We start from the raw sequence: 56,643 nt of genomic DNA, 5'->3' as shown, positions 1-56,643 counted from the left end.
GAACCGTTGACCAGATAACCGCCGTCGGTCACGACGCCCGCGCCCATCGGGGCGTACGACGACGAGACCCGGGTCTTGGGGTCCTCGCCCCAGACCTCCTCCTGCGCCCGCTGATCGAACAGCGCCAGGTGCCAGTTGTGCACGCCGATGATCGAGCTCACCCAGCCGGTGGAACCACACGCGCTGGCCAGCCGCCGCACCGCCTCGTAGAACAGCGCCGGATCGCACTGCAGCCCGCCCCACTGCTCGGGCTGCAGCAGGGTGAAGAACCCCACGTCCTGCAGGTCCTGGACGGTCTCGTCGGGCAGCCGCCGCAGGTCCTCCGTCGCCTGAGCGCGTTCGCGTATCTGCGGGAGCAGATCATCGATGCCAGCCAAAACCGACTGCGCATCACGCTGTTGAATGGACGTCACTTACGTTTGCCTCCTGCGCCAGACTTACTCAGCGGACTTACACCAGAGACTAGAACACGTTCCGATTTGTGTCGAGCAGGGTATTCCTGCGGCTGGTAGCGATACGAATCCGCTTTTCTGTAACATGTTCTAGTTGCCCGTGGCGATCGCAAGAGCGGCGGAGCCGGTCGCAGCGGGTCGCCACGTTTTGCAACGAAAGGAAGGGACGGGCCTTGACCGAGGCGGATCTGGACCAAGCACCCGACGAGCCGCTGGGTGACCACGTCCTTGAACTGCAGGTCGCCGAGGTCATCGCCGAGACCGACGATGCGCGGTCGCTGGTGTTCGCGGTGCCCGATGACGCGGGCGATCCCGGCATCCCGCCCGAGCGGCTGCGGTACGCGCCGGGCCAGTTCCTGACGCTGCGCGTTCCCAGCGAGCGCACCGGCTCGGTGGCCCGCTGCTACTCGTTGTGCAGCTCGCCGTTCACCGACGACGCTCTGACGGTCACGATCAAACGCACCGCGGACGGCTACGCGTCCAACTGGTTGTGCGACCACGCCAAGGCGGGCATGCGGATCCACGTGCTGGCCCCGTCGGGCAACTTCGTCCCCAAAACGCTGGGCGACGACTTCCTGCTGATGGCCGCGGGCAGCGGGATCACGCCGATCATGTCGATCTGCAAGTCGGCGCTGGCCGAGGGCAGCGGGCAGGTGACGCTGGTCTACGCCAACCGCGACGACCGGTCGGTGATCTTCTCCGACGCGCTGCGCGAGCTGTCGGCCAAATATCCCGACCGGCTCACGGTGCTGCACTGGTTGGAATCGCTGCAGGGCCTGCCCAGCGTGGCCGCGCTGGCCAAGCTTGCCGCGCCCTACACGGATCGGCCCGTGTACATCTGCGGCCCGGGCGCCTTCATGGACTCAGTGCGACAGGCCCTGGAAACGCTGAAAGTGCCTGCGCCGCAGATACATATCGAAGTCTTCAAGTCGCTGGACTCGGATCCGTTCGCGGCGGTGAAGATCGAGGACACCGCCGAAGGTGACGAGCCGCCGGCGACCGCGGTGGTCGAGCTGGACGGCGAAACCCACACCGTGTCGTGGCCGCGCAACGCCAAGCTGCTCGACGTGCTGCTGGCCAAGGGCCTCGACGCGCCCTTCTCCTGCCGCGAGGGCCATTGCGGCGCGTGTGCGTGCACGTTGCGCAGCGGCAACGTGAGCATGGAGGTCAACGACGTGCTCGAGCAGCAAGATCTGGACGAGGGCCTGATCCTGGCCTGTCAATCTCACCCTGAATCTGATTCGGTAGAAGTCACCTACGACGAGTAGTCGCGGGGTTAAGTTCACCCTTGGATCACAGGGAAGGGAAGCATCGATGATGCGGCTGGTATCGGGACTCGCGGCGGTCGCGGCGCTGCCGATGTTTCTGCCCGCCGGGGTGTGCGCGGCGGCGAGCAACACCGCAACCACGCTGTTCCCGCTGGACGGGCCCAATCAGCTGGAGACGCGCGTCATCCTGAATTGCTTCAAGGCCGATGGCCACTGCGACTTCACGGCAGGGGCTGACATGCTGACGCCCGACGGGGTGACCGGCTTCCCGCCCGGCCTGTGGGCCCGGCAGACCACCGAGATCCGGTCCTCCAACCGGCTGGCCTACCTCGACGCGCACGCCGACGGCCAGTACGAGCGGGTGCACAAGGCGATGGGTTCGGACGAGATCACCACCATCTACATGGGCGAGGGCCCGCCGGACAAGTATCAGACGCACGGGCGCATCGACTCGACCGACTGGCAGACGGGCCAGCCCAAGACCGACAACAACGTCATCGCCTGCACCCACATCCAGGTGGTCTACTCCGGGGTCAACATCACGTCCCCGAGCACCTGCGCGGTCACCACGTTCTCCTGAAACGCCGAGGCGGATCAGGTCAAGGTCTTTCCTTCCAGGCTTGAAGTGCCCGGTAGAGCTCGGCGCGGGATCGGATGCTCAGTTTGCGGTAGATGCGGCTGAGGTTGACTTCCACGGTCTTCGGGCTCACGAACAGGGCGGCCGCGATGTCGCGATTGGTCAATCCGGACACGGCCAGGTCGGCAACGCGTTCTTCGGTGGCGGTCAACCCGGGGTCGCGGCCTCGGCTCGACACGGCGCGCGCCAGTTCGGTTTCGGCGCGCTCGGCCCACACCGTCGTGCCGAGTTGCACAAAGATGTCCCGCGCCTCGCGCAGCGCTGCACCGGCCGCGTCGCGCCGGCGCTGGCGGCGCTGCAACTGGCCAGCCAACAGCAAAGTGCGGGCGCGTTCGAACGGCATCGAAAGGCGTTGGTGCTCGGCCAAAGCCAGCTCGACGCTCGTCCGCGCGCCTGTGACATCGCCACGCGCAGCCTGCAGCATGGCGCGACAACGCATACCGACCGCCAAGGTCCATGCCCGGTCAAGCCGGCGGCCATTGCGCTCCAAGGCTTCCACCAGCGGCTCGGCATCATCCAATCGACCGAGACCGACCATGGCTTCGACGGCCTCGGGAACGAACGACGACGAGATGATCTCACTTGCTTCCGGGAAGAGACCCACCATGGGCAACAGCGGTTCGAGCGCCGTCATGGCAGCTTGGTAGTCACCCGATGACACCTCGACGAATCCGGCTATCGTCGCCGGCCACTCGGCCAAACGTCTTGAGCCACAACGCCGGGCAGCCGCTATCGCCCGGCCCAGATCGCTTCGAGCGTCGCCGAGGCGGCCGACGTGGGCGGCCACCGCGGCCCGAAGGGTGAGCCCGATGAACATCGGAAAGTCACCGCCCAGCAGAGTCGCCCGCTCCAGCGTGGCGTCCGCGATGACCGCCGCACTGGCGAGGTCGCCGAGCCAGATATCGATGAGCGTGAGGTGAAACCCGATGAAGATCAGCTCCGCTTCCTCGCCGAGGGCAAGACATTCCCGTTCAATTTCCGCCAGCTCGCCGCGGGCCGTCCCCAACTCACCCGTCCAGGCGCGCAGCAGGCTCATCTGTGCGCGAGGCCGCAACGGCAACGGGACTGGCGCGCCCGGCCCTTCCAGTTCGACTGCGCGTTGCATCGCGGGCTCGTCAAAGCCCTTGCCGCCCATGAAGTCGATCATCACCCGCATGCCCAGCGCCGGCCCGAGCAGTGCGGCGGTGCCGAGCCGCTCGGATTCGGTCACCGCCCGCTCGACTCGCGCATAGGCGTGCTCGTGCCGGCCCGCATTGAGCAGAGCGAATGCCAAGCTGATCAGGATGCGGACGCGTAAGGCGGCGTCGGTACCGCTTTCGTCGACAGCCTGCTCGAGGACGCCCGCCGCTTCCAGGAAGCTGTCGTCGGAGAGGACGATCAGCCCCAGCTGATGCAATGCTTCGGCGCGGGTGGGGCAGGCCGGCAGCGCTGCGATGACCGCATCCAGGATCCGCCGGGCGCGGGCGGGATCTCCCGCAACGAAATGGTGTGTCGCACAGCGTATCTTGCGTTCTGGATCGTTGTCACCGGCCAGACCGACGGCCAGTTCGACCAGCTCGGCGGCGGCGGCCGGCGCGCCCCTGCCGCGGGCGATCTCGGCGGCCCTGTCCAGCGCGGCCACCGTCTCCGGCTTCCCGGATGTGTCGGCGAGCGCGAGGTGGCGGGCGTGCAACTCGGGATGGGCGATGAGTTCGGCGAGGCGGCGGTGCATTTCGCGGCGGCGACCGGGCGCCGCTGCGCTGTAGACGCCGTGCGCCAGGAGGGGATGGGTGAACCGGACCCGGCTCCCGTCGATAGCCACCACCGCTTGGTCTTCGGCTTGCCTGAGCGATTGCACCACCTGATCCGGCGGGCAATTGGTGGCCTGTGCCACCATCGCCACCGTCGGATCGGGCAGGCTGGCGATGGCGAGCAGAACGTCTTCGGCGCCGACCCGGCTGATCCGCGCGCGGACCAACTCAGTGAGGCTGCCCGGCAGACTCGCCTGGAAAGCGTGTCCCTCCGCGTGCAGTTCTCGGGTCAGCTCAAGCGCGAAAAACGGGTTGCCCGCGGCGATCTCGTGAATGCGTAGCAGCGTAGGACGCGCCACCGAATGTCCCAGCCGCAGCAGCAGAACCTGATGCAACTCGCCTACGGTCAACGGCTGCATTCGGATGCGACGCACGTCGTCGGGGCTTGGCAGCTGCAACCGCGCGGCGGCCTCTTCGGTACGCGTCGTGCACAACAGGGCCGCGCCGGCGCGAAGGCGGCGCGCGGCGTAGGCCACCGCACTGGCGCTCGACGGGTCCGACCACTGCAGATCGTCGATGGCAATCACGAGGGGCCGAACGGCGGCGAGTCGGCCGATGATTGCCACGAACGCCGCCGCGACGGCCCGGGGATCAATCCCGGAAGCCTCGACGAGGTCTCTCAACAGCGCTCCGCCCAAAGCCTGCTGCTGCGGAGCCGGCAGGTCGGCCCACACCGAGTCATCGACGTCATCGAGCAGGTCGGCCAGCACCGTGTACGCCAGCACCGACTCGGCCGCCGCGGCGCGGCAGCTCAACACGCGATATCCGCATTCATCAGCCCGACGGACCGCGTCGGCCCACACGGCCGTCTTGCCTATTCCCGCCTCGCCCTCGATCACCAGTGCGCACGATCGATGTGGCAAAGAATCGAGGAAGTCGCTCACGGCGCGCTCTCGGCCTGTCTGCCGACCAATCGCTCCGTCACATCAACCCTTCGCACCATCAGACGGCTGGGCTGCCACCTCGGCACTGGGGTCGCGATGACGGCCTATCCTTCACGGCCCGACACCCACACCCTTGGCTCCTTGGTTTGCCAGCCCTGGAGCCCGACCCGGTCGGTGGCTACTGCAGGGATTCTCGCAGAACTTCGCTGAAACGGCTCGATTTCCCAGACAAAAATGATCGGCAACTATGCGTGCACAGCCGGAAAACTTTGCTCGACGGCACCGGCCGGCCCACCCGAAGACAGGGCTGCCGCCATCGAACCGGCCCGTCAGCGGTCCAGGGGCCGCGTCCAACCGACGCCGCAGCTGATCCGTTCGGCGGGCGTGCCGACGTCGGCGCAGATCTGCGCGACCAGCTCGGCCGACTCGGCAGCAAAGACACCGAACATGTAGTCGTCGGCCGGCACCGTCATCGCCGTCAGAAGCTGGACCGGCGTGCCACGGGTCGTCATCAGTTCGGCACGGCTATTCAGCCGATCGACGATATCGCCTATCGAGGGGGCGGACGTTCGTGGTCCGTACCACTCGACGAGGAACCGTCGTGGTTGAGGCCCGGTGATCACCATTTGTTCCTCGCGGCCGGGGCAACCGAATCGAGGCCCCCGGCTCAGCCGTCGTCGCCGTCAGTACAGCGGTATCCAGGTACCGAAGAACCAGTAACCAAAGCCCCCATAGTCCGCGTTGAAGACCGGAAGGACGGTGAAGTTGTTGTAGGTGAACGGCGCGTAATAGTTCTGTCCGTAGGACGCGTCAACCGGCGTCCCCTGCCAGGGCTGGTTCCAGCCGCCGGCGGGCGGCGGGCCGTTCCAGCCACCGGCCGGTGGCGGGCCTTCCCAGTTCGGCGGTGGGGCGCCGGGGGCGGGGCCGTTGTTCCAGCCGTAGCCGCTCGGCGGTGGCGGAGGTGGCGCTCCCTGGCCCGGGACCCAGTAGCCATTCGGCAGGTTGGTGGGGCCGCCTATCTCCCCGGTGGGACGAAGGATGGGCGGGGGCGGCGGGTAATACGGCGGGTGCGGAGGCTGACTCCACGGCGCGTTGAGGATCGGGCGAGGAGGCCTGGGCGGGTATGAGTTGCCCGGCTGGTTGGTCGTACCGCCCCAGGGCGCCCCGGTGGTCGGCGTCACGCCGCCCCACGGCGAGCCGTTCGGTGGCGTCGAGCCCGAGCCCCCATAGCCGGGGTTGGGATTGGGGTTGGGGTTGGGCGCGGGGGTGCAGTTCTTGTACCAGGCGGGACACACCGTCGGCAGCGCCGACGTCGAGCCGTTCTGCGCCGGCTGCTGCCACGGGCTCGGCGGCGTGTTGTTCGGCGGTGTCGAGCCCGAGCCCCCGTAACCGGAATTCGGGCTGGGGGCGGGGGCTGGGGTGCAGTTCTTGTCCCAGTTGGGGCATTCGGTGGGCATCGGGGCCGTCGTGCTGTTCGGCGGCGCCTGTTGCCAGGTGCTCGACGCGGGCGGCGGCGAGCTACGCGGCGGCGTGCTGGGCGGCGGTGGCGTGGTGTGCGGCGCGGCAGTGGACTGCCACGTGCTGGGCGGGGGCGTGCTGGGCGGTTGCGTGGTGTGCGGCGCCGGCGTCGACTGCCACGTGCTCTGTGGCGGCGGCGTGCCGTGCGGCGTCGTGGCTACCGGCGGCGTGCCGGTGCCCCCGTAACCGGGGTTGGGGCTGGGGTTACCGGAACAGCCTTTCTGCCAGCTGGGGCATGGGTCCAGCGGGGCGGAGTTCGCGAAGCTCCCGTTGACAGCCGTTACCGACATTCCCAGGCCCGTCGCGACTGCCGCGGCTGCGGCGAGGCGTTTGATCGACATTGTTACGTCCCCTCTCGGGCTTCGGTCCGAACGATTCGGCTGGCGCTACGGACAGGTCACGTCGATCTCGAACGGCTTGGTCACCGGCTTCGGCTGGTGGGGATCGCTCACATCGGCGCCGGTGGCCGTGCCCTTGATCTGAATTGCGTTGTCGCCCACCGCGGCTCCGGCGTTGCCGCCCTGCCCCTTTGCGGCGTCGGAGAAACCGAGCGTGATGCCGTCGACGTTGCCCAGTCCGACCGCGTGAACGATTGGCGGGTTGTCCTTGCTGACCACCGCACCAACGCCTTTGGCCGGGTCGCCGATGCCGATGTTGATGTTGTCGCCGACCGGTTTGCAGGTGACCGGACCGGTGACGTTCTGGGTCTTGCCGTCGACGATCACCTGCGGCCCGGCGGGCGGACCGGCCGAGTTCGACGCTTGCGGGCTCGACTTATTGCCGGAACAGCCAGTGCCACTGGCGATTACGATGGCCAGGCCGGCTACGCCGACGATGATCTGACGCTTCACCGCTGTTCTCCTTCATGTGGGGTGTCCACTGTTCGCGACCCCGACGGTTACTGCGCGGGGCCCGGGATTTGGTAAGCGCACCTGCCGGCCGTGTGTTCGGTGAGGCTGACGGACTGCCCGTCCACCTGGATCGCGCAGTCGTGTGGACCGCCGGTTTTGTCGGTGTAGTTCAACGCCAGGTACGGGCTTCCGGTCACCTGCACGGTCTGCGACCAGGGGACTGAAACCCAGGTCGTGGTGCTCGCCGGATACACCGGGGTTCCGGGGTCCGGGATGACGGAGAAGACGTCACCGCCCCCGAGGATCCGGTACACGACCGTATGCTGCGTCGGATCCGCTTTGGCGGCGGGCAACATGGCCGGCGGCGCTGCGCTCATCGCGATGGCGAGCGCCGCGAACACACCGGCCAGCGCGCTCGGCCGTGGCGCCTTGCCGGCGCGGCACCTCCGGCAAGAGTCAGCATTCAAGTGGTGGCGAGCCGAATCCGTTGGCATGGCGTCCCTTTCGATACGCGATCGCGGCGACACGCAGGCGCGCCCGCAGTCTCACGGTGAGCAACTATCGCCGGAGCGGTCGCTACACGCTAAGGCCGCGCGTGCAGCCGTCTCAATTAGGGATTTCCCTACACTTTTCGCCTAACGGCTTCGCCGCAACCCGCTATCGGCAGGTCACGCGAGCAACGGGCGGCCGCAAGCCTGTATCAGCGGGGCAAGCCGAGCAGCCGCTCGGCGGCGACCGTCAGCAGGATCTGCTCGGTGCCGCCCGCGATCGTCAGGCAGCGGGTGTTGAGGAAATCGAACACCGCCTGGTTGTGCACCAAGCCGCCGCCCTCGGACACGTCCATCGTGTATTCGGCCAGCGCTTGGCGGTAGCGGACGCCGATGAGCTTGCGCACGCTGGACTGCGCCCCGGGATCCTGCCCGCCGACGGCCAGCTGAGCGATCCGCTGGTCCAGCAGCGCGCCGGTCTGCGCGGCGACGATCAAGCGCCCCAACCGATCTCGCCCCGCCGCGTCGAGGTCGAGCTCGGCCAGCGCCTCGAGCAGCTCCTCCATCGGGTTGCCCAGCGCGGTTCCGTTGGCCATCGCGACCCGCTCGTTGGCCAGCGTGGTGCGGGCCAGCCGCCAACCGTCGTTCACCTCGCCGACCACCAGTTCGTCGGGAACGAACACGTTGTCCAAAAACACCTCGTTGAACAACGAGTCGCCGGTGATCTCGCGCAGCGGACGGATCTCGATTCCCGGTGAGCTCATCTCCACCAGGAAGTACGTAATGCCTTTGTGTTTCGGCGCGTCCGGATCCGTGCGCGCCAGGCACACTCCCCACTTCGCCTTGTGCGCCGCCGACGTCCAGACCTTCTGCCCGGTCAGGTGCCATCCCCCGTCGGTCCGGACCGCCTTGGTGCGCAGCGAGGCCAGGTCCGAACCGGCTCCGGGCTCGGAAAACAGCTGACACCACAGGAATTCGCCGCGCGCGGTGCCCGGCACGAAACGCTCGATCTGTTCCGGCGTGCCGTGCTCGAGGATGGTCGGCGCCGCCCACCAACCGATCACCAGGTCGGGCCGGGCCACACCGGCAGCCGCCAGCTCCTGGTCGATCAACAGCTGCTCGGCCGGTCCCGCGCCGCGCCCGTAGGGTGCCGGCCAGTGCGGCGCCTGCAGGCCCGCCTCGGCCAGCGCGGCCTGCCGCTTCTCCTCGGGCAGGCCGGCGATCTGGGCGACGGCGGCGGCGATCTCCTGACGCTGGTCTTCGACCTCGCTGAGGTCGATCCCCAGCCGGCGTCGCACGCCCGCCTGGGTCAGCGCGGTGACGCGGCGCAGCCACGCCTCCGCCCCGCCCAGGAAGCGGCCGATGGCATGCGCCCGGCGCAGGTACAGGTGCGCGTCGTGCTCCCAGGTGCAGCCGATGCCGCCGAGCACCTGGATGCAGTCCTTGACGTTGGCCTTCACGGCGGCGATGCCGGTGCTCGCGGCCAGGGCCGCGGCGATGGAGAACTGGGATTCGTCGCCCTCCGCCGCGGCGCGCGCGGCATCGGCGGCGGCCACCTCGGCCTGCTCGGCGCGGCACAGCATCTCGGCGCAGAGGTGTTTGACGGCCTGGAAGCTGCCGATCGGCTTGCCGAACTGCTCGCGGACCTTCGCGTAGTCGACGGCGGTCTCCAGCGACCACCGGGTGATGCCGGCCGCCTCGGCCGCAAGCACCGTCGCGGCCAGCTCCTCGACGCGTTCGCGGGTGCCCGACACCACCGTGGCCGGGGCCGAGTTCAGCGCCACCCGGGCCAACGGCCTGGAGAAGTCGCTGGCGACTAGCGGCTCGATCTGCACACCCTCGCCGTCGGTGTCGATCAGCAGCCACCTCTCGCCGGCCCGCGCCAACAACACGGCACCGTCGGCCACCCCCAGCGCGAACGCCACGGCGCCCGAAGCCGTGGACGTCGCGTCGTCGAACTCGATGTCGCCCTCCAGAGCCAGCCCGGCGAAGCGCTCCCCGGACGCCAGCGCGCCCAACAACTCTGGATCCGAGACAACCAACGTGGCCAGCGCGGTGGTGGCGACCGGCCCGGGGATCAGCGCTTTCGCCGCTTCCTCGACCATCGCGCACAGATCTTCGATGCTGCCGTCCGCGCCGCCGAATTGCTCCGGGATCGCGACGCCGAAGATCCCCAGTTCCGCCAGCCGGGAGAACACCGGCCGCCAAGCGTCGGACTTACCCTGCTCCACATCGCGGATCGCCGCGGTTCCGCCGGGCCCGGACGCCGCATTGCGGGCCCAGTCGCGCACCAGGGCTCGCGCGGCAAACTGCTCGTCGGTGACGGTCGCTACCACCTTGAGGACCTCCGCGTCCATGACTTCGACGTGACAAGGGTTGGGCCCTTGCCCTGATTGTGCGATCTGCCCGCCGAGCGGGTATCTCTCCAGTCGCGTGTTGGCACGCAACCCGCTCTCCAGAGACTAGAACGTGTTCTAATAGTGCCAGTGATCGACCGTCAAGTCGAACGCCATCACAGCAGCACAACGCTTGTCCGCGGCGGTATGGAGGTGGGAGATTCACACGCAGAATGCGTATCGTTTGCGAACGAACCGCCGGGAACAGGAGCAAACCGTCACATGCCAGCCAACGCAAATCCGAGCCGCGTTTCCGACTCGCAGCCGCGCGAGGTCATGAACGTGGCGGTACTGGCGGAATCCGAACTGGGGTCTGAGGCGCAGCGGGAACGCCGCAAGCGCATCCTCGATGCCACCATGGCCATCGCCTCCAAGGGCGGCTACGAGGCGGTGCAAATGCGCGCGGTGGCCGATCGCGCCGACGTCGCGGTGGGGACGCTGTACCGCTATTTCCCCTCGAAGGTGCACCTGCTCGTGTCGGCGCTGGGCCGCGAGTTCAGCCGCATCGACGCCAAGACGGACCGCTCGGCCATGACCGGCGGCACGCCGTTTCAGCGACTCAACTTCATGGTGCAAAAGCTCAACCGGGCGATGCAACGCAATCCCCTGCTGACCGAGGCGATGACGCGCGCGTACGTGTTCGCCGACGCGTCGGCGGCCAGCGAGGTCGACCAGGTCGAGAAGCTCATCGATTCGATGTTCGCGCGGGCGATGTCCGACGGCGAGCCGACCGAGGACCAGTACCACATCGCCCGGGTGATCTCGGACGTGTGGCTGTCGAACCTGCTGGCGTGGCTCACCCGCCGGGCCTCGGCCACCGACGTCAGCAAGCGGCTGGACCTGGCCGTGCGGCTGCTGATCGGCGACCAAGACTCCAAGTAGTCCGGCTCACGCCGGCGGACCGGCGGTGCGGCCCCGGATCAGCTCCGTGTCCAGGAGTTCGACGGCGGGCAGACCCGATCGCGGCGGCTTCAACAACAACTCCGCGGCCCGGCAGCCCTTCTGCAGGCTGGACTGCGACACCGTGGTCAGGCCGCGGTTCATGGCGTCGGGCACGCCGTCGAAACCGGTGACGGTCATCTGCCCGGGCACGTAGATGCCGTGTGCCCGTAAGTAATCCATGGCGGACAGGGCCAGGATGTCGGCGGTGCACATCAGCGCGGTGATCCGCGGATTGGCTTCCAGGGCCGCCTTGGCGGCCGCGCCGCCGGACTCGGGTAGGTGCTCGTAGCTTTCCACCACCGTCAGGGAGTCCGGGTCGATACCGACGGCCGCCATCGCCTCCCACACGCCGACGATGCGCTCGCGTTGCACGTCAAACGCGGGCGAGCGCAACCGGTCGGGGTCCACCAGGCCCTGGCGTCGATCCCGCCCCAGCCGCATGGTCAGCAGCCCGATCTCGCGGTGCCCCAGGCCCAGCACGTAGTCGGCAAGCTCACGCATCGCGGCGCGGTCGTCGATACCTACCCGCGAGACGCCGGCCAGCCCCTTGGGTTGATCGACCACCACAACCGGCAGCCGGCGCTGCAGTACCACCTGCAGGTAGGGATCTTCGTCGCACACCGAATACACCACGAAGCCGTCCACGCCGGCCGAAAGCACGGCGGCTGTGCCGTCTTTGAGGCTGCGGCTGGGCCCGACGGCCACCAGCAACAGCCCCTGACCCACCTCCTCGCATGCCTGCGCCACCCCGGTGACGAAGTCACGCGCCGCGGGGTCGCTGAAGAAGTAGGTCAGCGGTTCGGCCATCACCAGAGCGACCGCGCCGGCCTTGCGGGTCCGCAACGAACGCGCCACCGGGTCGGGGCCGGCATAGCCCAGCCGCTTGGCCGTCGCGAGCACGCGCTCGCGCAGATCCGGGGAGAGCTGATCGGGCCGGTTGAAGGCATTCGAAATCGTCGTGCGGGAAACGTTGAGCTCGTCCGCCAACGACGCCAGAGTCGCACGCCGGCGCGGTGGGGGGCTCACGTTCGGTGACGCTACAGCGGTCCGGGGCCCGCGCGTATGGGCTTCAGCTTGCGGCTTTGTAATGGAAACGGTTTTCATTAGTATTGTGGATCGGCTGAGGGGCCGGCGGGAGGAATCGGGCGTGCGGATGGCACTGACGCGGCAACGAACGGCGCAGGCCGGGCCCGCCGATGCGACGCGATGGCTGGCGGCCGCACTCGTGCTGACCGGCGGCGTGCTGCTCAGCGGCTGCAGCGGCACGGCGCATTCTCGCGCCCTCTCCGTCGTCGCCTCCACCGACGTGTGGGGCAGCGTGGCGCGTGCCGTCACCGGCCGCCACGTCGCCGTCAAATCCATTCTCAGCGGGGCGGATATCGACCCGCACTCCTACGAAGTCAGCCCGGCGGACGCCGCCGCGATCGCCGACGCCCCGCTGGTCGTCTCCAACGGCGGCGGTTATGACGGCTGGGTCGACGAGGTGCTGGCCCACCACCGTGACGCCAAGCCGGTCACCGCCTACTCCTTCCTTCAGCCCGACGGACTACCCCGCAACGAGCACGTCTTCTACGACCTGACCGTCGCCAAATCCGTTGCCGCCACCATCGCCGAGCGCCTCGCGACCATCGACCCGGGCAACGCCGCCGACTATCGCGCCAATGCCGCCGCCTTCGGCCGCGGCGCCGACTCCATCGCCGGCGCCGAACACTCGATCGCCACCAGCTACCCCAACACCTCGGTGATCGCGACCGAACCCGTCGCGTTCTATTTGCTGAGGGCTACGGGGCTGATCAACCGGACCCCGCCCGCGTTCGAGGCGGCCATCGAGAACGAGACCGACCCCGCGCCGGCCGACATGGCGGCGGTTCTCGACCTGGTCAACCGGCGCCAGGTGTCGGCGGTGCTGATCAACCCGCAAACCTCCACGACCGCGATCACCGGCCTGCGTGACGCCGCTCGCCGCGCGGGTGTCCCGGTCACCGATGTGGCCGAAACGCTGACCGAAGGCACGGATTACCTTGCCTGGCAACGTAATACGGTCAGCCAGCTGCAGTCCGCGCTGCAGTCGAGCCGGCCCGTGCGGTCATGAGCCTCGAGCCGGTCGCGGCCGTCGACGACCCCGCCGACACCGTGACGCTGCGCGGCGCGCGGCTGTCATTCGGCGACCGCGTGCTGTGGGACCACCTGGACCTGTCGGTGGCGCGCGGCGAGTTCATCGCGGTGCTCGGCCCGAACGGCAGCGGCAAGACGTCGCTACTCAAGGTGCTGCTCGGGCAGCTGCCACTGAGCGCCGGCGCCGGGCTGGTGGACGGAAAGCCGATCACCTCGGGCAGCGGGCGCATAGGCTATGTGCCCCAACATCATCCGATGGACGCCGACGTGATGCTACGCGGGCGCGACCTGGTTCGGCTGGGCATCGACGGGCCACGCTGGGGTGCCTTTCCGCTGCGATCCGCCGATCGGGCCCGCCGGCGCGCGGCCGTGCGGCAGGCGCTGCGCCAGGTCAACGGCGAGCACCTGGCGGACGTCCGGGTCGGAATGATGTCGGGTGGGGAGTTGCAGCGGGTGCGCATCGCCCAGGCGTTGGTCAGCGATCCGCTGCTGTTGCTGTGCGACGAGCCGCTGCTGACGCTGGATCCGGCCAACGCCAAGCTGGTGTCGGCGCTGATCGAGCGGCGCCGACAGGACGCCGCCACCACGGTCATCGTCGTCACCCACGAGATCAACCCGATCCTGCCGTACGTGGACCGGCTGCTGTATCTGGTCGACGGCCGTTTCGAGATCGGCAGCGTCGAGCAGGTGATGACCAGCCAGACACTCTCGGCGCTGTACCAATCGGACATCCAAGTGGTCAAGGTCAAGGACGGCTACGTGGTGGCCGGCGCGCGCGACGACGGGCATTGCTGATGGAGCATCGGCTCGTCGGCCTGCTGGACCACCTGCTGTCGTTCGACATCACCGCGCACCTGCTCGGCCATGACTTCGTGCAGCAGGCGCTGGTGGCGGCCGCCCTGCTGGGGCTGGTGGCCGGGCTGATCGGGCCGTTCATCGTCATGCGGCAGATGTCGTTCGCCGTGCACGGTTCCAGTGAATTGTCGCTGACCGGAGCCGCTTTCGCGCTGCTGGCCGGATTCGGCGTCGGGGTGGGCGCGCTGGTCGGCAGCGCCCTTGCGGCGGCGTTGTTCGGCGTGCTGGGGCGGCGCGATCGCGAGCGCGATTCGGTGATCGGCGTCGTGCTGGCCTTCGGGCTGGGCCTGGCTGTGTTGTTCATCCACCTCTACCCGGGGCGCACCTCGACCAGCTTCGCCCTGCTGACCGGCCAGATCGTCGGGGTCGGCTACACGGGCCTGACCATGCTGGCCCTGGTCTGCCTGCTCGTCATCGTGGTGCTGGCGACGTGTTACCGCCCGCTGCTGTTCGCCACCGTCGATCCCGATGTCGCCGCGGCGCGCGGTGTGCCGGTCTACGCGCTCGGAATCGTGTTCGCCGCCCTGGTCGGCGTGGTGGCGGCCCAGGCGGTGCAGATCGTCGGGGCGCTGCTGGTGATGTCGTTGTTGATCACCCCGGCCGCCGCGGCGGCCCGGGTGGTCTCCTCACCCGCGGCGGCGATGGTGGTTTCGGTGGTGTTCGCCGAGGTGTCCGCCGTGGGCGGCCTGCTGCTGTCGCTGGCGCCCGGCGTGCCGGTGTCGGTCTTCGTCGCCGGCATCTCGTTTCTGATCTATCTGGTCTGCTGGTCGATCGGGCGTCGACGATCCGCTGCCGCCTAAGCTGGGCGTAGAGATCGACCAACGTCGGAGAAGGCAATTGTGAGCCGGCGAATCGCGTTCCTGATGCAGGCGGCGGTGTCCGCCCTGGCGACGGGCTGCACCACCGTTGTCGGCGGAAGCGCGTCGCCCGCGGACACCTCCGGCCCGTTGCCGCAGACGCCGGTGGCCGCCGCGTCCCTGGATGCGCTGTTGCTCGACGTGGATCAGATCAACTCCTCGCTCACGTCGGGCATGCGGCTCCGGTACGGCTCACAGGCGATGTGGGACTGGAGCTCGACTTTCAGCGACAGGACCTGCCTGGCGATGGACGGCCCGGCCCAGCAAGCCGTCTACGCGGACACCGGCTGGACCGCGATGCGCGGCCAGCGGCTGGATGACAACTTCGACGACCCGGCGGTCCGCAACAATTCCGCCATCCAGGCCGTGATCGCCTACCCCTCCGCGCGGAAGGCCAACACGTTCTACGACGCCTCGGTGCGACGGTGGTTCGGCTGCGCCAATCGCACGTTCGTCGAACGTCCCACGGACAAGCCCGAAATCGTGTGGAAGGTGGGCGAGGCCCACAAGGTCGGCGGCACGCTGAGCACGTCGGAGGTTCAGGACGACAGCAACGGCTGGACGTGCCAGCGGGCGCTGACCGCGCGCAACAACGTCGTCATCGACGTAGCCACCTGCGGCTCGTTTTTGCCCGGCGGGTCGGCGGTCGACCTGGCCGAGCAGATCGCCGCCAAGGTCGCCAGGCAGTAACCGCGCACCACATCGCGTCCTCCGGCTACGCCAGCGCCCGCACGCCCCCATAAGCTGGGCGGGTGGCCCGTATCGACCTCAACGCCGACCTGGGCGAGGGCTTCGGCGTCTGGCGCCTGGGTGACGACGACGCGATGCTCGGCATCGTGACGAGCGCCAACGTCGCGTGCGGTTTTCACGCCGGCGACCCGGCGGGCCTGCTGCGGGTATGCCGGTTGGCCGCCCAGCGCGGGGCCCGGATCGGAGCGCAGGTGAGCTACCGAGACCTGGCCGGGTTCGGCAGACGCTTCATCGACGTCGCCGCCGAGGATCTCATCGCCGACGTGATGTATCAGATCGGGGCGCTGCAGGCGATAGCGCGCGCGGCCGGCTCCGCGGTGTCCTACGTCAAACCGCATGGTGCGCTGTACAACACGATCGTGACCCATACCGAACAGGCGGCCGCCGTAGCCGAGGCGGTGCGGCTGGTGGATGCCCGGCTGCCGGTGCTGGGCATGGCGGGCTCAGCGTTTTTCGACGAAGCCACCCAACGCGGATTGCACACGGTCGCAGAGGCTTTCGCCGACCGGGCGTACCGGACGGATGGCCGGCTGGTGCCCCGTCGTGAGCAGGGCGCGGTGCTGCACGACCCGGCGGCGATCGCCGACCGGGTGGTGACCATGGTGGAGTCCGGGCAGGTCACCGCGATCGACGGCACCCAAGTCACGCTGAAGGTGGAATCTGTTTGCGTGCATGGCGATTCGCCGGGAGCGGTGCAGATCGCCACGGCCGTTCGTGAACGCCTCGTGGCGGCCGGCACCGAGATCAGGGCCTTCTGCTGATGCGGCTGAAACTCGGTCGCCCCGACATCGCCCGCTACGCAAGCCGGTTCGACGCCCCCGCCGCAGCACCCAACGCGCTCTCGGTGACCTGGATGGGTGTGGCGACCCTGCTGATAGACGACGGCTCGTCGGCGTTGATGACCGACGGCTACTTCTCCCGGCCCAGCCTGGCCAAGGTCGCGGCCGGCAAGTTGGCACCCTCGCCCGCACGCGTCGACGGATGCCTTGCGCGAGCGAAGGTTTCGCGGCTTGCGGCGGTGATACCGGTGCACACCCACTTCGACCACGTTCTGGACTCCGCGCTGGTCGCCGACCGCACCGGCGCGCAACTGGTCGGCGGGCAGTCCGCCGCCAACGTCGGGCGCGGGCACGGGTTGCCCGAGAACCGGATCGTCGTCGCAGTCGACGGCGAACCCATGCAGCTGGGCGCCTACGACGTCACCCTGATCGAATCGCACCACTGCCCGCCCGACCGGTTTCCCGGCGTCATCGACGAACCGGTGACCCCGCCGGTGAAGGCGTCGGCGTATCGCTGCGGGGAATCCTGGTCGACGCTGGTGCACCACCGTCCGACGGGCCGGCGACTGCTGATCCAGGGCAGCGCCGGCTTCATCGAGGGCGCGCTGGCCGGCCAGCGCGCCGACGCGGTGTACCTGTCCGTGGGGCAGCTGGGGCTGCAGCCGCGGTCCTACCTGATCGACTATTGGACCGAGACCGTGCGCGCGGTGGGGGCGCGCCGGGTGATCCTCATTCACTGGGACGACTTCTTCCGCCCGCTGACAAGACCGTTGCGCGCCTTGCCCTATGCCGGTGACGACTTGGACGCCTCCGTCGGCATCATCGACGAGCTGGCCGCACGGGACGGTGTCGCCGTGCACCTGCCCACGGTGTGGCGGCGCGAAGACCCTTGGAAGTAAGGCGATTCACACCTTGGCCCTGACGCTTGCGCTGTTGTTGCTTGCTGTGGTCCTGGCGTTCGCCGTCGCGCGCCCCGGGGGCTGGCCCGAGGCGCTGGCGGCGGTCCCGGCGGCCCTGATCCTGATCGCGGTCGGCGCGATCTCGGTGCACCAGGCGGTCAAAGAGATCGCCGACCTGTCGGGGGTGGTCGCGTTCTTGGGCGCGGTGCTGGTGCTGGCCAAACTGTGCGACGACGAGGGCCTGTTCGAAGCCGCGGGCGCGGCGATCACCCGGGGCCGGGTGGGGTCGGCCGGCCTGCTGCGGCGGGTCTTCGTCATCGCCTCGCTGATCACCGCGGTGCTGAGCCTGGACGCCGCCGTGGTGTTGCTGACCCCGGTGGTACTGGCGGCCGTGCGCCGGCAGCGCACCCGGGTGCGGCCCTACGCCTACGCCACCGCCCATCTGGCCAACGGCGCATCGCTGTTGCTGCCGGTGTCGAACCTGACCAACCTGCTGGCCTTCCACACCGCCAACATCTCGTTCACCAAGTTCACCCTCGCGATGGCGGCGCCGTGGGTCGGCGCGATCGCCGTCCTCTACGTGATCTTCCGGTGGTTCTTCGCCAAAGACCTGCGGGTGCAGCCCGATCCGGAAGACCTGGGCGCGCCGCCGCGGCCGCCGGTGTTCGTGTTGGTGGTCGTCGCGCTCACACTCGCCGGGTTCGCGGTCGCCCAGTCCGTGGGGATCGCCCCGGCCTGGGTGGCGCTGTGCGGGGCCGCGGCGCTGGCGGCGCGCAGCCTGCGGCACCGGCACACCTCGGTGTCCGACATCGTGCGCTCGGTCAACGTCTCGTTCCTGGTGTTCGTCCTGGCGCTGGGCGTCGTGGTGCAGGCGGTCATGCTCAACGGGATGGATCGGGCGATGTCGGCGGTGCTGCCCTCGGGCTCGAGCCTGCCCGCCTTGCTCGCCATCGCCGCGATAGCGGCCGCGCTGGCCAACGTCGTCAACAACCTGCCCGCCACGCTCGTGCTGCTGCCGTTGGTCGCCCCCAGCGGGCCGGTGGCGGTTTTGGCGGTGCTGATCGGGGTCAACATCGGCCCCAACCTGACTTACGTCGGTTCGCTGTCGAACCTGTTGTGGCGGCGCGTGTTACGCCAGCACGACGTCGACGCCGGCGTCGGCGAATACACCCGCCTCGGCGTGTGCACCGTGCCCGCCTCGCTGCTGGTGGCAGTGGTCGCCCTGTGGGCGTCGGCGCGGCTGCTGGGCCTCTAGGACGCGGGCGCGCCGCAGGGGCCCGATCGGATGATCGACGCCAACTCCTCGCGCGACTGCGCCCCCACCCGCTGACAGGCCCGGTAGACGTGGCCCTCCACGGTGCGCACCGACATCACCAGCGCCTCGGCGATCTCGCGGTTGGACAAGCCGGCCACGACCAGTTCGACGACATCGCGCTGCCGGCCGGACAGCTTCAGGCCGGTCGGAGTGTGCAGCGCCGGCGTGTGCAGGCCGCCGCAATCGTCGGCCAACTCCCTGGCCAGCGCCGCGGCGTACAGCCCGCGGCGACGCTGCTGGTGTTCGTCGAACACCACGGAAGCCTGCGCCGCCGCGTCGGCGGCCGCAACGCGATCGCCGATCCCCCGGTACGCCGCCGAGGCCGCCAGCAGGCCCTCGCCGTCCTTGGCCGACAACGCCTGCACGTGCGACGCGACCGCGGTGGCCAGCGGCAGCGACAACACGTCGGCCAGCTCCCGCGCCCGCACCGCCTGCGAGGCGTCACCCCATTGCGCGGCCGCCTGGATGCAGGCCAGCTCGTGCGTGGGCTGGCCGCGATCGCGGGCAAGCCGCGCCGCCTCGTGCACGCCCGCCACCGCCTCGGCCAACCGGCCGCTCGCCGCCAGGGCCCACCCGGCGGCCAGTGACAGGCCGGTGTGCATGAACGCAAAGTCGGCCGGCACGCATGACCGCGCCGCGGTGACCGCGTCGTTCGCTTCGCCGGCCTGCCCGAGCTTGGCATGCGCCTCGGCCAGCGCGAAGTAACTGGCGGGGCGCAAACCTGTTGTCACATAATGTATTTGAACTCCTGCCACCGCTTCGTGCAGCAGCCGGACCGCCTCGGCGACGGCGCCGCGGGCCAGCTCGGCGTTGCCAGACAACAGGGCGAGGTTCGCATACGCCAGCCCCGGAATGTCACGGGACGAATCGGCCAGTTCCCGTGCCGTGCTGACGAATTCATCGATCCGACCGGTCAGCCGGCAAGCACGCCCGTAGACGGCGCCGAACCAGAACCGCATATGCGATGCCTGGAACGAGGTCGTCGCCCGCCGCAGCGCCTGCCCGGCCAGGTCGGCGAGCTCGTCGACCTGACCCAGCGCCCCCATCGCCATGATCAGCGCGAGCGACGCCATCATCGCGTGGAAGCCGGGCAGTTCGGGGAAAGCCAGGGCGGCCCGGGCGTTTGCGGCCGCGACCTCACAGCGCGCCGCCACCGCATCGAGGCACGCTTGCACGGCCAACCGCTCCGCGCGCTGGGCCGGAGTCTCGGAATCAAGCGCCGCGAGACCGTCGAGGATCTCGGCCGCTTCGTCGGGCTTGAACAGGTGCCAGATCAGGTTGGCCGCCCGCACCGTCGCCCAGTGGTGGCCGTCGGGCAGGTCACCGTCGGCCATCGCGCGCAGCGCCGCCTCGGCCTGCTCGCCGCGCCCGAGCAGCGCCAGGTTCATGGCCCGCACTCCCGCCGCCCCGGGCGCACCGGCTTGGGCCGCGGCGGTGGCGAACCGGTCGGCCAGATCGAGATCCAGCAGGGTCATCGCGTGCCGTGCCGCTTCCAGGTACAGCACGGGGTCGGGATCGAGGTCGGACTCGAGACGCAGCAGCGCGCGGCGCACCGTGGCCTGCATGCCGGCGTCGCCGTCTTTGCCCAGCCGCGTCGCCAACCTGCCACGGATCTCCGACAGGTACAGCTCGCCGGCGCCCGCGCGGCGCAGCTCACCGAACAGCGGATGGGCGAGCCTGGCCGTCAACCCGCCGCCGGTGCGTTCGATGTTGACCAGCCCCATCCGCTCGGCCGCGGCCAGGTCGCTGCGCCGGGCCAAATCGCACAGCACCTCCACGTCCAGCGGCTCGCACTGCGACAGCGTGTCGATCACCAACGCCGTTTCCGGGCTGAGTCGGCCCATCTGGCGGCCCACGGTGTCGGACAGGCTCGCCGACACCGCGACATCGCCGTCCCACATCCACACCCCGGCCGTTTTGCGCATCCGCCCGGCGCCCACCTGGTCGGCCACCAGCTGTCGCAGGAACAGCGCGTTGCCACCGGTCAGCTTGTGGAACCGGTTCGCGCTGCGCGCATCGACCGGGCCGTCCAGCCTGCTTTCGATGACTTCGCGCGTCTCGGCAGCCGAAAACGGTTTGAGGTCAAGCCTTTCCAGCAGCCCGTCCTTCCACAGCGCGGTCACCGCGTCGGGCTCGTCGCTGCCGCTGCGGACGGTGACCACCAGCCGGACCCCACCGGACTGCGCCAGCTGGTGGACGACGAGCGCGGACAGGCCGTCCAGCAGGTGCGCGTCATCGACGCCCACCACCACGCGGCGCTGGCGCTGTTGCGCGACAAACGAATTGATCACTCGCCGCACATCGGTCAGCGGATCCGACTGCGCCTGGTTCATCGCATCGGTCATCACGCCGATGAACGCCCCCAGGGGCAGCGCCTGCGCCGAGTCGGTGCCGACGATCCACCTGGTCCGCTCGCCCGACGCCTCGGCGCGCCGCAACACTTCATGGGCAAGCCAGGTTTTGCCCACTCCGGCGGCCCCGGCGATCACCACGCCCGTGTGGGCGCCGCCCGGACTCAGGGCGCGGCGGATGATCCCCCATTCGCTGTCACGCCCGGTCAGCGTCTCGGCGCCGATCACTCGGCGACTATAACGGCGCGCGAGCATCGAACGCGAGGCTTTGCCGGTGTTTCGGCGACCTTACGTGTAGCCGCCGCGCAGCAATGACGTAGTCGACTACGCTGTCGGCCCCGTTTTCGGGGCATGAGCATGGCTTTTGTCAGTCAGGCGCTCAGCACAGGTGGTGGGGTATGGCAAAGGTCGGCAATCACGCATTGGTACTGGGAGCGAGCATGGCGGGTCTGGTCGCCGCGCGCACGCTCAGCGAGTTCTTCCACACGGTCACGGTGGTGGAGCGCGATCCGCTGCCCGACATCCCTCCCGAAACCGCCGCCGCTCGCCGGGGCGTGCCGCAGGGCCGCCACCTCCATGGCCTGCTGCCCCGCGGCGCTCAGGTGCTCGAGCAATTGTTCCCCGGTGTCCTCGACGAGATGGTCATGGACGGCGCACATCACCTGGATGGCCGCGACCTCTCCCGGCTCTACTATCACTTGGGCGGGCACCTGATGGTGCGCACCGGCGGCGCCCCCTCGTTCGCCGCGTATCTCGCCACCCGGCCCTTCCTCGAAGAACACGTTCGCGCGCGGCTGCGCCGCATCGCCAATGTCACCCTGCTCGACGAGCACGACATCGTGGACCTGACCACGACGCCGGACCGCCGGCGCGTCACCGGCGCCCGAATCGTCAACCGCCGGACCCGCGAGGACATCACGCTGAGCGCGGACCTGGTGCTCGATGCCACCGGGCGCGGCGCCCGCACCCCGGCATGGCTGACGGCCCTGGGCTACGAGCGCCCGGCCGAGGTGCACGTCCCGGTGCACCTGACCTATGCGAGCCAATGCCTGCGCATGGCACCGGACGCGCTGCACGAATTCGGCTTCGTCGTCGGGACGGTGCCGGGCCGGCCGCGCGGGCTGGGCATGCTGCGCGCGGAGAACGACACCTGGATGTTCACGGTTTTCGGAGTAGCGGGCCACGCGCCGCCGTCGATAGACCTGATATCCATGTGCGAGTTCGTCTGGGACTGCGCGCCGCCCCACCTGCTGGCCGCGGTCCTGGCCGCCGAACCCATCGGAGAGCCCACCCGGCACGGCCAGCCGTCCAGTCAATGGCGCCGCTACGACCAGATGCAACGCTTCCCCGAAGGCCTGCTCGTCATGGGCGATGCGATCTGCAGCTTCAATCCGATCTACGGCCAGGGCATGACGGTCGCCGCGCTGGAGGCGGTGGCGCTGCGTGACTGCTTGTCCGGTGGCACAAATCATTTGGCGCGGCGATTCTTCCGGGCCGCTGCGGTGCCGATCCGCCAGGCGTGGGAGCTGTCGGCCAACCCGGACCTGTGCCTACCCGAAATCGAGGGCACCGCACCGGTGTTCACCCGAATGCTCAACGGGTATCTCGATCGCATACTCACCGCGACCGAATACGACCCCGTCGCGGTCGATCGCTTCGTCAAGGTCACCGCGCTCATCGACCCCGCTACCCGGCTGCTGCGCCCGAATATGGTGTGGCGGGCCGCCCTGGCCAACCGCCGCAAACCGCGCCCGGGCGACGAGCGGCCGGCTCGTGCGGACGGCGACCTGGCCGGAAGCGCGGCCCCCGCTAGCCGCGCCGGTAGCTAGGCGGCAACGGCATGCCGAGCTCGGCCAGGACGCTGCGCAACACCGTCGGGTAATCGGTGATGATGCCGTCGACGCCAAAGCCGATCTGCTGACGCATGGCGGCGGCATCGTCGACCGTCCAGGGAATGACCTTGAGCCCCAACGCATGTGCGCGCTCGACGTACGGCTTGCCGGTGACCAGCTGGTAGTCCGGTGAGACGATGTCGGCGCCCACCATGCGCGCGCCGACCAGGGGATCGCCGATGCCCGTCGCCCAGGTGTGATCGTCGTACAGGGCCACCAACGGAATCGACGGTTCGGCGCCGCGCACCAGTGGCAGGGTGCGCCAGTCGAAGCTCTGGATCTGCACGCGGTCGACCTTGCCCGCGGATCGGACCGCGGCCAGTATCACGTCGACGAACTCCTGCGGTTCGGCGGACGCGCCGGGCCGATCGGCCTCCACCTTGGTTTCGATGTTGTACCGGATCGCGTCGGCGCCGTAGGAGTCGGCGAGTGCGAACACCTGCGGCAGCGTCGCTATCCTGTTGCCCCGCACCACTTCGGCCCGAGGGTAGTCGCCGAGCAGGTGCCCACAGTCCAAGGTATCGACCTGCGCCAGGGTGAGGTCGTGCACGAGCTTGCCGACGTACGGATACTGCGGGTCATTCTGGTATGCGGGAGCGGTGTCGGCGCACTTCTCGGGCTGAATCGTCGGGTCATGCCACACCAGCGGTTGCGCGTCCTTGGTGATGACGATGTCCAATTCCAATGTGCTGACGCCCAATTCGATCGCCTTGGCGAAGGCCCGTAACGATTCCTCAGTCGTCTCGCCGCGCCCGCCACGGTGGGCCTGCAGGTCGAATTCCGGGGGTTTCGCGGTGGCCGGCCCGGCGAGCAACACCGCCATCGCCAGCAGCGCGGCGGCGAGCCGGGCGATCACTCAATGCCTTCGCTGGCGTGTGATTTCGGCGAGCACCACCCCGGCGGCGACGGACGCGTTCAGCGACTCGGTGTTTCCGGCCATCGGGATGGACACGACCTCGTCGCAGTTCTGCCGAACCAGGCGCGACAGTCCCTTGCCTTCCGAGCCTACGACGACCACCAGCGGATCGGTGCCGTCGATGTCGTCGAGTGTGGTGTCACCACCGGCATCCAGTCCGACCACCCGCAACCCGCGCGCGGCCCAATCCGTCAGTGTCCGAGTCAGATTCGTGGCGCGCGCCACCGGGATGCGGGCCGCGGCCCCTGCGCTGGTACGCCATGCCACCGCCGTCACCGAGGCCGACCGTCGCTGTGGGATCAGCACCCCGTGGCCGCCGAACGCCGCCACCGAACGCACGATGGCGCCTAGGTTGCGCGGGTCGGAGATGTTGTCCAGCGCGACCAGCAGCGCCGGCGGCGAGGCGATCGCGGCGGCAACCAGATCGTCGGGGTGGGCGTAGTCGTAGGGCGGCACCTGCAACGCGATTCCCTGATGCAGGTGGTTGCTGGTCATGCGGTCCAGATCGGTGCGCGGCACCTCGAGGATGGAGATTCCCAAATCCGCTGCGCGGGTGACGGATTCGGTCAGCCGCTCGTCGGCTTCGGTGCCCAGCGCCACGTAGAGGGCGGTGGCCGGCACCCCGGCCCGCAAGCACTCCAGCACCGGGTTGCGGCCGAGCACCGTCTCGGATTCGTCGGTGCGGCCCCGCGCCGGCCGACGGGCCTGGGCCTTGGCGCGCTTGGCAGCCGGATGGTTGGGGCGCAGGTGCGCGGGAGGGGTGGGGCCGCGTCCCTCCAGGCCGCGGCGCCGCTGGCCCCCCGAACCCACGGTGGCGCCCTTCTTGGTGCCCTCCTTGCGGATCGCGCCACGGCGACGCGAGTTGCCGGCCATCTACTTGTCGCGTTTTTCTTCGTGGGCCAAAAGCTCCCACTGCGGGCCGTCGGCGGTGTCGGTGACCTCGATGCCGGCGTACTTGAGCCGGTCGCGGATCTCGTCGGCGAGCGCCCAGTTGCGTTCCTCGCGCGCCTTCTGCCGATTCTCCAGCTCCGCCTGGACCAGCACGTCGACGGCGGCCAGCGCCGCCGATGTCTCGTCGCGGGTCTCCCAGCGTTCGTCGAGCGGGTCGCAACCCAGGATGCCCATCATCGCGCGGATCGCGCCCGCATGTCGCAGCGCGCCTTCGTGATCGCCGGAGTCCAGGGCCCGGTTGCCCTCCGCGCGGGAAGCGTGCACTTCGGCCAGCGCGGCCGGCACGGCCAGGTCGTCGTTGAGCGCCTCGGCGAACTTTGGCGTCCATTGCCCGGGCTCGACGCCGCCCACCCGCACCCGAACGCGATGCAGGAAGTCCTCAACGCCCACATAGGCTTTCACCGCGTCCTGCAGGGCGACCTCGGAGAATTCCAGCATCGATCGGTAGTGGGCGCTGCCCAGGTAGTAGCGCAGTTCGGCGGCGCGCACGCGCTGCAGTAACGCCGGTATGGCCAGCACATTGCCCAGCGATTTGCTCATCTTCTCGCCGCCCATCGTCACCCAGCCGTTGTGCAGCCAGTAGCGCGCGAATCCGTCGCCGGCGGCGCGGCTCTGGGCGATCTCGTTCTCGTGATGCGGAAAGACCAAATCCATTCCACCGCAATGGATGTCGAATTCCGGCCCGAGATAGGTGCGGGCCATCGCGGAACATTCCAGGTGCCAGCCCGGGCGCCCCCGCCCCCACGGCGACGGCCATGACGGCTCGCCGGGCTTTTCGCCCTTCCACAGCGTGAAGTCGCGCTGGTCACGCTTGCAGGTGGCGACCCCCTCGCCCTGATGGACGTCATCGATCTTGTGGCCGGACAGCTGCCCGTATTCGGGATAGCTGAGCACGTTGAAGTAGACGTCGCCCCCGGCGGCGTAGGCGTGATCGGTTTCGATCAGCCGTTCCATTAGTTCGACCATCTGGGTGATGTGCCCGGTGGCTCGCGGCTCGGCCGACGGCGGCAGCACGTCCAGCGCGTCGTAGGCGGCGCTGAAGGCGCGTTCGTAGGTGGCAGCCCACTCCCACCACGGCCGACCCGCGGCGGCCGCCTTGGCCAAGATCTTGTCCTCGATGTCGGTGACGTTGCGGATGAACGCGACGTCGCAGCCGCGGGCGATCAGCCATCGACGCAGGATGTCGAAGGCCACCCCGCTGCGGACATGGCCGATGTGCGGCAGGCCCTGGACGGTGGCGCCGCACAGGTAGATGGAGACGTGACCCTCGCGCAGCGGAACGAAGTCACGCACGGCACCGGCCGCCGTGTCGTGTAGCCGCAAGCGGGCGCGATCGGTCACGACGTGCCAGCTTACCGGGTGCTTCCCAGGCGCCCGGCGCTGCGCGGGCTTACCCGGTGGCGATCACCAGCGCGGTGGCGATCGCGGCCAGACCCTCGCCACGTCCGGTCAGCCCCAACCCGTCGGTCGTCGTCGCCGACACCGAGACCGGCGCGCCCAGCAATTCCGACAGCACCCGCTGCGCCTCATCGCGGCGTGGACCGACCTTCGGCCGGTTCCCGACGACCTGCACCGCCGCGTTGCCGATCCGGAAACCGTGGTGCGCGGTCAGCTCCGCGACGTGGCGCAGCATGTCGGCGCCACTGACGCCCTGCCAGCGCGGATCGTCGACCCCGAACACCGCGCCCACGTCGCCCATCCCGGCCGCCGACAACACCGCGTCGCACAGCGCGTGCGCCGCGACGTCGCCGTCGGAATGTCCGGCACAGCCGTCGGCGTCGGCGAAAAGCAGGCCCAGCAGCCAGCACGGGCGGCCGGATTCGATCGGGTGTACGTCGACGCCGAGCCCCACCCTGGGAAAGGGATCCGGCCCGTTCACCCGCGCACCACGGTCTCGGCCAGCAAGAGATCGAGCTGCGTGGTGATCTTGAATGCCAGCGGATCGCCCTCGACGACCTGGACCTGGCCGCCGACATGCTCGACCAGCGACGCGTCATCGGTGAAACCCGGCATCCCGGCCCCGGCGCGGTAGGCACGCGACAGCAGGTCGGCCGCGAAGCCCTGCGGAGTCTGCACGGCGCGCAGCCCGGCGCGCTCCGGCGTCCCCAGGACCACCCCGTTGGCGTCCACGGCCTTGATGGTGTCATGCAGACGCAACGCGGGCACCACAGCGTCGTGACCGGCCCGCAGCGCCGCCACCACGCGGGTGATCAGCGTCGGGGGCGTCAGCGCCCGCGCGGCGTCGTGCACCAGCACGAACTCAGACGCCGCGGGCAGGGCCGCCAGGGCCAGGCTGACGGATTCGGTGCGGTCGGGGCCGCCCGCGACGGCGGTGACCCGTCCAGCGCCGACGTGATCACCCAGGAGCCGCCTGGCCTCGTCGATCCGGTCGGCGGGGACGGCCACCACGACGTGATCGACGACGCCGGATTCCAGCAAGCCGGCGACGGCGCGCTGTAGCAGCGTGCGCCCGTCGACCAGACAGAATGCCTTGGGAATTCCGGCGGCCAGCCGTTCACCCGACCCTGCGGCGGGAACGACAGCGACTACTTTGCCCGAGGTGCCCGTCTCCGGGGCCAACCCCGTCTCCGGGACCAACGAAGTGTCAGGACCTTCAGGAAGCGGCGGCCAGAACCTCGTCGAGGATGGTCTCCGCCTTGGCGTCGTCGGTGCTCTCGGCCAGCGCCAATTCACCGACCAGAATCTGGCGGGCCTTGGCCAGCATCCGCTTCTCGCCGGCCGACAGACCACGCTCCTGGTCGCGACGCCACAGGTCGCGGACTACCTCGGCGACCTTGTTGACATCGCCGGAAGCAAGCTTTTCGAGGTTGGCCTTGTAGCGGCGTGACCAGTTCGTCGGCTCTTCGGTGTGCGGGGCGCGCAGCACCTGGAAGACCTTGTCGAGGCCCTCCTGTCCGACGACGTCGCGAACACCGACGTACTCGGCGTTGTCAGCGGGAACTCGAACGGTCAGGTCACCCTGCGCCACCTTCAAGACGAGATACTCTTTTTGCTCCCCTTTGATGGTGCGGGTTTCGATCGCCTCGACTAACGCAGCACCGTGATGCGGGTAAACAACGGTGTCGCCGACCTTGAAGATCATCTGATTCGAGCCCCTTTCGTTACTTCATCCTAACACGGCCACCTAACTACGCGCGAAGCAACGATGCAGGTCAGGGGCACAACACGCGAAGATTAGGGGTTGACATGGGGATCAAGTCGTGCAGTGCAGCACATTACCAACGCCCCCGGGGCAGCCCCGCGGCGGGCTTGAAATCAGCTCCTGCGGCGCTCCTGCGCAGGTCTGGCGCCCCGCGCTATCGCGCGCGAGACCTTGCTACTACTGTGCATAGTTGCATTAGTCGAACCGGCTCAGCAGGAGGCTTGAGAGAGTGAACCGCTTCAAGATCCGCCTCGGCCTCCCCGCGCTCGCCGTCGCCGGCGCGATGGCCGTTCTGGCCGCTCTGCTCAGCGGTTGCGGAGCCGGTCAGGTCTCGCAGATGGCGGTCCAGGAGCCGGCCATCAACGGCAACAAGGTCACATTCAACAACGTGGCGCTGCGCGACATCCGGATCCAGGCCAGCCAAACCGGCGACTACCTGCAGCCGGGCCGGACCGTGGACCTGGTGCTGGTGGCCGTCAACCAGTCGGCCACTACCGCCGACAGGCTGGTCGGCATCACCAGCGACATCGGCACGGTGACGGTCAGCGGCGACGCTCGACTGCCCGCCGGCGGGTCGCTGTTCATCGGCACGCCGGAGGGCGAGAAGGTGGCACCCGGTCCGATCGGTTCCAACACCGCGGCGGCCAAGGCGACGGTCAACCTGGCCAAGCCCATCTCCAACGGCCTCCTCTACAACTTCACCTTCAACTTCGAGAAGGCCGGGCAGGCCACCGTGGCCGTGCCGATTTCGGCCGGGCTGAAGCCGCCGCAGCAAAACCAAGCGGGGTAACCGCCTGTCGTGACGCGGGCTTGTCGTAGCGGCTCGATACCGTCATGGCGTGGCAACAGCGCGCTCCCAATACCGGTGTTCGGAATGCCGGCATGTCACCGCGAAGTGGGTCGGCCGCTGCCTGGAGTGCGGCACCTGGGGCACCGTTGACGAGGTTCCGATTCTCAGTGCGGTCGCCGGCCGGCGCAGCGGACTGGCGACGGCGTCGCCGGCGGTGCCCATCACGTCGGTCGAGCCCAACGCCAGCCGGCACCGCAGCACGGGGGTAGGCGAACTCGACCGGGTGCTCGGCGGCGGCGTGGTGCCCGGCTCGGTCACCCTGCTGGCCGGCGATCCGGGCGTGGGTAAGTCGACGCTGCTCCTCGAGGTCGCCCATCGCTGGGCGCGATCCGGCCGCCGTGCGCTGTACATCTCGGGCGAGGAGTCCGCGGGCCAGATCCGGCTGCGCGCCGACCGCATCGGCTGTGGCAGCGACGAAATTTATCTGGCCGCCGAATCGAATCTGCACGCCGTGCTCGAGCACATCGCCACGGTCAAGCCCGCGCTGGTGATCGTCGACTCGGTGCAGACCATGTCGACCACCGAGGCCGACGGCGTGGCCGGGGGCGTCACGCAGGTGCGCGCCGTGACGTCAGCGCTGACCGCGGCGGCCAAATCCAACGGGGTCGCGCTGATCCTGGTCGGGCATGTCACCAAGGACGGAGCCATCGCCGGGCCCCGTTCGTTGGAGCATCTGGTCGATGTGGTGCTGCACTTCGAGGGCGACCGCAACGGCTCGCTGCGCATGGTCCGGGGGATCAAGAACAGGTTTGGGGCCGCCGACGAGGTCGGGTGTTTCCTGTTGCACGACAACGGAATCGAGGGCGTCGCCGACCCGTCGAACCTGTTCCTCGATCAGCGCCCGGCGCCGGTTCCCGGGACCGCGATCACGGTGACCCTCGACGGGAAGCGCCCGCTCATCGGGGAGGTGCAGGCGCTGCTCGCCACGCCGGCGGGCGGCTCGCCGCGCCGCGCCGTCAGCGGCATCGACCAATCGCGGGCCGCGATGATCACCGCGGTGCTGGAAAAGCACGCCAGGTTGCCCGTCGCCGCCAACGACATCTACCTGTCCACGGTCGGCGGCATGCGGCTGACCGACCCGTCGTCGGACCTGGCGGTCGCGGTCGCGCTGGCCTCGGCGCTGGCGGACCTGCCGCTGCCCACCACGGCGGTGATGATCGGCGAAGTGGGATTGGCCGGCGACCTCCGGCGGGTCAGCGGCATGGAGCGGCGCCTGTCCGAGGCCGCGCGCCAGGGGTTTTCCATCGCGCTCATCCCGGACGGGGACGATCCGCGGCGCGAGATCGTGCCGAACGGCATGCGGGCGCTCCGCGCGCCCACCATCGTGGCGGCGCTGGAGCACATGATCGACATCGCCGGCCACCGCGGTGGCCCGCCCGCAAACTTGCGATCGCTAGACGCATGGCGCTTTCGGCCTGAAGAATGACCTTTTGTGACCCGTCCGACGCTGCGTGAGACCGTCGCCCGCCTGGCTCCAGGCACCGGGCTGCGTGACGGCCTGGAACGCATCCTGCGTGGGCGTACCGGCGCCCTGATCGTGCTCGGCAACGACGAGGCCGTCGAGGCCATCTGTGACGGCGGGTTCGCCCTGGACGTCCGCTACGCCCCCACCCGGCTGCGCGAGCTGGCGAAGATGGACGGCGCCGTGGTGCTGTCCACCGACGGCAGCCGCATCGTGCGGGCCAACGTGCAGCTGGTTCCCGACCCGTCGATCGCGACCGATGAATCGGGAACCCGGCACCGCTCCGCGGAACGGGCCGCGATCCAGACCGGCTACCCGGTGATCTCGGTGAGCCACTCGATGAACATCGTGACCGTGTACGTGGGCGGGGAGCGCCACGTGGTCGCCGACTCGGCGACCATCCTGTCGCGGGCCAACCAGGCCATCGCCACCCTCGAGCGCTACAAGATCCGGCTCGACGAGGTCAGCAGGCAGCTGTCGCGCGCCGAGATCGAGGACTTCGTCACGTTGCGTGACGTCTTGACGGTGGTGCAGCGGCTCGAGCTGGTCCGCCGCATCGGTGAGGTGATCGACAACGACGCGGTGGAACTCGGCACCGACGGGCGCCAACTGCGGCTGCAGCTCGACGAGCTGCTGGGCGGCAACGAGGATGCCCGCGAACTGATCGTGCGCGACTATCACGCCAGCCCGGAGCCGCTGTCCGAGGCGCCGGTGACGGCCACGCTCGACGAACTGGACGCGCTGTCGGACACCGAGCTGCTCGACTTCACCATCCTGGCAAAGGTTTTCGGGTACCCGTCGACCACCGAGGCGCAGGATTCGGCGGTCAGCCCGCGCGGTTATCGCGCGCTCGCCGGCATTCCCCGGCTGCAGTTCGCCCATGCCGACCTACTGGTTCGCTCGTTCGGGACGCTGCAGAACGTGCTGGCGGCCAGCGCCAACGACCTGCAATCGGTCGACGGCATCGGCGCGATGTGGGCGCGCCATGTGCGAGAAGGGCTGTCGCAACTCGCCGAGTCGACGATCACCGACTCATTGAACTAGGTGCGCGCTGATTAGTGTTCGCTTCAGCCGGCCGGCGGCGCGGGCATCGGCGGCGCCTCCGGCGGCGGCACGGCGCCCGGCTGGCCCGGTCCGGGCACCGGACCCGGCGGCGGGGGCGGCTGGTTCAGGATGAACGGAACCGGCATCGAGCGCAGATTGCCGAGCTGCACGACCAAGTTGTAGGTGCCGGGCCCGATCGCCGGCCGCGGCAGCGGGCAATGCGGGGCCGAACCCATCCCCGTCCACGTCACCGCGGTGGTGACCTGCTCACCCGGCGTGAAGGTCTTGATCAGCGTCTCGTTGGACGGGGCGCAGTCCAGGTTCGACCACAGCCGCTTGTTGTCCAGCGAATAGACGTAGGCGGCCAGCACCGCGGCGCCGACGTCGCGCTTGCAGGCCACCAGCCCGATATTGGTGACGACCATGGTGAACTTCGGCTGGTCACCGATGAAGTACTGCGGCGCGTTGGTCAGACCCTTGACCGCCAACGTCGAATCGGGGCAGTCGTCGCCTTCCTTCAGAATCGGCGGCGGCTGCACCGCGGCGGTGGGAGTGGGGGTCTCGGGGTTCTGGCCCTGCGCCGGCGGCACCACCGGAGCGGGACCCTCGGGTCCCGCCGGTGGGGGCGCCTGCGGCGCGGGCGCTACCGGCTTGTTCTGAGCGGCGGTGGCCTTGTCGGCGTTGGCGGGCTTGGCTCCCGCGTTATGCCCCATGAATGCGATGACGACTGCGGCCACGATCCCGATCACGACGACCGCGATACCAATGGCCAGGCCTCTGCGCCGCCAATAGATCTCGGTGGGTAGCGGGCCACGCGGTTCCAGATCGAGCACGTTCGCAGCGTAGGCCCAGGTCACGCCGATTCGGTTGACCCGCCTCGGCGTGTCGCCGGGTTTGCCGGCCAACCGCCGTGTAGTGGCGGCCGAGCGCGTGGACTATTGGTCGCCTGTCAGGCGCCTATGTCGCCGACGTGGTCGCACAACGCCGCCCGGCCGTCGGCGAGGTGGTAGGTGACACCGGCCACGCCCACCGTGCCATCGGCGATGCGCTCGGCGATCGCCGTGGACCGCGACACGAGCTGCGCAACGGTTTCGCGGACGTGTCGTTCCACGAACTCCTCGACGCGGCTCAGGCCGTCGCGGCGGCCCATCAGGATCGACGGCGCCACCCGCTCCACCACGTCGCGCACGAAACCGCCGGGGATGGATCCCTCGTCGATGGCGCCCAGGGCGGCCTTGATCGCGCCACAGCTGTCGTGACCCAGGACGACGATGAGGGGCACGTTGAGCACGCTCACCGCGAACTCGATGGAACCCAAGACCGCGGTGTCGATGGCCTGCCCGGCGGTGCGCACCACGAACATGTCGCCCAGGCCCTGATCGAAGATGAGCTCGGCGGCGACCCGGCTATCCGAGCAGCCGAACACGACCGCGGTCGGGCTCTGACCGGCGGCCAGGCTGGCGCGATGCTCAACACTTTGGCTGGGATGCTGCGGCTTACCGGCGACGAATCGCTCGTTACCCTCCTTGAGTGACTTCCAAGCGGTTACCGGACTGGTGTTAGGCATGGCAGAGATTGTGCCGCAAGCGGAGGTGACGGGTCTGACGGGCCCGGAATTCATATCAGCCACCAATCTTGTCGCCTGGTACGACAGCTCGCGCCGCGACCTGCCCTGGCGCGAGCCCGGGGTGAGCGCCTGGCAGATCCTGGTCAGCGAGTTCATGCTGCAGCAGACCCCGGTGTCCCGGGTGCTGCCGATCTGGTCGGATTGGGTGCGGCGCTGGCCCACCGCGTCGGCCACCGCCGCGGCCAGCGCCGCCGACGTGTTGCGCGCCTGGGGCAAGCTGGGCTACCCGCGGCGGGCCAAGCGGTTACACGAGTGCGCCATCGCGGTCGCGCGCGAGCACGACGACGTCGTGCCCGACGACGTCGACACCCTGCTGACGCTGCCCGGTGTCGGCAGCTACACCGCCCGCGCCGTCGCCTGCTTCGCCTACGGACAGCCTGTTCCGGTGGTGGACACCAACGTGCGCCGGGTGGTGGCGCGGGTGGTGCACGGCCTGGCCGACGCGGGCGCGCCGTCGGCGACCCGCGACCACGCCGACGTGTCGGCGCTGCTGCCCGAGGACGGAACGGCACCGAAGTTCTCCGTCGCGCTGATGGAACTGGGCGCGACGGTGTGTACGGCGCGCGCGCCGCGCTGCGGGCTGTGCCCGCTGGGCCGGTGCGCGTGGCGGCACGCCGGTTATCCGCCCGCGCAGGGCCCGGCGCGCCGCGTTCAGGCCTACGCCGGGACCGACCGTCAGGTCCGCGGGCGGCTGATGGATGTGTTGCGCGCCAACGACTCTCCGGTGACCCGCGCCGACCTGGACGTAGCGTGGCTGACCGACACCGCACAGCGCGACCGGGCGCTGTATTCGCTGCTGGCCGACGGCTTGGTGACGCAGACGCGCGACGGCCGGTTCGCCCTAGCCGGCGAGGAATGACTCGACGGCCTCGCGGTAGAGCTGGGGCGCCTCGTCGTGAACCAGGTGACCGGCTTCCGGGACCTTCAAATACGTTGTAGCTAAGCCTGTTTCGGCCATCTCCCGCATCTGCCCGGGCGGGGTTACCGAATTGCCGGCCTCGATCAGCAGCGCGGGGCAACGCACCGCGCGCCACTGCGCCCAGTAGTCCCGGGTGCCCCACTCGGCGGCGATCTCGATCCACCGCGCGGTGTGACCGTGCAGCCGCCAACCGGTTTCGGTGCGGTCGAAGGCCTCCAGGAAGTATTGGCCGGCGACCGGTCCGAATTCGGCGAAAACCCGCTCGGCGGAGCCGAATTCGACCGGAAGGGCGTGCAGCCAGGGTTCCCAGGGGCCGGTGGTGCGGCCGCGGAAGTCCGGCGCCATGTCCTCGAGCACCAGGGCGGTAACCAGTTCGGGTCGATCGGCGGCCAAACACCACGCGTGCAGGGCGCCCATCGAATGCCCGACCACCCGGACGGGCGCCTCCAGCGTGCCCACCGCGTCGGCGAGGTCGGCCACAAACCGTTCGGTGCTGATCGGGTGCGGATCTTCGACGTCGCGGCCCCGATGCCACGGCGCGTCGTAGGTGTAGACAGTGCCCAGCCGGGTCAGCCAGGGCAGCTGCCGCGGCCAGGTGGTTCCCCGTCCCATCAGGCCGTGCACCAGCACCAGCGGTTCGCCGTCTCCCCCGTGGCAAGTCAACAGCTGGCTGGGCATAGCACCATCTTGCGTGCACCGCCCACGGCCCGGGCACGGGGATGGGCGAGGTAGCCTAGCGGGCATGTCGCCAGTGGTGAAGATCAACGCAATCGAAGTACCCGCCGACGCCGGCCCGGAACTGGAGAAGCGGTTCGCCCACCGGGCGCACGCCGTCGACAACCAGCCCGGCTTCCTCGGCTTTCAGCTGCTCCGCCCGATCAAGGGCGAGAACCGCTACTTCGTGGTGACCCAGTGGGAGTCCGAAGAGGCATTCCAGGCGTGGGCGCAGGGGCCCGCCATCGAGGCGCACTCCGGCGAGCGCGCGAAGCCGGTGGCGACCGGCGCCTCGCTGCTGGAATTCGAGGTTGTGATGGACGTTGCCGGCAACAAGCAGGCTGGCTAGCGGGCTGTCGGCCAGGCGCCGCGCGTGGGTGCTGAGCGCGGCCGCCGCGTTGGTGTTGACCTCGGCGCCCGGTTGCGCCCCTAACCCGTCCCCGCAAGCGAACGCGGCGAATCCGGGACGACAGATCGACACCCGCACCCCGCCCGGCATCCGGGCCCAGCAGACGTTGGACATGCTCAACTCGGACTGGCCGATCGGCCCGGTCGGGGTCGGCACCCTCGCCGCGCCCGACAAGGTCGAGTCGGTTCAAACCACCATGGAGGCGCTGTGGTGGGACCGGCCGTTCACGCTCAACGGCGTCGACCTCGGCGCGAGCGTGGCGACCCTGCACCTGACCTCGTCCTACGGCGCCCGGCAAGACATCCGGATTCACACCGACGACGCCGGTTCGGTGGACCATTTCGACCTCGAGACCCAGGCGCCCACCATCAGCTCGTGGCACGACATCGACGCGGTGCTGAGCAAGACCGGTGCGCGCTACTCCTATCAGGTCGCCAAGGTCGACGACGGGCGTTGCGATCCGGTGGCGGGCACCAACACACACGAATCCTTACCGCTGGCATCGATTTTCAAGCTGTACGTGTTGCACGCGCTGGCGGGCGCGATCAAGGACGGGACGGTGGCCTGGGATGACCAGCTGACGGTCACCGACAAGAGCCGGGCGGTCGGCTCGTCGGGGCTGGCTTTGCCTGCCGGAGCGCATGTTTCGGTACGCACCGCCGCCGAGAAGATGATCGCCACCAGTGACAACATGGCTACCGACCTGCTGATCGAGAAGATGGGAACGCGCGCCATCTCCGAAGCGCTGGCCACGACCGGCCATCACGACCCGGCCAGCATGACTCCGTTCCCCACCATGTACGAGTTGTTCTCCGTCGGATGGGGTCGGCCAGACCTGCGCAGCCAATGGGAGCACGGATCGCCGCAAGTCCGCGCGCAACTGCTGAAGCAGGCGAATTCCACGCCGTATGACCCGGATCCGATGCGGGCCCATTCGCCGGCATCCTCCTACGGTGCGGAGTGGTACGGCAACGCCGAGGACATCTGTCGGGTCCATGCGGCGCTGCAGGCCGACGCGGTCGGCAAGGCCGCGCCGGTGCGTGAGATCCTCTCCGCGGTCGCGGGCATCCAGCTGGACCACAATGTGTGGCCGTACATCGGCGCGAAAGCTGGTGGCCTGCCGGGTGATCTGACGTTCAGCTGGTATGCCGTCGACAAGACGCAGCAGCCGTGGGTGGTCAGCTTTCAGCTGAACTGGCCCCGCGATCACGGGCCGACGGTGACCGGCTGGATGCTGAAGATCGCCAAGCAGGCGTTCGCGCTGATCGCCCCGCGCTGAGGCCTACAACCGCAGAGTCCAACGGTCGCCACGGAAGTGCATTACGACGCGGCCGGCCGGCTCGACGTCGATCCGCCAAAACGATTCCGGCGTGATGTCCAGCGCCGCCACGATCGCCGCCCGGATCACCGCTGGGTGCGTCACCGCTACCGTGCGTAATGGGTTGGCGGTCAACGACTCCAGCCATTGCGAAGCCCGCGAGATCAGGTCGGCGATCGACTCACCGCCGTGTGGCGCGGCGCCCGGTTGGCTCAGCCAAGCCTCGACGTCGTGCGGCGGCAGGGCCGCAAGCGCCTCGCCGCGCCACCGCCCACAGTCGAGGTCGGCCAATAGCGGCTCCGTTTCGGCTTGCAGGCCAAGCAGTTTCGCGGTCTGCCGGGTGCGCCGCTCCGGTCCGGACATCCGGCGCTGCGCGGCGACGTCGTCGATCGCCTCGACCTGGCGGCGGCCGATTGCGTTCAGCGGTTCGTCTGCCGGAAAACGCCCGCCCGCCATGGCGTCCGTCATGCCGTGCGAGACCAGCGTCAGCCGAACGACTCCGGTCACGCCGCGATGTTCGACGCCTGCCGCGTCCGCACCGAAAGCAGCCGCCCGCTGATCGTTGCGAACACCAGGCCGATGCCCGCCCACAGCACCAGCTGCGTGGCCAGCGACAGCAACCTGAACTCGTAAAGGACGTCGGCCGGAAATCCCGGATAGACGATCGACCCCGCGGCGTCGCGCAGCGGTTCGGGTGTCTCGTTGACGGCCGGCAGCGGCACCGCCAGCACCACGATCGCCACCAGATACGCTGCGGCCGCCAGCAGTCCGGCGTTCCAGGCGCCGAACCGGGCTGCGAGCCGCCGCGCCAGCCATACCGCGCCGATCGCCAGCACCGCCGACAGCACCACCATCACCAGGTACCAGCCGGTCCGCGCTCCGATCGTGTCGGCCTGCCCGACGGCCGGCGGGTTCGGCGGGTACTTCACGAAGGGCACCAGGTACACCGCCCCGAATGCGCCTGCCGCCAACAGCAGCGAAAGCCGCTGCGGCTGAACAACTTGCGCCCGCGCATAGACGACGCTGAACAGCACGGCGAACAGCGCGCCCATGGCGAGGCCGAAGATCAGCACACCGAATCCCAGCCCGGGGCCCGATTGCACGCCGCGGGTGAACAGCTCCGCGCCGTGCTCGTGCACGCCGTGGGCGTTCTCGGTGTCGGTGCGGCCGTCTTCAAAGGCGATTGCGCGGGCGATGACGGGCTCGGCGCACACGCGGGCGAAGACGAACGCCAGCAACGCGCCAGCGGCTCCCGCAAGAAGACCGCCGCCAATTAGGCGTTTCTCCACGAGACGCGGTCAGTGGCAGGGGAAGCCGAGCAGGTGCCGCGCGTCGTGCACGAATTCGTGCACGTGCGAATCGCTGCCGAAGAGTGAGACCGCCCCCTGGTCGATGCCGACGAAGTACAGCGCCAGCAACGCGAGGAAGACGGTCGCCGCCAGCCAGAGTGCGGCGCGGGCCGCGGACAGATCGACCGAGCGGGTGCGGCTGCCGGTCAGCTGCGGGTGGGACACAATCGACTCCTTCTGGGGATAACGCGTCCCCGCTGGGTATGACGAGCATCGGGTCTGACTGTTGACAGTGGCGCGACCGTTCTGGACTTTCACCAGATTCCGTTGCACGTCGATGACAACGGTCAGTGTAGGGGGCAGCGAAAACGGGCGGTAGCCCGAGATCGACCAGTCCTATGGTGGCGACCCGCTTCGCGCGGCTGCGCCGCGCTCACGATCGCCACGCTGCCCGTTTTCTCTTCTTCGCTACTGGACGTCCGGTCCCGGGTCCGCGGCGCTGTGCGCCCCGGCTTTAGCCAGGTCCGGCTCGGCCGGCGGCTTGCGGGTACCGATGAAGGTGAATGTGGCGTCCTCGCCGGCGCTTTCGCCGTCCCAGTTGTCCACGTCGACCGTGACGACCTGGCCCGGACCGACCTCCTCGAACAGGATCTTCTCGGAGAGCTGGTCCTCGATCTCGCGCTGGATGGTGCGCCGCAACGGGCGAGCGCCCAGCACCGGGTCGAAGCCACGCTTGGCCAGCAACGCCTTGGCCTTGTCGGTCAGCTCGAGGGCCATGTCCTTGCTCTTGAGCTGGGTGGCCACCCGGGTGATCATCAGGTCGACCATCCGGATGATCTCGTCCTTGGTCAGCTGGTGGAAGACGATGATGTCGTCGATCCGGTTGAGGAACTCCGGGCGGAAGTGTTTCTTCAGCTCGTCGTTGACCTTCTGCTTCATCCGCTCGTAGTTGTTGTCGCCGCCGCTCTGGGTGAAGCCCAGGCCGACCGGCTTCGAGATGTCCGAGGTGCCCAGGTTCGAGGTGAAAATCAGCACGGTGTTCTTGAAGTCGACCGTGCGACCCTGGCCGTCGGTGAGCCGGCCGTCCTCGAGGACCTGCAACAGGCTGTTGTAGATCTCCTGGTGGGCCTTTTCGATCTCGTCGAACAGCACCACCGAGAACGGCTTGCGCCGCACCTTCTCGGTGAGCTGGCCGCCCTCCTCGTACCCGACGTATCCGGGGGGCGCGCCGAACAGCCGCGACGCGGTGAACCGGTCGTGGAACTCGCCCATGTCGATCTGGATGAGCGCGTCGTCGTCGCCGAACAGGAAGTTGGCCAGTGCCTTGGACAGCTCGGTCTTACCGACACCGGACGGGCCGGCGAAGATGAACGAACCCGACGGGCGCTTGGGGTCTTTCAGCCCGGCCCGGGTGCGGCGGATCGCCTTGGAGACGGCCTTGACGGCGTCCTCCTGGCCGATGATCCGCTTGTGCAGCTCGTCCTCCATGCGCAGCAGCCGGGTCGTCTCGGCCTCGGTGAGCTTGAACACCGGGATACCGGTCCAGTTACCCAGCACCTCGGCGATCTCGTTGTCGTCCACCTCGGCGACTACGTCGAGATCCCCTGAGCGCCACTGCTTTTCGCGCTCGGCGCGCTGACCGACCAGTTGCTTCTCGCGGTCGCGCAGGCTGGCCGCCTTCTCGAAGTCCTGGGCGTCGATCGCCGATTCCTTCTCCCGGCGCGCCTCGGCGATCTTCTCGTCGAACTCGCGCAGGTCTGGCGGCGCGGTCATCCGCCGAATTCGCATCCGGGCGCCCGCCTCGTCGATCAGGTCGATCGCCTTGTCGGGCAGGAACCGGTCGTTAATGTACCGGTCGGCCAGGGTGGCCGCGGCCACCATCGCGCCGTCGGTGATCGACACCCGGTGGTGCGCCTCGTAACGGTCGCGCAGACCTTTGAGGATCTCGATGGTGTGCTCCACGGTCGGCTCGCCGACCTGCACCGGCTGGAACCGGCGCTCCAGCGCCGCGTCCTTCTCGATGTATTTGCGGTACTCGTCGAGCGTGGTGGCACCGATGGTCTGCAGCTCGCCGCGGGCCAGCTTGGGCTTCAGGATGCTCGCGGCGTCGATCGCGCCCTCGGCGGCGCCGGCACCGACCAGGGTGTGCAGCTCGTCGATGAACAGGATGATGTCGCCGCGGGTGTTGATCTCCTTGAGAACCTTCTTCAGGCGTTCCTCGAAGTCACCGCGGTAGCGGCTGCCCGCCACCAAAGATCCCAGGTCCAGCGTGTAGAGCTGCTTGTCTTTCAGCGTCTCGGGGACCTGGCCGTGCACGATGGCCTGGGCCAGGCCCTCGACGACGGCGGTCTTGCCGACGCCGGGCTCGCCGATCAGCACCGGGTTGTTCTTGGTGCGCCGGCTCAGCACCTGCATCACCCGCTCGATTTCCTTCTCGCGGCCGATGACCGGGTCGAGCTTGCCTTCCATGGCGGCGGCCGTCAGGTTGCGGCCGAACTGGTCGAGCACCAGCGACGTCGACGGGCTGCCGGACTCGCCGCCGCGGCCACCGGTGCCGGCCTCCGCGGACTCCTTGCCCTGGTAGCCGCTGAGCAGCTGGATGACCTGCTGGCGCACGCGCGTCAACTCGGCGCCCAGCTTCACCAGCACCTGGGCGGCCACGCCCTCACCCTCGCGGATCAGGCCCAGCAGAATGTGCTCGGTGCCGATGTAGTTGTGACCGAGTTGCAGCGCCTCGCGCAGGCTCAGCTCGAGAACCTTCTTGGCGCGGGGCGTGAACGGAATGTGTCCCGACGGCGCCTGCTGGCCCTGGCCGATGATCTCCTCGACCTGGCTGCGGACGCCCTCCAGCGAGATGCCCAGCGACTCCAGCGACTTCGCCGCGACACCCTCGCCCTCGTGGATCAAACCCAGCAGGATGTGCTCTGTTCCGATGTAGTTGTGGTTGAGCATCCGGGCCTCTTCTTGCGCCAGGACGACGACCCGCCGTGCTCGGTCGGTAAATCTTTCAAACATCGGGTTACCTGCTCTCCCTCAACATCGGTACAAACTAGTTAGCGGCCCTTCGAGCAATCCTGCCGGACCCCTGTGGCCGGAATCGCGTACCTGTCTCCACTGTAGTGGTCGGCTTGCCGGCGGGCCTAACCTTGCCGTGCGTTCTGCGCTGCGGACCCGCCCGGTCTTTCCTGGGCCGATCCAAGGCCGATCTCACCTGCGAGTGCCTGCGGCGTTGCCCGGCATAACTGAGGAAACGTTGCGGTGTTCGAATTCGTTTCCCCGGACCGCCCGGCGATTGTTTCGCGCCCAGCGAAACGACGAACCGGCGCCCGGGCCCACAAGCCCCGGCGCCGGTTTGAGAACTGCTAGGTCGCTGCGTGGAACGCGTCGATCACGTCGGCCGGGATGCGGCCCCGCGTCGACACGTTGTGCCCGTTCCGGCGGGCCCATTCGCGGATGGCCGCGCTCTGCTCACGGTCGATCGCCCCCCGGCCGCGTCCCGAGCCGGAACGGCCACGGCGACGGCCCCCGACGCGGCGACCGGCCTCCACCCATTGCTTCAGATCGCTGCGCAGTTTCGCGGCATTCTTGGACGAAAGATCAATCTCGTAGGTCACGCCGTCAAGTCCGAATTCCACCGTTTCGTCGGCTGCGCCGGCACCGTCGAAATCATCGACCAGGGTGACGGTCACTTTTTTGGCCATTGGCTTATCCTCGCATTTCGTCCTGAACAGTTACTAGCAGATCGGATCAAACCTCCCCGGGTCACCAATGTGCCATAACAGGGAAGCATACTCAATCTGTACGGAAGCCGCACATTGATAGTTTCAACTACGACTGGGGCCGAACAATCGGGAACAAAACTGTCTCTCGAATTGACAGACCAGTCAAAGTCATCAACAACCTGTCGACGCCCATTCCCGTTCCGGTGCACGGCGGCATCGCATACTCGAGCGCGGCGAGAAAATCTTCGTCGAGCACCATGGCCTCATCGTCGCCCGCGGCGGCCGCGCGCGCCTGCGCGGCGAACCTCTCACGCTGCACGACGGGATCGTTCAATTCGGAATATCCGGTGGCCAATTCGACTCCACGCAGATAAAGATCCCACTTCTCGGTGACGCCCGCGATGCTACGGTGCTGGCGCGTCAAAGGCGTTGTCTCGACCGGGAAATTCCGCACAAAGGTCGGAGCGACGAGCGCGTTGCCCACGGTGTGCTCCCACAGTTCCTCGACGATCTTTCCGTGTCCGTAGCCGCGGTCGGCGGGAATCTCGACGCCGAGCCGATCGGCGATTCCGAGCAACTGTTCGACCGGCGTCGCAGGCGTGATCTCCTCGCCGAGTGCCGCAGACAATGACGGGTACATTTGTATGGAAGCCCATTCTCCGTCTATGTCGTAGACGCTGCCGTCGGGAAGCGGGAGTTGTCGGGTTCCGATGGCCTCATCGGCGACCTCTTGAATAAGCTCACGCGTCACTACTGCCGAATCGTCATAGGTTCCGTACGCCTGGTAGGTCTCCAGCATGGAGAATTCCGGAGAATGCGTGGAATCCGCACCTTCGTTTCGAAACACTCGATTTAGTTCGAAAACCCGGTCGAAACCACCGACGACGCAGCGCTTCAGGAACAGTTCGGGCGCGATCCTCAAGTAGAGATCGATGTCCAGTGCATTGGAATGCGTGATGAACGGCCGCGCGGCCGCCCCACCGGCCAGCGTCTGCAACATCGGGGTTTCGACTTCGAGGAACCCGCGGCGCTCCAAAGCGTTGCGTATCGCGCGGATGACGGCGATCCGCTGCCTCGCCACCGTGCGCGCCTGTGGGCGCACGATCAGGTCGACGTAGCGCTGCCGGACGCGCGCCTCCTCGCTCATGTCCTTGTGCGCGACCGGCAGCGGACGCAGCGACTTGGACGCCATCTGCCAGGAGTCGGCCAGCACCGACAATTCGCCGCGCCGTGAGCTGATCACGTTGCCGTGCACGTAGACGATGTCACCGAGGTCGACGTCGGCCTTCCAGGCGTCGAGGGATTGCCGGCCGACCTTGTCGAGGCTGATCATCACCTGCAGGCTGGTGCCGTCGCCCTCTTGCAGCGTGGCGAAGCAGAGTTTGCCGGAGTTGCGGGCGAAGATCACCCGGCCGGCCACGCCGACGACGTCATCGGTCGCGGCGTCGACTGGTAGGTCGGGGTGGGCGGCGCGGACCTGAGCCAGCGTGTGGGTGCGTTCGACGGCGACCGGGTAGGGGTCGTGCCCCTCGGCGAGCAGCCGAGCGCGCTTATCGCGGCGAATTCGGTACTGCTCGGGAATGTCTAGGTCGTCGGCACTCACGACGTGCCAGCTTAAAGGACTGCGCTTTGCGGGTGCGCCGACGGCTTTGCGGGGCCCAGGGCGCGTGGGTCAGCGTGCCGTCTTCAGCCGGCCGCGCTGGGCGTCGCGGTTGCGCTCGAAGATCAGCCGCAGGCCGTGCAGGGTCAAGTGCTGGTCGTAGTGGGCGACGGTCTGCAATTCGGGCAGCAGCAGCGGCGCGGTGTGGCCGGTGGCGACGATCGCGACGTCGTCGCCGGCAAAGCCGTCCACGTCCTCGCGGATGCGCCCCACCAAGCCGTCGACCAGACCGGCGAAACCGAAGACGGCCCCCGCCTGCATGCACTCGACGGTGTTCTTGCCCACCACCGAGCGGGGCCGGGTCAACTCCACCCGGCGCAGGGCCGCCGAGCGGGCCGCGGCGGCGTCGGAGGACACCTGCAATCCCGGCGCGATCGCGCCGCCGAGGAATTCGCCTTTGGCCGACACGACGTCCACACAGATCGAGGATCCGAAGTCGATGACGATCGCGGGCGCGTTGAACCGGTGAAAAGCGGCCAGGCAGTTGACGATTCGGTCGGCGCCGACTTCCTTGGGATTGTCGACGAGCAGCGGGATGCCGGTGCGCACCCCGGGCTCGATCAGCACGTGCGGCACCGACGGCCAGTACTGATCGAGCATCAGCCGCACCTCGTGCAGCACCGAGGGGACGGTCGAGAGCGCCGCGGCGCCGGTGAGCCGCTCCGAATCGTCGCCGATGAGACCGTCGATGGTCAGCGCCAATTCGTCGGCGGTGATCTCCGCTTCGGTGCGGATCCGCCATTGCTGCACGACGTTTGCGTGCTCTTTGGAGCCCGAGATCAGCCCGACGACGGTGTGGGTGTTACGGACGTCGATCGCCAGCAGCACGGCTACCGCGCAACGATCCGGGGATTGAGCAGCTCGGCCGCGTCGTCGGGCACGAACGCCGGATCGCTGCCCAGGTCGATCTGCTTGTTGCCGGCGTCGACGAACACGATGCGCGGCCGGTAGGAACGCGCCTCGGCGTCCTCCATCGTCCCGTAGGCGATCAGGATAACCAGGTCGCCCGGGTGGACGAGATGCGCTGCGGCACCATTGATTCCGATCACACCGCTGCCGCGCTCTCCGGTGATGGCGTAGGTGACCAGACGGGCGCCGTTGTCGACGTCGACGATGGTGACCTGTTCGCCCTCGAGCAGGTCCGCGGCGTCCATCAGATCGGCGTCGATGGTCACCGAGCCGACGTAGTGCAGGTCGGCCTGCGTGACGGTGGCCCGGTGGATCTTCGACTTGAGCATCGTCCGTAGCATCAGTTCCTCCAAGGTGATTGGGCGTATTCGTGGTGTCCGTCCGGCCCAGCGGTGCCGGCGGGTGTTTCGATCTGCATCTCGATGTTGTCCAGCAGCCTGGTGGTGCCCAGCCGGGCCGCGACCAGCAGCCGGGCCGAACCGTGGGCGGGCGCCGGGCCCAGGCCGGCGTCGCGCAGTTCGAGGTAGTCCACGGTGAGGTCCGGTACGGCGTCCAGCACCGCGCGCGCCGCGGCCAGCGCGGCCGCCCCGCCGTCGTGCGCGGCGTGCGCACCGGCCGTCAGCGCGGCCGAAAGCGTCACGGCCAGTTCGCGTTGCGTGGGGTCCAGGTAGCGGTTGCGCGACGACATCGCCAGTCCGTCGGATTCCCGGACCGTCGGCACGCCGATCACCTGCGCGTCGATGTTGAGGTCGGCGACCATCTGACGGACCAGCACCAGCTGCTGATAATCCTTCTCCCCGAAGAAGATTCGGTCCGGCCGCACGATCTGCAGCAGCTTGCACACGACGGTGAGCATTCCCGCGAAATGGGTCGGCCGGACAGCGCCCTCCAGCTCGGCGGCCAGCGGCCCCGGCTGCACGGTGGTGCGCAGACCGTCGGGATACATCGCGGCGGCAGTCGGGGTGAACACGATTTCGACGCCCTCGGCCCGCAGCAGTGCGACGTCGTCGTCCAGGGTCCGCGGGTAGGCGTCGAGGTCTTCGCCGGCGCCGAATTGCAGCGGGTTGACGAAGATCGACACCACCACCACCGCGCCGGGCACCCGCTTGGCCGCGCGCACCAACGCCAGGTGTCCGTCGTGCAGCGCACCCATGGTGGGCACCAACATCACCCGGCGCCCGGTGTGGCGCAGGGCGCGGCTGACGTCGGCGACATCGCGCGGCGCGGCATAGACGTTGAGTTCGCCCGCCGTGAAGGCCGGAGGCTTGCCGGGACTCATGGCGCCAGCACCTCCACGACGTCTTTGGGGGCGTGCGCGCGCTGGGCGGTCCGCAGGGCGTTCACCCGGTACGCCTGCGCGAGCTCGGGCCCGACCTCCCCCAGCGCGGACAGATGCGCCGCGACGGCGGCAGCGTCACCGCGTGCGACCGGACCGGTGAGGGCCGCCTGTCCGCGTCGCAGGGTGTTCTCCAGCGCCGCCCTGGCCAGCGGTCCGATGACGCGTTCGGCGATGCCGCCCGGTTGATCGTCGACGGTCTGTTGGCCGAGCAGTTCGCTGCCGCGCAGTGCCGCGCGCAGCGCGTCGAGCGCGTCGGCGAGCACGGTCACGATGTGGTTGCCTGCGTGGGCGAGGGCTGCGTGGTACAGGACGCGGGCCTGGTCGGCGACGCAGAACGGTTCGCCGCCCATCTCCAGCACCAGCGATTGCCCGATCGCATATCCGATGTCGTCGGCCGCGGTGACGCCGAAGCAGGAATCGGCCAGCCGGCTGATGTCTTCATCCGAGCCGGTGAAGGTCATCGCCGGGTGGATCGCGAGCGGGATGCAGCCGTGCTGGGCAAGCGGCTCGAGAATGCCGATCCCGTTGGCGCCGGACGTGTGGACCACGATGGTTCCGGGCCGTACCGCAGATGTAGCGGCCAGCCCCGATATCAGGCCGGCGAGTTCGCTGTCCGGGACCGCGAGCAGCAACAGCTCGGCACCGGCGGCCACCTCGGGCGGTGGTGCCACGGGTGTATCGGGCAGCCGGCGGTGGGCGCGTTGCCGCGACGCATGGGAGATGGCGCTACACGCCACCACGACGTGGTCCGCGCGCTCCAGCGCGACACCGAGAGCGGTGCCCACGCGGCCGGCCGAGATGATTCCCACCTTGAGCCGAGCCGGGCGCAAACCGTCGAGCTGCACCATCGCAGACGACCTCACAGATATCTTGTTCGTTCCGGTCCCACCTGGTGGGTACCGTTCGGTCACTACGACTGTAGTCGATTACCAGGCATTACCCAATGTGAGGAAGCTCCCAGGTCGGCTAATCACGTCTGCGGCGCCGGCCGCCTTGGGAGGGCTGCACCTGCAGGCGGGCCAGCAGATCGGCCACCGATTGGCCCCCGGTGGGGCTGCCATCTCCCGCGCCGTCGGGATCCTCTTGCTGCGGGTCACCGCCGTGCCTGGGCGCCTGCTCCGGTGCCGGCGGCGGCGCCAGCCGCGGCGGCGGTGGCGCGCCCGCGGATGGACCGGGGTGCATCGGGGGAGCCGGCGGCGGGGGTGGCGTCGCGGCGGCCGGCGGGGGCGGCGCGGCGGAAGGTCCGGGCGACGGTTCGTTGTTCGGCGAGAAGTTGTTCACCCCGTAGTCGCGGTACTCCGCCGAGTGGCGAGACCGTGCGCGGCGGCCGGAGTCGCCGTACTGCGGCGCCGGCACGGGCTCGACGGGCGGTCCATCCCAGGCTTCGTCGACGCCCGAATGCCGGGCGCGCCGCCGCCCACCGGACGATTCCGCGCGGGAATCCGCGCCGGCCCAGTTGCTCCCCGGCGCGCCGGGAGGCAACCACTGGCCTTCCGCGGCGACCGGCTGCCAGCCCTGCCCCGGCCACTGCGCCTGGGGCTGTGGTTGCGGTTCCGGCGCTCGTTCTGGTTCGCGCTGCGGTTGGGGCTCCGGCGGCGGCTCCGGTGCGAACTGCGCCGCAGCCGCGGCTGGCGGCGGTTGGGGGCGCGGCTCGAATCGCGGCTCCGCCGGCCCCGCATGGGAGGTGTCCTCGGCGTAGGCCGGGTCCTGGGCGTACGCGGGATCCGGCGCCGGCTCGTACTGGTTTGGCACCCGCTCCCGGCGGTGCGGCGACGGCTGCTGCCGCGGGGGGACCAGCGGTTCCTCGGGGACGTCGATGATGGCGTCATCGGTGCGGCTGCCCTGCGGCACCGACGTCACGCGGTCGCTGGACACCCAATCGACCGGAGTGTCTCGGGGATTCTCGCCGTTGCGATCCCACTCGCTGTACGCGCGCTCCGGTTGCGGCTCGGCGTCCGGCGTGCCGCCGAGGGCTGGCCGGTGCGCCAGGTCGGTGTCGAACAGGATTTCCAGGCTGGTCCGCAGGGCGGAAAGCTCCGCGCGCAACTCGGCCAGATCGTCGGCGGCCTGAGCGCGCAACTCGGAGGCCAGCTCGCGGCGCAGCTGCGACTCGACCGTCAGCTCGTATTCACGCCGGGCCGAGATCTCCCGGTCCAGCTGAAGGTCGTAAACCAGCTTGAGGTCGCGGACCCGGGACTGATCGGCGTCGCTTTGGCGGCGATAAAGCACGGAAACGAAGGCGCCGGCGACTGCGGCCCACAGCGCCAGGATTACAGCGAGCTTGAGAAGTTCCACCCGATTGGTGAAAACCAATGCGGAGCTGGCCCCCATCGCGAGGACCAGCAACGCCGTCAAGAGCACCCACCCCGGCCTGCGGCCGCCGCGCCGGACCCGGGCGCCGCGGGACAGAACGGTCATGGCCTGAGAGTACCTGTGCGAGGTCAATCCGCGTGTCGCGCGCCTTCGGCGATTCTCGCGCGGGTTATCCGCGGGGTCGCGGGGGTCAACCGCCCGCCCACCGGGGCAATCCGTGGCGGGGCCTAGCTTTCCGCACCCTCGCCGTGTTCCGTCTGATCCGGCGGCGACTTGCAGCAGTGTTGCAGCCACAGCGCGGCGATCAGCAGCGCCAGCGCGCTGACGGCTGCCACCACGGTCCCCGAGGTGTCCTCGGCGGCGGCCCGCAACCAGGATTTGCGGGGCAGGAAGTACACCAGGATGCCGACCCACCAGCCCAGCATCAACGCGCCGACCCAAGCAGAGGCCTTGGCGACGATCAGGCTGCGCGCCACCGCAAGCGGGTGCAGCCAGCCCGGACCCGACCCGATTTCGCCCTCGCTGATCCTGGCCCGCACATAGCGCGCCCACAGCGCCTCGACGACCGCCACCGCCAGCAGCGACAGGCCGGTCCACACCGTGATCGGCGGAAACCACCGGTAGAGGCCGTTGACCAGCAAATACCCCACGACGGCGGCGGCGACCACCGCGGCGGTCAAGTCGCGCTTGCGGGTAGGGCCCATCAGCTCGCCGGCCCCCGGCCGGCCGGCGGGTCCCCATTGGGCCGCAACGTCAGTCCGGTCGGCCGCACCCCGTCCCGATCGGCGGCCTCCAGCTGGGCGAGCAGGCCGGCAACCGGCTGCGGCCCGTCGGCCAGCGTCAGCCGAGCGTCCGGGTCGACATCCAGCCATGGGATGAGCACGAACGCCCGCAGGTGGGCCAGCGGATGCGGCAACGTCAGGTTGTTCTCCCGCGAGATCACCTCGGTTGGGCCGTAGCAGGCGATCAGGTCGACGTCGAGGGTGCGCGGGCCCCATCGCTCGCCGCGCACCCGGCCCGCCGCGCGCTCGAACTCCTGCCCCCGCCGCAGCCAGCCCTGCCCGTCGCAGTCCGGGTCGTCGGCGATCAGCACCGCGTTGAGGAACGGGGCCTGATCCACCCGCCCCCACGGGTCGGTCTCGTACACCCGCGACACGGCAAGCACCGCGTCGGCCAGCCCGTCGACCACCGATTGCAGCCGCGCCAGGCGGTCGCCCAGATTGGAGCCGATGGACAGCACAACGCGGGTCATAGCGCCCCGCCCGCCGGGATCACCGAACCGCGGCCGCCGCGGCGCGATCGCCGCACCACCACCGAGACGTCGGCGAACTGCTGCGGGATCGGGGCCTGCGGCTTGTGCACCGCCACCTCGGCGGCGTGCACGCGTTCGTCGTCCATCACCCGGTCGGCGATCTGGGCTGCGACGGTTTCGATCAGATTGCGCGCGGGGCCGGCGACCACGTCGGCGGCCAACTGGGCCAGCGCGGCGTAGTCGTAGGTGTCGGCCAGTTCGTCGCTGGCCGCGGCGTCGACGAGGTCGATCCACACCGTGATGTCGACGACGAAGTCCTGACCGTTGGCACGCTCGTGGTCGAAAACCCCGTGTTGTCCGCGAATCTGCAAGCCGCGCAACTCGATTCGATCAGCCATTGTCGCCAGCCGGTTCCGGGTGCGACCCGTCGGTCCAGGCCGCCACGACCTTGAGGGCATCGACCGTGGCGCGTACGTCGTGCACGCGCACCCCCCAAGCGCCATGCAGGGCGGCCAGCGCCGAAACCACCGCGGTGGCCGTCTCACGCCCATCGGGCGGTCGCGGCGAACCGTCGGACCCGGCCAGCAACGCACCGAGGAATCGTTTGCGCGATGCACCCAGGAGCACCGGGATGCCGGTGGCGACCAGTTGCGGCAGGGCATGCAGCAGCGCCCAATTGTGTTGTGCCGTCTTGGCAAAGCCCAGCCCTGGATCGATCATCAGCCGACCGGGGTCGACACCGGCGGTCACCGCGGCGTCGACGCTGGCCAGCAGCTCGGTGCGCACCTCGGCGACCACGTCCCGGTAGTGCGGCACCGCGTGCGGCCGCTCGGCCGACACCGATCGCCAATGCATCAGCACCCAGGGCACTTTCGCCTCGGCCAGCAGCGGCGCCATGGCGGGATCGGCGCGGCCGCCGGACACGTCGTTGACGATCCGCGCTCCTGCGCACAGCGCCGCCCGCGCGACGTCGGCGTGCATGGTATCGATACTGACCGTGATGCCTTGTGCCGCAAGCTCTTTCACAACGGGCAAAACGCGGGACGTCTCGACGTGCGGATCGATCCGCGCGGCGCCGGGACGGGTCGACTCTCCCCCGACGTCGACGATGTGGGCGCCGTCGGCGATCAGGGCCAAGGCCTGCGAGACGGCCTTGTCGGGGTCGAGATAGCGGCCGCCGTCGGAGAACGAATCGTCAGTGACGTTCAGGACTCCCATTACCTGCACAGGCGCCAGACTCACTTACGCAGTATCAGGTCGAGCGCTTCGGCTCGAGAAGCGGCGTTGGTCTTGAACAGTCCGCGCACCGCCGAGGTGGTGGTGATCGCTCCGGGCTTGCGTACCCCGCGCATCGCCATGCACAGGTGCTCGGCCTCCACCACGACGATCACGCCGCGCGGATTGAGCTTTTTCACCAGCGCGTCGGCGATCTGGCTGGTGAGTCGCTCCTGCACCTGGGGCCGCTTGGAGTACAGATCGACCAGCCGGGCGATCTTCGACAGGCCGGTGACCCGGCCGTCGTTGCCCGGGATGTAGCCCACGTGAGCCACCCCGTGGAACGACACCAAATGGTGCTCACACGTTGAGTACAGCGGGATCTCCTTGACCAGCACCAGCTCGTCGTGATCCTCGTCGAACATCGTGTTCAACACGCTGTCCGGGTCGGTGTAGAGCCCGGCGAACATCTCGCGATAGGCGCGGGCGACCCGGGCCGGCGTTTCCCGCAAACCATCCCGGTCGGGGTCTTCACCTATCGCGTGCAGCAACTCGCGGACCGCGGCCTCGGCGCGCTCCTGATCGAACAGCCGCGTCGTGTGCACCGCGGTATCCGGCCCCAAACCACGTAAGGCCATCGAATCCTCCGTTTGCTCAGCCGTGAGCCGGCGGGTTGGACCGGCTTACGTCGTCATCCTGCCGGTCGGGCGAGCCGCCCCGCGGGGCGGGTTGGCCGGGCGGCGGATACGGCGGATACGGCGGATAGGCGGGATGTGGCTGACCCGGGTGACCCGCGCCGCCCTGCTGACCGGGATAACTTTGCTGACCACCCGGGCCGCCCTGCTGTCCGGGATACCCCTGCGGTGCGGCGTAGCCGCGTGCCGGTTGCTGCCAGTGCGGCTGCTGGCCGGGTTGCGCGGGCGGATGCCAGTAATTGGGCGGTTGTTGCTGCGGCGGCCAGCCCGGCGCGCGCCAGCCGGCCGGGGCGCCGTAGTCGGGTTGCGTGGGCCCATGCGGCTCGCCCTGGCGGTTACCGCCTGGAGCACCATGAGAACCATTGCCGCCGTTGGCGTTTCGCTCGGCCTCGGCCTGCGCGGCCGCGGCGGCCGCACTGGCCCGCGCGATGGCTGCCTTGAAGGCGGGCTCTTGAACCGGCGGGGGCCAAGGCTCGCCGCGCTCGATGGCCAGCTCGCCGGGCGTCTTGATCGGCGGTTTGTCCGACGGGATGCGGCCGCCGAAATCGTCGAACATGGTGAGCCGCGGGCGTTTTTCGACGCCGGAGAAGATGCCCTCCAGCTCGGCCCGGTGCAGGGTTTCCTTTTCCAGCAGCTGGCCGGCCAACGTGTCGAGGATGTCGCGATATTCGGTGAGGATCTCCCACGCCTCCGTGTGGGCGGCCTCGATCAGTTTGCGGATCTCGTCGTCGATGTCGCGGGCGACCTCGTGCGAGTAGTCGGCCTGGGTCCCCATGGTGCGACCCAGGAACGGGTCGCCGTGCTCCGAACCGTATTTGACCGCACCGAGTTTGGAGCTCATGCCGAATTCGGTGACCATCGCGCGCGCGATCTTGGTCGCCTGCTCGATGTCGGACACCGCGCCCGTCGTCGGCTCCCGGAAGACCAGCTCCTCGGCGGCGCGCCCACCCATGGCGAATACCAGCTGCGCGATCATCTCCGAGCGGGTCCGCAGGCCCTTGTCTTCCTCCGGCACCGCCACCGCGTGCCCGCCGGTGCGCCCCCGCGCCAAGATCGTCACCTTATAGATCGGCTCGATATCGGGCATCGCCCAGGCGGCCAGCGTGTGCCCGCCCTCGTGGTAGGCGGTGATCTTCTTTTCCTGCTCGCTGATGATCCGGCCCTTGCGCCGCGGCCCACCGATCACCCGGTCCACCGCTTCCTCCAGGGCGGCGCTGGTGATGACGGTGCCGTTCTCGCGGGCGGTGAGCAGCGCCGCCTCGTTGATGACGTTGGCCAGGTCGGCACCGGTCATGCCGACGGTGCGTTTGGCCAGCCCGGCGAGGTCGGCGTCGGGGCCGATCGGCTTGCCCTTGGAGTGCACTTCGAGCACCGCTTTGCGACCCGCCAGGTCAGGATTGGACACCGGGATCTGCCGGTCGAAGCGGCCGGGACGCAGCAGCGCGGGGTCCAGGATGTCCGGTCGGTTGGTGGCCGCGATCAGGATGACGCCGGCCCGGGGGTCGAACCCGTCCATCTCGACCAGCAACTGGTTGAGCGTCTGCTCGCGCTCGTCGTGCCCGCCCCCGAGGCCGGCGCCCCGCTGGCGGCCCACCGCGTCGATCTCGTCGACGAAAATGATGCACGGGTTGTTCTGCTTGGCCTGATCGAACAGGTCGCGTACCCGGGACGCACCGACGCCGACGAACATCTCGACGAAGTCGGAGCCCGAGATCGTGAAGAACGGAACCCCGGCCTCCCCGGCGACCGCGCGGGCCAGCAGCGTCTTACCGGTTCCCGGCGGCCCGTAGAGCAGCACGCCTTTGGGGATCTTGGCGCCCAGCGCCTGATAGCGGCCGGGGTTCTGCAGGAAGTCCTTGATCTCGTAGAGCTCCTCGACCGCCTCGTCGACGCCGGCGACGTCGGCGAACGTGGTCTTGGGCATGTCCTTGGAGAGCTGTTTGGCGCGCGACTTGCCGAAGCCGAAGCCCATCCGGGCGCCGCCCTGCATGCGGGAGAACATCACGAACAGCCCGACCAGCAGCAGCAGCGGCAGGACGTAGACCAACAGTTCACCCAGGATGCTGCCCTGGTTGACGACGGTGCTGACCTTCGCGTTCTTGGCGGTCAGCGCGTTGAACAGGTCGACGGCGTAGCCGCTGGGGAATTTGGTGATGACCTTGTCCGAATTGTCGGTGTCACCGTTGCCCTTCTTCAGGGTCAATCGAAGTTGCTGTTCGCGGTCGTCGATCTGTGCGCTTTTGACGTTGTCGCCGTTGATCTGGGCCATCGCCACCGACGTGTCGACGGGCTTGTAGCCGCGGGTGTCGTCGCTGAAGTAGAAGAACGACCAGCCGAGCAGCACCACGACAGCAATCGCCGTGATGGTGCGAATCACGTTTTTCCGGTTCATCAATCATCGGCCTTGCCGGCCAGGTCCTTCCCCGATGTGCACGCAGCTGGAAAAGTCCAGGCTACCGCTAGTGGCGATCGCCAGCTCCGGCAGAGCCGGGGCGCAGCGGGTCGACACCATACCGCCAGTGGCGATCGCCAGCTCCGGCAGAGCCGGGGCGCAGTGCGCCAGGCCGCCGCCGTCCTGCTCAGTTAACGACCGGCAGTTCCCGGCTCCTCGTAATACCGCGCCTCGACCACGTTGCCGTCCGGATCGGGGAAGTAGTACCCCTGCGGCGCCCACCCCCGCGCGCCGAAGCTGCGGTTCAGCCGTGCGCTGGTGTCCACGCCTTCGGCCTGCAGCCGCCGGTCCAGCGCATCGTATTCGGACTTCGACAGCGCCAGGCAGAGGTGGTTGACCGGGTGGCCGGCGCTGCCCTCGATGCGGGTCAACGCTTCGGTCGCCGTAACGCCGTCGGCGGGCATCAAGTCGATGATGGAGTCCGGGCAGACCCGCACGCTTGGAAACGGCGCGTCTCCGGCTTCGAATTCGGCGAAGCGGACCGGTTCCAGCCCGACGACGCGGGTGTAGAAGTCCATCGACACCCGCGGATTTTTGGTCCACAGCACCACATGGTCCAGTCGCATCGAATCGAGTATTCCCGGCTGCCGCCCTTTTGATCGCCAACCGAGCGCCGTCCGGCGAGCCAACACCGTTCGGGGCCTTCTCAGCCAGCAACCGGTGTGCTTTGGTGAGACGGTGCCCCCAACCGAACGGTTAGTAGAGACCAATGGTGTGCGGCTGCGAGTGACCGAAGCGGGCGACAGAGGCGCACCCGTGGTGCTCCTGGCGCACGGCTTTCCCGAACTCGCCTACTCCTGGCGTCACCAGATACCCGTCCTCGCCGACGCCGGCTACCACGTGCTGGCACCCGATCAGCGCGGCTACGGCGGTTCGGATCGTCCGGATGCCGTCGACGCCTACGACATTCATCAGCTGACCGCCGACCTGGTCGGTCTGCTCGACGACGTCGGCGCGCAGCGCGCCGTGTGGGTCGGGCACGACTGGGGTGCCGCCGTGGTGTGGAACGCCCCGCTGCTGCATCCGGACCGGGTCGCGGCCGTCGCCGCGATGAGCGTGCCGGTGACGCCGCGCCCGCGGGTGGCGCCGACGACGGCGTGGCGCAAGACGTTCGGCGAGAACTTCTTCTACATCCTGTACTTCCAGGAGCCTGGCGTCGCCGACGCCGAATTGAACGCCGATCCCGCTCGGGTGATGCGCCGCATGATGGGCAGCCTGGGGACATCCGGCGACAAGGCCGCGGCGATACGGATGGTGGCCCCCGGGCCGGAAGGTTTCATCGAGCGGCTGCCCGAGCCCGACGCGTTGCCGGACTGGATAACCCAGGACGAGCTCGACCACTACATCGCCCAGTTCACCGGTACCGGTTTCACCGGCGGACTGAACTGGTATCGCAATTTCGACCGCAACTGGGAGACCACCGCCGAACTCGACGGTGCGAAGATCCCGGTCCCCTGTCTGTTCATCGGCGGGACGGCCGATCCCGTCCTGGCTTTCACCCGCACCGATCGCGCTGCGGATGCCATCTCGGGCCCGTACCGACAGGTGATGATCGAGGGCGCCGGGCATTGGCTGCAGCAGGAGCGCCCCGACGAGGTGAATGCGGCCTTACTGGAATTCCTCAACGGATTGGAGCTGCAATGAGCGCGCCCCTGCGTTTCGGTGTCTTCATCACCCCGTTTCATCCCATCGGCCAATCCCCAACCGTGGCACTGGAATACGACATGGAACGCGTCGTCGCCCTGGACCGCCTGGGATTCGACGAGGCGTGGTTCGGCGAGCACCACTCCGGTGGCTACGAACTGATCGCCTGCCCGGAGGTGTTCATCGCGGCGGCGGCCGAGCGCACTAAACACATCCGGCTGGGCACCGGCGTCGTGTCGCTGCCCTACCACCATCCGCTCATGGTCGCCGACCGCTGGGTGCTGCTGGATCACCTGACCCGCGGGCGGGTGATGTTCGGCACCGGCCCCGGCGCGTTGCCCTCGGACGCTTACATGATGGGCATCGACCCGATCGAGCAGCGTCGGATGATGCAGGAGTCTCTCGAGGCGATCCTGGCGCTGTTCCGCGCCGCACCCACTGAACGCATAGACCGTCACTCCGATTGGTTCACCCTGCGAGACGCGCAGTTGCATATCCGGCCCTACACCTGGCCGTATCCCGAGATCTCCACGGCGGCAATGATTTCGCCGTCGGGCCCGCGGCTGGCGGGTGCTCTGGGCACCTCGCTGCTGTCGTTGTCGATGTCGGTACCGGGCGGCTACGCGGCGCTGGAAACCACCTGGGACGTGGTCCGCGAACAGGCCGCGAAGGTGGGCCGGGAGGAGCCGGACCGGGCCGGCTGGCGCGTCCTGAGCATCATGCACATCGCCGACAGCCGTGAGCAGGCCATTGACGACTGCACCTACGGACTGCAGGATTTCGCGAATTACTTTGGCGCCGCCGGGTTTGTGCCGCTGGCCAACAGCGTGGAAGGCACCCAGACGCCGCACGAGTTCGTCGCCGACTACGCGGCGAAGGGAAACTGCTGCATCGGCACTCCGGAGGACGCCATCGCCCACATCGAGGACCTGCTCGACCGCTCCGGCGGCTTCGGCACCCTGCTGATGCTCGGCCACGACTGGGCGTCGCCGCAGGCGACGTACCACAGCTATGACCTGATGGCGCGCAAGGTGATTCCGCACTTCAAACGACAGCTCGAAGCGTCCCGCTCCTCGCACGACTGGGCGAAGGGCAAACGCGACCAATTGATCGGCCGGGCCGGCGAAGCGGTGGTGAAGGCCATCACCGAACACGTCGACGAGCAGAAAGACGCGGTGCACTGATGCGCGCGGCGGTGCTGCGGGACGGCCGCATGGTCTACCGGGACGACGTGCCCGACCCGATACCGGAGGCCGGTCAGGTGCTGGTGGGCGTGCGGGCGTGCGGAATCTGCGGCTCCGACTTGCATTTCGCCGCCCACGGCGCGCAGGTGCTGGAGATGAGCGACCGGGTGGCCGGCGGCACGGGCGGCATGCACGTCGACCTGAGGCACGACATCTTCATGGGTCACGAGTTCAGCGTCGAGATCCTCGAAGCCGGGCCGGACACCGAGACCCATCCGCCGGGCACTCTCGTGACGTCGTTACCGGTGCTGTTGTCCGCCAAGGGCGTCGAGCCGATCGTCTACAGCAACAGCACCATCGGCGGCTACGCCGAACGGATGCTGCTCTCGGCGCCGCTGCTGCTGCCGATCCCCAACGGCCTGGACCTCAAGCACGCCGCGCTCACCGAGCCGATGGCCGTGGGGCTGCATGCGGTCAACAAGTCCAGTATCGCGCCCGGCGAGACGGCCCTGGTGCTCGGCTGTGGCCCGATCGGAATCGCCATCATCGCCGCACTG

The 56,643-nt window shown here is 68.9% G+C and carries 57 protein-coding genes (2 of these 57 running past the window's edge); 21 read left to right on the top strand and 36 right to left on the bottom strand.

Annotation, left to right across the window (positions count from 1 at the left end):
- Window positions 1–413, bottom strand: the start of a protein-coding gene (gene hsaA, locus AC5Y7E_RS03605) for a 3-hydroxy-9,10-secoandrosta-1,3,5(10)-triene-9,17-dione monooxygenase oxygenase subunit (RefSeq protein ID WP_499916984.1). It extends 772 nt beyond the left edge of the window; 413 of the gene's 1,185 nt are visible here — the first part of the coding sequence; it begins with the start codon at window positions 411–413; its stop codon lies off the left edge, out of view.
- A gap of 212 nt (window positions 414–625) precedes the next feature.
- Here hsaA and AC5Y7E_RS03600 point away from each other — a divergent pair, with 212 nt between their 5' ends.
- Window positions 626–1,720: a 2Fe-2S iron-sulfur cluster-binding protein gene (locus AC5Y7E_RS03600; RefSeq protein ID WP_499947448.1), complete on the top strand. Its 1,095-nt coding sequence runs from the start codon at window positions 626–628 to the stop codon at window positions 1,718–1,720.
- Between the two features lie 46 nt (window positions 1,721–1,766).
- Complete coding sequence (locus tag AC5Y7E_RS03595; RefSeq protein WP_499947447.1) at window positions 1,767–2,300, top strand: hypothetical protein; 534 nt, start codon at window positions 1,767–1,769, stop codon at window positions 2,298–2,300.
- Between the two features lie 19 nt (window positions 2,301–2,319).
- On the opposite strand, the gene AC5Y7E_RS03590 is transcribed toward AC5Y7E_RS03595, so the two are convergent.
- From AC5Y7E_RS03590 to AC5Y7E_RS03580, 3 genes are all read right to left on the bottom strand, one after another.
- A complete protein-coding gene (locus AC5Y7E_RS03590) occupies window positions 2,320–5,061 on the bottom strand; it encodes an AAA family ATPase (protein WP_499947599.1) in 2,742 nt (913 codons plus the stop codon).
- 299 nt (window positions 5,062–5,360) lie between these two features.
- Complete coding sequence (locus AC5Y7E_RS03585; RefSeq protein WP_499916992.1) at window positions 5,361–5,657, bottom strand: hypothetical protein; 297 nt, start codon at window positions 5,655–5,657, stop codon at window positions 5,361–5,363.
- Between the two features lie 57 nt (window positions 5,658–5,714).
- Window positions 5,715–6,488: an MAP_0585 family protein gene (locus tag AC5Y7E_RS03580; protein ID WP_499947446.1), complete on the bottom strand. Its 774-nt coding sequence runs from the start codon at window positions 6,486–6,488 to the stop codon at window positions 5,715–5,717.
- Here AC5Y7E_RS03580 and AC5Y7E_RS03575 point away from each other — a divergent pair.
- Window positions 6,481–6,735, top strand: a complete 255-nt coding sequence (locus AC5Y7E_RS03575) for a hypothetical protein (RefSeq protein ID WP_499947445.1) — start codon at window positions 6,481–6,483, stop codon at window positions 6,733–6,735. The two genes, AC5Y7E_RS03580 and AC5Y7E_RS03575, sit on opposite strands and share 8 nt — an antisense overlap.
- Before the next feature lie 200 nt (window positions 6,736–6,935).
- Here AC5Y7E_RS03575 and AC5Y7E_RS03570 read toward each other — a convergent pair whose 3' ends face one another.
- The 3 genes from AC5Y7E_RS03570 to AC5Y7E_RS03560 all read right to left on the bottom strand — a co-directional run bounded on the left by AC5Y7E_RS03570 (window position 6,936) and on the right by AC5Y7E_RS03560 (window position 10,224).
- Window positions 6,936–7,400, bottom strand: a complete 465-nt coding sequence (locus AC5Y7E_RS03570) for a lipoprotein LpqH (RefSeq protein ID WP_499947444.1) — start codon at window positions 7,398–7,400, stop codon at window positions 6,936–6,938.
- A 47-nt stretch (window positions 7,401–7,447) separates the two neighbouring features.
- The gene (locus AC5Y7E_RS03565) at window positions 7,448–7,801 is read right to left on the bottom strand and encodes a hypothetical protein (protein WP_499947443.1); all 354 of its coding nucleotides are present in this window, start codon (window positions 7,799–7,801) and stop codon (window positions 7,448–7,450) included.
- A 299-nt stretch (window positions 7,802–8,100) separates the two neighbouring features.
- Window positions 8,101–10,224, bottom strand: a complete 2,124-nt coding sequence (locus tag AC5Y7E_RS03560) for an acyl-CoA dehydrogenase family protein (protein WP_499947598.1) — start codon at window positions 10,222–10,224, stop codon at window positions 8,101–8,103.
- A gap of 342 nt (window positions 10,225–10,566) precedes the next feature.
- Between AC5Y7E_RS03560 and kstR the strand changes: the two genes are divergently transcribed.
- Complete coding sequence (gene kstR, locus AC5Y7E_RS03555) at window positions 10,567–11,166, top strand: cholesterol catabolism transcriptional regulator KstR (RefSeq protein ID WP_499917630.1); 600 nt, start codon at window positions 10,567–10,569, stop codon at window positions 11,164–11,166.
- Window positions 11,167–11,172: 6 nt separating this feature from the next.
- On the opposite strand, the gene AC5Y7E_RS03550 is transcribed toward kstR, so the two are convergent.
- Window positions 11,173–12,252, bottom strand: a complete 1,080-nt coding sequence (locus AC5Y7E_RS03550; RefSeq protein ID WP_499947442.1) for an Rv3575c family transcriptional regulator — start codon at window positions 12,250–12,252, stop codon at window positions 11,173–11,175.
- Between the two features lie 127 nt (window positions 12,253–12,379).
- On the opposite strand from AC5Y7E_RS03550, the gene AC5Y7E_RS03545 reads away from it, so the two are divergent.
- From AC5Y7E_RS03545 to AC5Y7E_RS03515, 7 genes are all read left to right on the top strand, one after another.
- Complete coding sequence (locus AC5Y7E_RS03545; RefSeq protein WP_499947596.1) at window positions 12,380–13,318, top strand: metal ABC transporter solute-binding protein, Zn/Mn family; 939 nt, start codon at window positions 12,380–12,382, stop codon at window positions 13,316–13,318.
- Complete coding sequence (locus tag AC5Y7E_RS03540; protein WP_499947441.1) at window positions 13,315–14,136, top strand: metal ABC transporter ATP-binding protein; 822 nt, start codon at window positions 13,315–13,317, stop codon at window positions 14,134–14,136. Before AC5Y7E_RS03545 ends, AC5Y7E_RS03540 begins: the two co-directional genes overlap by 4 nt.
- A complete protein-coding gene (locus AC5Y7E_RS03535; RefSeq protein WP_499947440.1) occupies window positions 14,136–14,996 on the top strand; it encodes a metal ABC transporter permease in 861 nt (286 codons plus the stop codon). The genes AC5Y7E_RS03540 and AC5Y7E_RS03535 overlap by 1 nt, the downstream gene beginning before the upstream one ends.
- A 36-nt stretch (window positions 14,997–15,032) precedes the next feature.
- The gene (locus AC5Y7E_RS03530; protein WP_499947592.1) at window positions 15,033–15,743 is read left to right on the top strand and encodes a sensor domain-containing protein; all 711 of its coding nucleotides are present in this window, start codon (window positions 15,033–15,035) and stop codon (window positions 15,741–15,743) included.
- A 62-nt stretch (window positions 15,744–15,805) separates the two neighbouring features.
- Window positions 15,806–16,564: a LamB/YcsF family protein gene (locus AC5Y7E_RS03525; RefSeq protein WP_499947439.1), complete on the top strand. Its 759-nt coding sequence runs from the start codon at window positions 15,806–15,808 to the stop codon at window positions 16,562–16,564.
- A complete protein-coding gene (locus tag AC5Y7E_RS03520) occupies window positions 16,564–17,481 on the top strand; it encodes an MBL fold metallo-hydrolase (RefSeq protein WP_499947438.1) in 918 nt (305 codons plus the stop codon). The genes AC5Y7E_RS03525 and AC5Y7E_RS03520 overlap by 1 nt, the downstream gene beginning before the upstream one ends.
- A gap of 13 nt (window positions 17,482–17,494) precedes the next feature.
- Window positions 17,495–18,736, top strand: a complete 1,242-nt coding sequence (locus AC5Y7E_RS03515) for an SLC13 family permease (RefSeq protein WP_499947437.1) — start codon at window positions 17,495–17,497, stop codon at window positions 18,734–18,736.
- On the opposite strand, the gene AC5Y7E_RS03510 is transcribed toward AC5Y7E_RS03515, so the two are convergent.
- Window positions 18,733–21,375, bottom strand: a complete 2,643-nt coding sequence (locus AC5Y7E_RS03510; protein ID WP_499947436.1) for a LuxR C-terminal-related transcriptional regulator — start codon at window positions 21,373–21,375, stop codon at window positions 18,733–18,735. The two genes, AC5Y7E_RS03515 and AC5Y7E_RS03510, sit on opposite strands and share 4 nt — an antisense overlap.
- Window positions 21,376–21,545: 170 nt before the next feature.
- On the opposite strand from AC5Y7E_RS03510, the gene AC5Y7E_RS03505 reads away from it, so the two are divergent.
- A complete protein-coding gene (locus AC5Y7E_RS03505) occupies window positions 21,546–22,976 on the top strand; it encodes an FAD-dependent oxidoreductase (protein WP_499947435.1) in 1,431 nt (476 codons plus the stop codon).
- Here the strand turns inward: AC5Y7E_RS03505 and AC5Y7E_RS03500 are convergent.
- Genes AC5Y7E_RS03500 through carD form a run of 6 tightly spaced genes read right to left on the bottom strand, consistent with a single transcriptional unit; the run spans window position 22,957 to window position 28,009 of the window.
- Window positions 22,957–23,862, bottom strand: coding sequence for a glycerophosphodiester phosphodiesterase (locus AC5Y7E_RS03500; protein ID WP_499947589.1), 906 nt, complete (start codon window positions 23,860–23,862; stop codon window positions 22,957–22,959). The two genes, AC5Y7E_RS03505 and AC5Y7E_RS03500, sit on opposite strands and share 20 nt — an antisense overlap.
- A gap of 33 nt (window positions 23,863–23,895) precedes the next feature.
- Complete coding sequence (gene rlmB / locus AC5Y7E_RS03495) at window positions 23,896–24,828, bottom strand: 23S rRNA (guanosine(2251)-2'-O)-methyltransferase RlmB (RefSeq protein WP_499947434.1); 933 nt, start codon at window positions 24,826–24,828, stop codon at window positions 23,896–23,898.
- The gene (gene cysS / locus AC5Y7E_RS03490) at window positions 24,829–26,247 is read right to left on the bottom strand and encodes a cysteine--tRNA ligase (protein ID WP_499947433.1); all 1,419 of its coding nucleotides are present in this window, start codon (window positions 26,245–26,247) and stop codon (window positions 24,829–24,831) included.
- 49 nt (window positions 26,248–26,296) lie between these two features.
- Entirely contained in the window at window positions 26,297–26,785 is a 489-nt protein-coding gene (gene ispF / locus AC5Y7E_RS03485) for a 2-C-methyl-D-erythritol 2,4-cyclodiphosphate synthase (RefSeq protein WP_499917021.1), read from the bottom strand.
- The gene (ispD, locus tag AC5Y7E_RS03480) at window positions 26,782–27,486 is read right to left on the bottom strand and encodes a 2-C-methyl-D-erythritol 4-phosphate cytidylyltransferase (RefSeq protein WP_499947587.1); all 705 of its coding nucleotides are present in this window, start codon (window positions 27,484–27,486) and stop codon (window positions 26,782–26,784) included. Before ispD ends, ispF begins: the two co-directional genes overlap by 4 nt.
- A 34-nt stretch (window positions 27,487–27,520) precedes the next feature.
- On the bottom strand, window positions 27,521–28,009 hold the full coding sequence (carD, locus tag AC5Y7E_RS03475) for an RNA polymerase-binding transcription factor CarD (protein WP_007166539.1): 489 nt from the start codon (window positions 28,007–28,009) through the stop codon (window positions 27,521–27,523).
- 289 nt (window positions 28,010–28,298) lie between these two features.
- On the opposite strand from carD, the gene AC5Y7E_RS03470 reads away from it, so the two are divergent.
- Genes AC5Y7E_RS03470 through disA form a run of 3 tightly spaced genes read left to right on the top strand, consistent with a single transcriptional unit; the run spans window position 28,299 to window position 31,425 of the window.
- A complete protein-coding gene (locus AC5Y7E_RS03470) occupies window positions 28,299–28,859 on the top strand; it encodes a copper chaperone PCu(A)C domain-containing protein (RefSeq protein WP_499947432.1) in 561 nt (186 codons plus the stop codon).
- A 49-nt stretch (window positions 28,860–28,908) separates the two neighbouring features.
- Window positions 28,909–30,345, top strand: a complete 1,437-nt coding sequence (gene radA / locus AC5Y7E_RS03465) for a DNA repair protein RadA (RefSeq protein ID WP_499947431.1) — start codon at window positions 28,909–28,911, stop codon at window positions 30,343–30,345.
- Window positions 30,346–30,351: 6 nt separating this feature from the next.
- On the top strand, window positions 30,352–31,425 hold the full coding sequence (disA, locus tag AC5Y7E_RS03460) for a DNA integrity scanning diadenylate cyclase DisA (protein ID WP_499947430.1): 1,074 nt from the start codon (window positions 30,352–30,354) through the stop codon (window positions 31,423–31,425).
- Between the two features lie 23 nt (window positions 31,426–31,448).
- Here the strand turns inward: disA and AC5Y7E_RS03455 are convergent, their stop codons facing one another.
- Window positions 31,449–32,258: a hypothetical protein gene (locus tag AC5Y7E_RS03455; RefSeq protein ID WP_499947429.1), complete on the bottom strand. Its 810-nt coding sequence runs from the start codon at window positions 32,256–32,258 to the stop codon at window positions 31,449–31,451.
- A 116-nt stretch (window positions 32,259–32,374) separates the two neighbouring features.
- Complete coding sequence (locus AC5Y7E_RS03450; RefSeq protein WP_499917030.1) at window positions 32,375–32,992, bottom strand: carbonic anhydrase; 618 nt, start codon at window positions 32,990–32,992, stop codon at window positions 32,375–32,377.
- On the opposite strand from AC5Y7E_RS03450, the gene AC5Y7E_RS03445 reads away from it, so the two are divergent.
- Window positions 32,991–33,911, top strand: a complete 921-nt coding sequence (locus AC5Y7E_RS03445) for an iron-sulfur binding domain-containing protein (RefSeq protein WP_499917031.1) — start codon at window positions 32,991–32,993, stop codon at window positions 33,909–33,911. The two genes, AC5Y7E_RS03450 and AC5Y7E_RS03445, sit on opposite strands and share 2 nt — an antisense overlap.
- Here the strand turns inward: AC5Y7E_RS03445 and AC5Y7E_RS03440 are convergent.
- Entirely contained in the window at window positions 33,894–34,649 is a 756-nt protein-coding gene (locus AC5Y7E_RS03440; protein WP_499947428.1) for an alpha/beta fold hydrolase, read from the bottom strand. The two genes, AC5Y7E_RS03445 and AC5Y7E_RS03440, sit on opposite strands and share 18 nt — an antisense overlap.
- Before the next feature lie 64 nt (window positions 34,650–34,713).
- Between AC5Y7E_RS03440 and mhuD the strand changes: the two genes are divergently transcribed.
- Both mhuD and AC5Y7E_RS03430 read left to right on the top strand, forming a co-directional pair.
- On the top strand, window positions 34,714–35,034 hold the full coding sequence (gene mhuD / locus AC5Y7E_RS03435) for a mycobilin-forming heme oxygenase MhuD (RefSeq protein ID WP_007772332.1): 321 nt from the start codon (window positions 34,714–34,716) through the stop codon (window positions 35,032–35,034).
- Window positions 35,009–36,373, top strand: coding sequence for a serine hydrolase (locus AC5Y7E_RS03430; RefSeq protein WP_499947427.1), 1,365 nt, complete (start codon window positions 35,009–35,011; stop codon window positions 36,371–36,373). Before mhuD ends, AC5Y7E_RS03430 begins: the two co-directional genes overlap by 26 nt.
- A 3-nt stretch (window positions 36,374–36,376) precedes the next feature.
- On the opposite strand, the gene AC5Y7E_RS03425 is transcribed toward AC5Y7E_RS03430, so the two are convergent.
- The 18 genes from AC5Y7E_RS03425 to AC5Y7E_RS03340 form a co-directional block, all read right to left on the bottom strand.
- Window positions 36,377–36,919 (bottom strand): histidine phosphatase family protein, encoded by a 543-nt coding sequence (locus AC5Y7E_RS03425; RefSeq protein WP_499947426.1) that lies wholly within the window; start codon window positions 36,917–36,919, stop codon window positions 36,377–36,379.
- Window positions 36,916–37,701, bottom strand: a complete 786-nt coding sequence (locus AC5Y7E_RS03420; RefSeq protein WP_499947425.1) for a CbtA family protein — start codon at window positions 37,699–37,701, stop codon at window positions 36,916–36,918. The genes AC5Y7E_RS03425 and AC5Y7E_RS03420 overlap by 4 nt, the downstream gene beginning before the upstream one ends.
- 9 nt (window positions 37,702–37,710) lie before the next feature.
- On the bottom strand, window positions 37,711–37,926 hold the full coding sequence (locus tag AC5Y7E_RS03415; RefSeq protein ID WP_499947424.1) for a CbtB domain-containing protein: 216 nt from the start codon (window positions 37,924–37,926) through the stop codon (window positions 37,711–37,713).
- Between the two features lie 243 nt (window positions 37,927–38,169).
- The gene (gene clpC1, locus AC5Y7E_RS03410) at window positions 38,170–40,716 is read right to left on the bottom strand and encodes an ATP-dependent protease ATP-binding subunit ClpC (RefSeq protein ID WP_499917043.1); all 2,547 of its coding nucleotides are present in this window, start codon (window positions 40,714–40,716) and stop codon (window positions 38,170–38,172) included.
- A 347-nt stretch (window positions 40,717–41,063) separates the two neighbouring features.
- The gene (gene lsr2 / locus AC5Y7E_RS03405; RefSeq protein ID WP_066955505.1) at window positions 41,064–41,402 is read right to left on the bottom strand and encodes a histone-like nucleoid-structuring protein Lsr2; all 339 of its coding nucleotides are present in this window, start codon (window positions 41,400–41,402) and stop codon (window positions 41,064–41,066) included.
- Window positions 41,403–41,529: 127 nt separating this feature from the next.
- A complete protein-coding gene (gene lysS, locus AC5Y7E_RS03400; RefSeq protein ID WP_499947423.1) occupies window positions 41,530–43,026 on the bottom strand; it encodes a lysine--tRNA ligase in 1,497 nt (498 codons plus the stop codon).
- Between the two features lie 69 nt (window positions 43,027–43,095).
- The gene (locus AC5Y7E_RS03395; protein ID WP_499947422.1) at window positions 43,096–43,911 is read right to left on the bottom strand and encodes a type III pantothenate kinase; all 816 of its coding nucleotides are present in this window, start codon (window positions 43,909–43,911) and stop codon (window positions 43,096–43,098) included.
- A gap of 2 nt (window positions 43,912–43,913) precedes the next feature.
- Window positions 43,914–44,333, bottom strand: coding sequence for an aspartate 1-decarboxylase (panD, locus tag AC5Y7E_RS03390; RefSeq protein WP_499947421.1), 420 nt, complete (start codon window positions 44,331–44,333; stop codon window positions 43,914–43,916).
- A complete protein-coding gene (gene panC, locus AC5Y7E_RS03385; protein WP_499947420.1) occupies window positions 44,333–45,271 on the bottom strand; it encodes a pantoate--beta-alanine ligase in 939 nt (312 codons plus the stop codon). The genes panD and panC overlap by 1 nt, the downstream gene beginning before the upstream one ends.
- Window positions 45,268–46,179 (bottom strand): Rossmann-like and DUF2520 domain-containing protein, encoded by a 912-nt coding sequence (locus AC5Y7E_RS03380; RefSeq protein WP_499947419.1) that lies wholly within the window; start codon window positions 46,177–46,179, stop codon window positions 45,268–45,270. Before AC5Y7E_RS03380 ends, panC begins: the two co-directional genes overlap by 4 nt.
- A 118-nt stretch (window positions 46,180–46,297) precedes the next feature.
- Window positions 46,298–47,749, bottom strand: a complete 1,452-nt coding sequence (locus tag AC5Y7E_RS03375; protein WP_499947418.1) for a DUF6779 domain-containing protein — start codon at window positions 47,747–47,749, stop codon at window positions 46,298–46,300.
- A gap of 122 nt (window positions 47,750–47,871) precedes the next feature.
- Complete coding sequence (locus AC5Y7E_RS03370) at window positions 47,872–48,348, bottom strand: DUF3180 domain-containing protein (RefSeq protein WP_499917057.1); 477 nt, start codon at window positions 48,346–48,348, stop codon at window positions 47,872–47,874.
- Window positions 48,348–48,896: a 2-amino-4-hydroxy-6-hydroxymethyldihydropteridine diphosphokinase gene (gene folK, locus AC5Y7E_RS03365; RefSeq protein ID WP_499947417.1), complete on the bottom strand. Its 549-nt coding sequence runs from the start codon at window positions 48,894–48,896 to the stop codon at window positions 48,348–48,350. The genes AC5Y7E_RS03370 and folK overlap by 1 nt, the downstream gene beginning before the upstream one ends.
- Window positions 48,893–49,294, bottom strand: a complete 402-nt coding sequence (folB, locus tag AC5Y7E_RS03360; protein WP_499947416.1) for a dihydroneopterin aldolase — start codon at window positions 49,292–49,294, stop codon at window positions 48,893–48,895. Before folB ends, folK begins: the two co-directional genes overlap by 4 nt.
- Window positions 49,287–50,138 carry a dihydropteroate synthase gene (gene folP, locus AC5Y7E_RS03355; RefSeq protein ID WP_499947415.1) on the bottom strand — a complete coding sequence of 284 codons (852 nt, stop codon included), beginning with the start codon at window positions 50,136–50,138 and terminating at the stop codon, window positions 49,287–49,289. The genes folB and folP overlap by 8 nt, the downstream gene beginning before the upstream one ends.
- Window positions 50,135–50,749 (bottom strand): GTP cyclohydrolase I FolE, encoded by a 615-nt coding sequence (gene folE / locus AC5Y7E_RS03350; RefSeq protein WP_499947414.1) that lies wholly within the window; start codon window positions 50,747–50,749, stop codon window positions 50,135–50,137. The genes folP and folE overlap by 4 nt, the downstream gene beginning before the upstream one ends.
- Before the next feature lie 16 nt (window positions 50,750–50,765).
- Entirely contained in the window at window positions 50,766–53,198 is a 2,433-nt protein-coding gene (ftsH, locus tag AC5Y7E_RS03345; RefSeq protein WP_499947413.1) for an ATP-dependent zinc metalloprotease FtsH, read from the bottom strand.
- Between the two features lie 191 nt (window positions 53,199–53,389).
- A complete protein-coding gene (locus AC5Y7E_RS03340) occupies window positions 53,390–53,824 on the bottom strand; it encodes a VOC family protein (RefSeq protein ID WP_499947412.1) in 435 nt (144 codons plus the stop codon).
- A gap of 112 nt (window positions 53,825–53,936) precedes the next feature.
- On the opposite strand from AC5Y7E_RS03340, the gene AC5Y7E_RS03335 reads away from it, so the two are divergent.
- The 3 genes in view from AC5Y7E_RS03335 to AC5Y7E_RS03325 are tightly spaced (each overlapping or abutting the next) and all read left to right on the top strand, a layout consistent with a single transcriptional unit that may run on beyond the window.
- Window positions 53,937–54,902 (top strand): alpha/beta fold hydrolase, encoded by a 966-nt coding sequence (locus tag AC5Y7E_RS03335; protein ID WP_499947411.1) that lies wholly within the window; start codon window positions 53,937–53,939, stop codon window positions 54,900–54,902.
- Complete coding sequence (locus AC5Y7E_RS03330; protein ID WP_499917065.1) at window positions 54,899–56,086, top strand: LLM class flavin-dependent oxidoreductase; 1,188 nt, start codon at window positions 54,899–54,901, stop codon at window positions 56,084–56,086. Before AC5Y7E_RS03335 ends, AC5Y7E_RS03330 begins: the two co-directional genes overlap by 4 nt.
- Window positions 56,086–56,643 carry the 5' portion of a zinc-binding dehydrogenase gene (locus AC5Y7E_RS03325; RefSeq protein ID WP_499947410.1) on the top strand. The gene runs 456 nt beyond the window's last position, so 558 of the gene's 1,014 nt are visible here — the first part of the coding sequence; it begins with the start codon at window positions 56,086–56,088; its stop codon lies off the right edge, out of view. Before AC5Y7E_RS03330 ends, AC5Y7E_RS03325 begins: the two co-directional genes overlap by 1 nt.

This window comes from Mycobacterium sp. NGS17 (assembly GCF_059813205.1).
The sequence above is the reverse complement of the archived record's forward strand: the minus strand, read 5'-3'. Positions and strand labels throughout refer to the sequence as shown.

Bases quoted from the DNA above. Each gene is read 5' to 3' on its own strand.
- AC5Y7E_RS03580 (WP_499947446.1), bottom strand. From the start codon at position 6,488: ATGCCCACCGAATGCCCCAACTGGGACAAGAACTGCACCCCAGCCCCC.
- AC5Y7E_RS03440 (WP_499947428.1), bottom strand. From the start codon at position 34,649: ATGCCCAGCCAGCTGTTGACTTGCCACGGGGGAGACGGCGAACCGCTG.
- AC5Y7E_RS03540 (WP_499947441.1), top strand. From the start codon at position 13,315: ATGAGCCTCGAGCCGGTCGCGGCCGTCGACGACCCCGCCGACACCGTG.
- folE (WP_499947414.1), bottom strand. From the start codon at position 50,749: ATGGCCTTACGTGGTTTGGGGCCGGATACCGCGGTGCACACGACGCGG.
- AC5Y7E_RS03520 (WP_499947438.1), top strand. From the start codon at position 16,564: ATGCGGCTGAAACTCGGTCGCCCCGACATCGCCCGCTACGCAAGCCGG.
- AC5Y7E_RS03445 (WP_499917031.1), top strand. From the start codon at position 32,991: ATGGCAGAGATTGTGCCGCAAGCGGAGGTGACGGGTCTGACGGGCCCG.
- rlmB (WP_499947434.1), bottom strand. From the start codon at position 24,828: ATGGCCGGCAACTCGCGTCGCCGTGGCGCGATCCGCAAGGAGGGCACC.
- mhuD (WP_007772332.1), top strand. From the start codon at position 34,714: ATGTCGCCAGTGGTGAAGATCAACGCAATCGAAGTACCCGCCGACGCC.
- lsr2 (WP_066955505.1), bottom strand. From the start codon at position 41,402: ATGGCCAAAAAAGTGACCGTCACCCTGGTCGATGATTTCGACGGTGCC.
- panD (WP_499947421.1), bottom strand. From the start codon at position 44,333: ATGCTACGGACGATGCTCAAGTCGAAGATCCACCGGGCCACCGTCACG.
- AC5Y7E_RS03545 (WP_499947596.1), top strand. From the start codon at position 12,380: ATGGCACTGACGCGGCAACGAACGGCGCAGGCCGGGCCCGCCGATGCG.
- AC5Y7E_RS03330 (WP_499917065.1), top strand. From the start codon at position 54,899: ATGAGCGCGCCCCTGCGTTTCGGTGTCTTCATCACCCCGTTTCATCCC.
- AC5Y7E_RS03500 (WP_499947589.1), bottom strand. From the start codon at position 23,862: ATGGCGGTGTTGCTCGCCGGGCCGGCCACCGCGAAACCCCCGGAATTC.
- AC5Y7E_RS03375 (WP_499947418.1), bottom strand. From the start codon at position 47,749: ATGACCGTTCTGTCCCGCGGCGCCCGGGTCCGGCGCGGCGGCCGCAGG.
- AC5Y7E_RS03595 (WP_499947447.1), top strand. From the start codon at position 1,767: ATGATGCGGCTGGTATCGGGACTCGCGGCGGTCGCGGCGCTGCCGATG.
- folK (WP_499947417.1), bottom strand. From the start codon at position 48,896: ATGACCCGCGTTGTGCTGTCCATCGGCTCCAATCTGGGCGACCGCCTG.
- AC5Y7E_RS03380 (WP_499947419.1), bottom strand. From the start codon at position 46,179: ATGGTGCAGCTCGACGGTTTGCGCCCGGCTCGGCTCAAGGTGGGAATC.
- carD (WP_007166539.1), bottom strand. From the start codon at position 28,009: ATGATCTTCAAGGTCGGCGACACCGTTGTTTACCCGCATCACGGTGCT.
- AC5Y7E_RS03450 (WP_499917030.1), bottom strand. From the start codon at position 32,992: ATGCCTAACACCAGTCCGGTAACCGCTTGGAAGTCACTCAAGGAGGGT.
- AC5Y7E_RS03585 (WP_499916992.1), bottom strand. From the start codon at position 5,657: ATGGTGATCACCGGGCCTCAACCACGACGGTTCCTCGTCGAGTGGTAC.
- AC5Y7E_RS03505 (WP_499947435.1), top strand. From the start codon at position 21,546: ATGGCAAAGGTCGGCAATCACGCATTGGTACTGGGAGCGAGCATGGCG.
- clpC1 (WP_499917043.1), bottom strand. From the start codon at position 40,716: ATGTTTGAAAGATTTACCGACCGAGCACGGCGGGTCGTCGTCCTGGCG.
- ftsH (WP_499947413.1), bottom strand. From the start codon at position 53,198: ATGAACCGGAAAAACGTGATTCGCACCATCACGGCGATTGCTGTCGTG.
- panC (WP_499947420.1), bottom strand. From the start codon at position 45,271: ATGAGTCCCGGCAAGCCTCCGGCCTTCACGGCGGGCGAACTCAACGTC.
- AC5Y7E_RS03535 (WP_499947440.1), top strand. From the start codon at position 14,136: ATGGAGCATCGGCTCGTCGGCCTGCTGGACCACCTGCTGTCGTTCGAC.
- AC5Y7E_RS03340 (WP_499947412.1), bottom strand. From the start codon at position 53,824: ATGCGACTGGACCATGTGGTGCTGTGGACCAAAAATCCGCGGGTGTCG.
- AC5Y7E_RS03370 (WP_499917057.1), bottom strand. From the start codon at position 48,348: ATGGGCCCTACCCGCAAGCGCGACTTGACCGCCGCGGTGGTCGCCGCC.
- folB (WP_499947416.1), bottom strand. From the start codon at position 49,294: ATGGCTGATCGAATCGAGTTGCGCGGCTTGCAGATTCGCGGACAACAC.